The 55,789-nt window shown below is 66.0% G+C and carries 57 protein-coding genes and 2 tRNA genes (2 of these 59 only partly in view); 38 read left to right on the forward strand and 21 right to left on the reverse strand.

The features are described from left to right. On the reverse strand, positions 1–44 hold the 5' end (the start) of the coding sequence (locus AB0H61_RS11480) for a metalloregulator ArsR/SmtB family transcription factor (RefSeq protein WP_357302076.1). It extends 307 nt beyond the left edge of the window; 44 of the gene's 351 nt are visible here — the first part of the coding sequence; it begins with the start codon at positions 42–44; the stop codon falls past the left edge of the window. Positions 45–249: 205 nt separating this feature from the next. Between AB0H61_RS11480 and AB0H61_RS11485 the strand changes: the two genes are divergently transcribed. Next, positions 250–1,635 carry a glycine--tRNA ligase gene (locus tag AB0H61_RS11485; protein ID WP_357302079.1) on the forward strand — a complete coding sequence of 462 codons (1,386 nt, stop codon included), beginning with the start codon at positions 250–252 and terminating at the stop codon, positions 1,633–1,635. Between the two features lie 309 nt (positions 1,636–1,944). Here AB0H61_RS11485 and AB0H61_RS11490 read toward each other — a convergent pair whose 3' ends face one another. Next, positions 1,945–2,553, reverse strand: coding sequence for a transcriptional regulator (locus AB0H61_RS11490; protein ID WP_357302081.1), 609 nt, complete (start codon positions 2,551–2,553; stop codon positions 1,945–1,947). Positions 2,554–2,615: 62 nt separating this feature from the next. Between AB0H61_RS11490 and AB0H61_RS11495 the strand changes: the two genes are divergently transcribed. Together AB0H61_RS11495 and AB0H61_RS11500 are read left to right on the forward strand one after the other, a co-directional pair. Beyond that, positions 2,616–3,893 carry an acyltransferase gene (locus AB0H61_RS11495; RefSeq protein ID WP_357302084.1) on the forward strand — a complete coding sequence of 426 codons (1,278 nt, stop codon included), beginning with the start codon at positions 2,616–2,618 and terminating at the stop codon, positions 3,891–3,893. 207 nt (positions 3,894–4,100) lie between these two features. Then, entirely contained in the window at positions 4,101–5,543 is a 1,443-nt protein-coding gene (locus AB0H61_RS11500; protein ID WP_357302087.1) for a molybdopterin-dependent oxidoreductase, read from the forward strand. A 60-nt stretch (positions 5,544–5,603) separates the two neighbouring features. Here the strand turns inward: AB0H61_RS11500 and AB0H61_RS11505 are convergent, their stop codons facing one another. Then, positions 5,604–6,428 carry a MerR family transcriptional regulator gene (locus tag AB0H61_RS11505; RefSeq protein WP_357302089.1) on the reverse strand — a complete coding sequence of 275 codons (825 nt, stop codon included), beginning with the start codon at positions 6,426–6,428 and terminating at the stop codon, positions 5,604–5,606. A gap of 49 nt (positions 6,429–6,477) precedes the next feature. After that, on the reverse strand, positions 6,478–8,448 hold the full coding sequence (locus AB0H61_RS11510; protein WP_357302092.1) for a TPM domain-containing protein: 1,971 nt from the start codon (positions 8,446–8,448) through the stop codon (positions 6,478–6,480). A gap of 50 nt (positions 8,449–8,498) precedes the next feature. Between AB0H61_RS11510 and AB0H61_RS11515 the strand changes: the two genes are divergently transcribed. From AB0H61_RS11515 to dnaG, 4 genes are all read left to right on the forward strand, one after another. Continuing rightward, complete coding sequence (locus AB0H61_RS11515; RefSeq protein WP_357302094.1) at positions 8,499–9,176, forward strand: MBL fold metallo-hydrolase; 678 nt, start codon at positions 8,499–8,501, stop codon at positions 9,174–9,176. Between the two features lie 261 nt (positions 9,177–9,437). Further along, a complete protein-coding gene (locus AB0H61_RS11520; RefSeq protein WP_357302324.1) occupies positions 9,438–10,058 on the forward strand; it encodes a YdcF family protein in 621 nt (206 codons plus the stop codon). 6 nt (positions 10,059–10,064) lie between these two features. Beyond that, positions 10,065–11,339, forward strand: a complete 1,275-nt coding sequence (locus AB0H61_RS11525; protein WP_357302096.1) for a deoxyguanosinetriphosphate triphosphohydrolase — start codon at positions 10,065–10,067, stop codon at positions 11,337–11,339. 129 nt (positions 11,340–11,468) lie between these two features. Further along, the gene (gene dnaG, locus AB0H61_RS11530; RefSeq protein WP_357302099.1) at positions 11,469–13,406 is read left to right on the forward strand and encodes a DNA primase; all 1,938 of its coding nucleotides are present in this window, start codon (positions 11,469–11,471) and stop codon (positions 13,404–13,406) included. Between the two features lie 42 nt (positions 13,407–13,448). On the opposite strand, the gene AB0H61_RS11535 is transcribed toward dnaG, so the two are convergent. Then, positions 13,449–13,694, reverse strand: coding sequence for a hypothetical protein (locus tag AB0H61_RS11535; protein ID WP_357302101.1), 246 nt, complete (start codon positions 13,692–13,694; stop codon positions 13,449–13,451). Positions 13,695–13,888: 194 nt separating this feature from the next. On the opposite strand from AB0H61_RS11535, the gene AB0H61_RS11540 reads away from it, so the two are divergent. Next, a tRNA-Asn gene (locus AB0H61_RS11540) sits at positions 13,889–13,961 on the forward strand. A gap of 814 nt (positions 13,962–14,775) precedes the next feature. On the opposite strand, the gene AB0H61_RS11545 is transcribed toward AB0H61_RS11540, so the two are convergent. Further along, positions 14,776–15,054: a hypothetical protein gene (locus tag AB0H61_RS11545; protein ID WP_357302104.1), complete on the reverse strand. Its 279-nt coding sequence runs from the start codon at positions 15,052–15,054 to the stop codon at positions 14,776–14,778. 454 nt (positions 15,055–15,508) lie between these two features. Between AB0H61_RS11545 and AB0H61_RS11550 the strand changes: the two genes are divergently transcribed. After that, positions 15,509–16,156 (forward strand): hypothetical protein, encoded by a 648-nt coding sequence (locus tag AB0H61_RS11550; protein WP_357302107.1) that lies wholly within the window; start codon positions 15,509–15,511, stop codon positions 16,154–16,156. Between the two features lie 40 nt (positions 16,157–16,196). Here AB0H61_RS11550 and AB0H61_RS11555 read toward each other — a convergent pair whose 3' ends face one another. The 3 genes from AB0H61_RS11555 to AB0H61_RS11565 all read right to left on the reverse strand — a co-directional run bounded on the left by AB0H61_RS11555 (position 16,197) and on the right by AB0H61_RS11565 (position 19,627). Then, positions 16,197–17,048, reverse strand: a complete 852-nt coding sequence (locus AB0H61_RS11555; protein WP_357302109.1) for a helix-turn-helix transcriptional regulator — start codon at positions 17,046–17,048, stop codon at positions 16,197–16,199. Further along, positions 17,045–17,563 carry a DUF6879 family protein gene (locus tag AB0H61_RS11560; protein ID WP_357302112.1) on the reverse strand — a complete coding sequence of 173 codons (519 nt, stop codon included), beginning with the start codon at positions 17,561–17,563 and terminating at the stop codon, positions 17,045–17,047. The genes AB0H61_RS11555 and AB0H61_RS11560 overlap by 4 nt, the downstream gene beginning before the upstream one ends. A gap of 1,044 nt (positions 17,564–18,607) precedes the next feature. Further along, positions 18,608–19,627, reverse strand: coding sequence for an alpha/beta hydrolase family protein (locus AB0H61_RS11565; RefSeq protein ID WP_357302114.1), 1,020 nt, complete (start codon positions 19,625–19,627; stop codon positions 18,608–18,610). Between the two features lie 813 nt (positions 19,628–20,440). Here AB0H61_RS11565 and AB0H61_RS11570 point away from each other — a divergent pair. The 3 genes from AB0H61_RS11570 (at position 20,441) to AB0H61_RS11580 (ending at position 22,090) form a co-directional block, all read left to right on the forward strand. Then, positions 20,441–20,671 carry a hypothetical protein gene (locus AB0H61_RS11570; protein ID WP_357302116.1) on the forward strand — a complete coding sequence of 77 codons (231 nt, stop codon included), beginning with the start codon at positions 20,441–20,443 and terminating at the stop codon, positions 20,669–20,671. Positions 20,672–20,774: 103 nt separating this feature from the next. After that, positions 20,775–21,650: a hypothetical protein gene (locus AB0H61_RS11575; RefSeq protein ID WP_357302118.1), complete on the forward strand. Its 876-nt coding sequence runs from the start codon at positions 20,775–20,777 to the stop codon at positions 21,648–21,650. Positions 21,651–21,700: 50 nt separating this feature from the next. Continuing rightward, on the forward strand, positions 21,701–22,090 hold the full coding sequence (locus AB0H61_RS11580; RefSeq protein ID WP_357302121.1) for a hypothetical protein: 390 nt from the start codon (positions 21,701–21,703) through the stop codon (positions 22,088–22,090). 343 nt (positions 22,091–22,433) lie between these two features. Here the strand turns inward: AB0H61_RS11580 and AB0H61_RS11585 are convergent, their stop codons facing one another. Further along, positions 22,434–23,987, reverse strand: coding sequence for an acyl-CoA carboxylase subunit beta (locus AB0H61_RS11585; RefSeq protein WP_357302124.1), 1,554 nt, complete (start codon positions 23,985–23,987; stop codon positions 22,434–22,436). A 349-nt stretch (positions 23,988–24,336) separates the two neighbouring features. Here AB0H61_RS11585 and rnhA point away from each other — a divergent pair, with 349 nt between their 5' ends. Both rnhA and AB0H61_RS11595 read left to right on the forward strand, forming a co-directional pair. Continuing rightward, complete coding sequence (gene rnhA / locus AB0H61_RS11590; protein ID WP_357302127.1) at positions 24,337–25,209, forward strand: ribonuclease HI; 873 nt, start codon at positions 24,337–24,339, stop codon at positions 25,207–25,209. Between the two features lie 319 nt (positions 25,210–25,528). Continuing rightward, positions 25,529–25,762 (forward strand): hypothetical protein, encoded by a 234-nt coding sequence (locus tag AB0H61_RS11595; protein ID WP_357302130.1) that lies wholly within the window; start codon positions 25,529–25,531, stop codon positions 25,760–25,762. An 89-nt stretch (positions 25,763–25,851) separates the two neighbouring features. Here AB0H61_RS11595 and AB0H61_RS11600 read toward each other — a convergent pair whose 3' ends face one another. Beyond that, positions 25,852–26,379, reverse strand: coding sequence for an AAA family ATPase (locus tag AB0H61_RS11600; RefSeq protein WP_357302135.1), 528 nt, complete (start codon positions 26,377–26,379; stop codon positions 25,852–25,854). 186 nt (positions 26,380–26,565) lie between these two features. After that, on the reverse strand, positions 26,566–27,447 hold the full coding sequence (locus AB0H61_RS11605; protein WP_357302137.1) for a LysR family transcriptional regulator ArgP: 882 nt from the start codon (positions 27,445–27,447) through the stop codon (positions 26,566–26,568). Between the two features lie 94 nt (positions 27,448–27,541). On the opposite strand from AB0H61_RS11605, the gene AB0H61_RS11610 reads away from it, so the two are divergent. Both AB0H61_RS11610 and AB0H61_RS11615 read left to right on the forward strand, forming a co-directional pair. Next, complete coding sequence (locus AB0H61_RS11610) at positions 27,542–28,141, forward strand: LysE family transporter (RefSeq protein WP_357302327.1); 600 nt, start codon at positions 27,542–27,544, stop codon at positions 28,139–28,141. A gap of 57 nt (positions 28,142–28,198) precedes the next feature. After that, positions 28,199–29,605, forward strand: coding sequence for an FAD-binding oxidoreductase (locus AB0H61_RS11615; RefSeq protein WP_357302139.1), 1,407 nt, complete (start codon positions 28,199–28,201; stop codon positions 29,603–29,605). A gap of 91 nt (positions 29,606–29,696) precedes the next feature. Here the strand turns inward: AB0H61_RS11615 and AB0H61_RS11620 are convergent, their stop codons facing one another. Together AB0H61_RS11620 and AB0H61_RS11625 are read right to left on the reverse strand one after the other, a co-directional pair. Beyond that, entirely contained in the window at positions 29,697–31,403 is a 1,707-nt protein-coding gene (locus AB0H61_RS11620; RefSeq protein ID WP_357302142.1) for an ABC transporter ATP-binding protein, read from the reverse strand. Continuing rightward, positions 31,400–33,190, reverse strand: a complete 1,791-nt coding sequence (locus AB0H61_RS11625; RefSeq protein WP_357302144.1) for an ABC transporter ATP-binding protein — start codon at positions 33,188–33,190, stop codon at positions 31,400–31,402. The genes AB0H61_RS11620 and AB0H61_RS11625 overlap by 4 nt, the downstream gene beginning before the upstream one ends. 268 nt (positions 33,191–33,458) lie before the next feature. Here AB0H61_RS11625 and AB0H61_RS11630 point away from each other — a divergent pair, with 268 nt between their 5' ends. Further along, the gene (locus tag AB0H61_RS11630; RefSeq protein ID WP_357302147.1) at positions 33,459–34,088 is read left to right on the forward strand and encodes a helix-turn-helix domain-containing protein; all 630 of its coding nucleotides are present in this window, start codon (positions 33,459–33,461) and stop codon (positions 34,086–34,088) included. 77 nt (positions 34,089–34,165) lie between these two features. Here AB0H61_RS11630 and AB0H61_RS11635 read toward each other — a convergent pair whose 3' ends face one another. Beyond that, positions 34,166–35,389, reverse strand: a complete 1,224-nt coding sequence (locus tag AB0H61_RS11635; RefSeq protein WP_357302150.1) for a DUF6745 domain-containing protein — start codon at positions 35,387–35,389, stop codon at positions 34,166–34,168. A 245-nt stretch (positions 35,390–35,634) separates the two neighbouring features. Next, complete coding sequence (locus AB0H61_RS11640) at positions 35,635–36,375, reverse strand: glucose 1-dehydrogenase (RefSeq protein WP_357302152.1); 741 nt, start codon at positions 36,373–36,375, stop codon at positions 35,635–35,637. A gap of 237 nt (positions 36,376–36,612) precedes the next feature. Between AB0H61_RS11640 and AB0H61_RS11645 the strand changes: the two genes are divergently transcribed. After that, positions 36,613–37,542 (forward strand): alpha/beta hydrolase, encoded by a 930-nt coding sequence (locus tag AB0H61_RS11645; protein ID WP_357302155.1) that lies wholly within the window; start codon positions 36,613–36,615, stop codon positions 37,540–37,542. A gap of 77 nt (positions 37,543–37,619) precedes the next feature. Here AB0H61_RS11645 and AB0H61_RS11650 read toward each other — a convergent pair whose 3' ends face one another. Next, positions 37,620–39,017 (reverse strand): wax ester/triacylglycerol synthase family O-acyltransferase, encoded by a 1,398-nt coding sequence (locus AB0H61_RS11650; protein ID WP_357302158.1) that lies wholly within the window; start codon positions 39,015–39,017, stop codon positions 37,620–37,622. A gap of 283 nt (positions 39,018–39,300) precedes the next feature. On the opposite strand from AB0H61_RS11650, the gene AB0H61_RS11655 reads away from it, so the two are divergent. Genes AB0H61_RS11655 through AB0H61_RS11665 form a run of 3 tightly spaced genes read left to right on the forward strand, consistent with a single transcriptional unit; the run spans position 39,301 to position 43,151 of the window. Beyond that, positions 39,301–40,203, forward strand: coding sequence for a metal-dependent hydrolase (locus tag AB0H61_RS11655; protein WP_357302160.1), 903 nt, complete (start codon positions 39,301–39,303; stop codon positions 40,201–40,203). Positions 40,204–40,232: 29 nt separating this feature from the next. Next, complete coding sequence (locus AB0H61_RS11660) at positions 40,233–41,339, forward strand: PDR/VanB family oxidoreductase (protein WP_357302163.1); 1,107 nt, start codon at positions 40,233–40,235, stop codon at positions 41,337–41,339. A gap of 39 nt (positions 41,340–41,378) precedes the next feature. Beyond that, positions 41,379–43,151 carry an SDR family oxidoreductase gene (locus tag AB0H61_RS11665; RefSeq protein ID WP_357302330.1) on the forward strand — a complete coding sequence of 591 codons (1,773 nt, stop codon included), beginning with the start codon at positions 41,379–41,381 and terminating at the stop codon, positions 43,149–43,151. Here the strand turns inward: AB0H61_RS11665 and AB0H61_RS11670 are convergent. After that, positions 43,148–43,684 (reverse strand): hypothetical protein, encoded by a 537-nt coding sequence (locus tag AB0H61_RS11670; RefSeq protein ID WP_357302166.1) that lies wholly within the window; start codon positions 43,682–43,684, stop codon positions 43,148–43,150. The two genes, AB0H61_RS11665 and AB0H61_RS11670, sit on opposite strands and share 4 nt — an antisense overlap. A gap of 521 nt (positions 43,685–44,205) precedes the next feature. Between AB0H61_RS11670 and AB0H61_RS11675 the strand changes: the two genes are divergently transcribed. Both AB0H61_RS11675 and AB0H61_RS11680 read left to right on the forward strand, forming a co-directional pair. Beyond that, positions 44,206–45,201, forward strand: a complete 996-nt coding sequence (locus AB0H61_RS11675) for a zinc-binding dehydrogenase (RefSeq protein WP_357302168.1) — start codon at positions 44,206–44,208, stop codon at positions 45,199–45,201. Positions 45,202–45,270: 69 nt separating this feature from the next. Further along, positions 45,271–45,453 carry a hypothetical protein gene (locus AB0H61_RS11680; protein ID WP_357302171.1) on the forward strand — a complete coding sequence of 61 codons (183 nt, stop codon included), beginning with the start codon at positions 45,271–45,273 and terminating at the stop codon, positions 45,451–45,453. A 6-nt stretch (positions 45,454–45,459) separates the two neighbouring features. Here AB0H61_RS11680 and AB0H61_RS11685 read toward each other — a convergent pair whose 3' ends face one another. Further along, on the reverse strand, positions 45,460–45,891 hold the full coding sequence (locus AB0H61_RS11685) for a nitroreductase family deazaflavin-dependent oxidoreductase (protein WP_357302174.1): 432 nt from the start codon (positions 45,889–45,891) through the stop codon (positions 45,460–45,462). 122 nt (positions 45,892–46,013) lie between these two features. Here AB0H61_RS11685 and AB0H61_RS11690 point away from each other — a divergent pair. The 3 genes from AB0H61_RS11690 to AB0H61_RS11700 all read left to right on the forward strand — a co-directional run bounded on the left by AB0H61_RS11690 (position 46,014) and on the right by AB0H61_RS11700 (position 47,713). Next, positions 46,014–46,087: transfer RNA gene (locus AB0H61_RS11690), tRNA-Ile, on the forward strand. A 97-nt stretch (positions 46,088–46,184) separates the two neighbouring features. Continuing rightward, positions 46,185–47,117: a tyrosine-type recombinase/integrase gene (locus tag AB0H61_RS11695; RefSeq protein ID WP_357302177.1), complete on the forward strand. Its 933-nt coding sequence runs from the start codon at positions 46,185–46,187 to the stop codon at positions 47,115–47,117. 65 nt (positions 47,118–47,182) lie between these two features. Continuing rightward, positions 47,183–47,713 (forward strand): HD domain-containing protein, encoded by a 531-nt coding sequence (locus AB0H61_RS11700; RefSeq protein WP_357302179.1) that lies wholly within the window; start codon positions 47,183–47,185, stop codon positions 47,711–47,713. 20 nt (positions 47,714–47,733) lie between these two features. Here the strand turns inward: AB0H61_RS11700 and AB0H61_RS11705 are convergent, their stop codons facing one another. Together AB0H61_RS11705 and AB0H61_RS11710 are read right to left on the reverse strand one after the other, a co-directional pair. After that, complete coding sequence (locus AB0H61_RS11705; RefSeq protein WP_357302182.1) at positions 47,734–48,204, reverse strand: NUDIX domain-containing protein; 471 nt, start codon at positions 48,202–48,204, stop codon at positions 47,734–47,736. A gap of 6 nt (positions 48,205–48,210) precedes the next feature. Continuing rightward, the gene (locus tag AB0H61_RS11710; RefSeq protein WP_357302185.1) at positions 48,211–48,951 is read right to left on the reverse strand and encodes a helix-turn-helix transcriptional regulator; all 741 of its coding nucleotides are present in this window, start codon (positions 48,949–48,951) and stop codon (positions 48,211–48,213) included. A gap of 149 nt (positions 48,952–49,100) precedes the next feature. Between AB0H61_RS11710 and AB0H61_RS11715 the strand changes: the two genes are divergently transcribed. The 12 genes in view from AB0H61_RS11715 to AB0H61_RS11770 are tightly spaced (at most 57 nt apart) and all read left to right on the forward strand, a layout consistent with a single transcriptional unit that may run on beyond the window. Continuing rightward, entirely contained in the window at positions 49,101–49,313 is a 213-nt protein-coding gene (locus AB0H61_RS11715; protein ID WP_357302188.1) for a helix-turn-helix domain-containing protein, read from the forward strand. Then, complete coding sequence (locus AB0H61_RS11720) at positions 49,310–49,582, forward strand: hypothetical protein (RefSeq protein WP_357302190.1); 273 nt, start codon at positions 49,310–49,312, stop codon at positions 49,580–49,582. Before AB0H61_RS11715 ends, AB0H61_RS11720 begins: the two co-directional genes overlap by 4 nt. Continuing rightward, positions 49,582–49,731, forward strand: coding sequence for a hypothetical protein (locus AB0H61_RS11725; RefSeq protein WP_357302193.1), 150 nt, complete (start codon positions 49,582–49,584; stop codon positions 49,729–49,731). The genes AB0H61_RS11720 and AB0H61_RS11725 overlap by 1 nt, the downstream gene beginning before the upstream one ends. Next, on the forward strand, positions 49,728–50,087 hold the full coding sequence (locus AB0H61_RS11730; RefSeq protein WP_357302196.1) for a hypothetical protein: 360 nt from the start codon (positions 49,728–49,730) through the stop codon (positions 50,085–50,087). Before AB0H61_RS11725 ends, AB0H61_RS11730 begins: the two co-directional genes overlap by 4 nt. Next, on the forward strand, positions 50,084–50,434 hold the full coding sequence (locus tag AB0H61_RS11735) for a hypothetical protein (RefSeq protein ID WP_357302198.1): 351 nt from the start codon (positions 50,084–50,086) through the stop codon (positions 50,432–50,434). The genes AB0H61_RS11730 and AB0H61_RS11735 overlap by 4 nt, the downstream gene beginning before the upstream one ends. Then, the gene (locus AB0H61_RS11740) at positions 50,431–50,745 is read left to right on the forward strand and encodes a hypothetical protein (RefSeq protein ID WP_357302200.1); all 315 of its coding nucleotides are present in this window, start codon (positions 50,431–50,433) and stop codon (positions 50,743–50,745) included. Before AB0H61_RS11735 ends, AB0H61_RS11740 begins: the two co-directional genes overlap by 4 nt. Further along, entirely contained in the window at positions 50,742–51,149 is a 408-nt protein-coding gene (locus tag AB0H61_RS11745; protein ID WP_357302203.1) for an RRQRL motif-containing zinc-binding protein, read from the forward strand. The genes AB0H61_RS11740 and AB0H61_RS11745 overlap by 4 nt, the downstream gene beginning before the upstream one ends. Next, positions 51,146–52,240, forward strand: a complete 1,095-nt coding sequence (locus tag AB0H61_RS11750; RefSeq protein ID WP_357302206.1) for a hypothetical protein — start codon at positions 51,146–51,148, stop codon at positions 52,238–52,240. The genes AB0H61_RS11745 and AB0H61_RS11750 overlap by 4 nt, the downstream gene beginning before the upstream one ends. Continuing rightward, complete coding sequence (locus tag AB0H61_RS11755) at positions 52,237–54,273, forward strand: hypothetical protein (protein ID WP_357302209.1); 2,037 nt, start codon at positions 52,237–52,239, stop codon at positions 54,271–54,273. Before AB0H61_RS11750 ends, AB0H61_RS11755 begins: the two co-directional genes overlap by 4 nt. 57 nt (positions 54,274–54,330) lie before the next feature. Further along, positions 54,331–54,837 carry a hypothetical protein gene (locus AB0H61_RS11760; protein WP_357302212.1) on the forward strand — a complete coding sequence of 169 codons (507 nt, stop codon included), beginning with the start codon at positions 54,331–54,333 and terminating at the stop codon, positions 54,835–54,837. Between the two features lie 16 nt (positions 54,838–54,853). After that, a complete protein-coding gene (locus AB0H61_RS11765) occupies positions 54,854–55,513 on the forward strand; it encodes a hypothetical protein (RefSeq protein ID WP_357302215.1) in 660 nt (219 codons plus the stop codon). Positions 55,514–55,515: 2 nt separating this feature from the next. Further along, positions 55,516–55,789, forward strand: the 5' portion of a protein-coding gene (locus AB0H61_RS11770; protein WP_357302217.1) for a hypothetical protein. Its footprint extends 95 nt past the window's final position; 274 of the gene's 369 nt are visible here — the first part of the coding sequence; it begins with the start codon at positions 55,516–55,518; its stop codon lies beyond the right edge, outside the window.

Consider the following 55,789-nt stretch of genomic DNA (forward strand, 5'->3'; position numbering starts at 1 on the left):
CGGTACGGGTTGTGCGGATGCGCGGTAGCGGTTTCGGCGGTCATCGAACCAACTCCTTATTGGAAAGCGATCCCATTTTGATATGCACGAGTGCGCATGTCAAACGAGACGCGCGGAGCGTTCACAGACTACGTGCCGCGCCACACCCTGTGCGGTGCAAAACCGGTTGGCAGGTGCCGATAGTCTGGAGGCACTCGTCGTCCCCCCTGGGGACGCATTTCCGACTCGCAGTGGATGGAGAATTCTCGCGTGGCACCCAAGTCGAAGGTGGACACCGTTGCCAACCTCGCCAAGCGCCGGGGTCTGGTGTACCCGTGCGGTGAGATCTACGGAGGCACCAAGTCGGCATGGGACTACGGTCCGCTCGGTGTCGAGCTCAAGGAGAACATCAAGAAGCAGTGGTGGCGGTCCATGGTCACCAGCCGCGAGGATGTCGTCGGCCTCGACTCGTCGGTGATCCTGCCGCGCCAGGTCTGGGAGGCCTCCGGCCACGTCGCGACGTTCACCGACCCACTGGTCGAGTCGCTGCACACGCATAAGCGCTACCGCGCCGACCACCTGCTCGAGGCGTACGAGGAGAAGCACGGCCACCCGCCGGTCAACGGCCTGGCCGATATCAAGGATCCGGAGACCGGCCAGCCCGGTAAGTGGACCGAGCCGAAGAACTTCTCCGGCCTGCTCAAGACCTTCCTCGGCCCGGTGGACGACGAGGAGGGCATGCACTACCTGCGGCCCGAGACGGCCCAGGGCATCTTCGTGAACTACAAGAACGTGATGACCACCGCGCGCAAGAAGCCGCCGTTCGGCATCGCGCAGATCGGCAAGAGCTTCCGCAACGAGATCACGCCGGGCAACTTCATCTTCCGGACCCGCGAATTCGAGCAGATGGAGATGGAATTCTTCGTCAAGCCCGGCGAGGACGCGGAGTGGCACAAGTACTGGATCGACACCCGGCTGGCCTGGTACACCGACCTCGGCATCGACCCGGAGAACCTGCGCCTGTTCGAGCATCCCAAGGAGAAGCTGTCGCACTACTCGGCGGGCACCACCGACATCGAGTACCGCTTCCGCTTCCAGGGCAGCGAGTGGGGTGAGCTGGAGGGCATCGCCAACCGGACCGACTACGACCTGAAGACGCATGCGGAGCACTCCGGCACCGACCTCGGTTTCTCCGACCCGAACACCGATGAGCGCTACATCCCGTATGTCATCGAACCGGCGGCCGGTCTGACGCGCTCGCTGATGGCGTTCCTGGTCGACGCCTACGCCGAGGACGAGGCCCCCAACACCAAGGGCGGCGTGGATACGCGCACCGTGTTGCGCCTCGACCGCAGGCTTGCCCCGGTGAAGGCCGCGGTGCTGCCGCTGTCGCGCAATGCGGATCTGACGCCGAAGGCGAAAGACCTCGCCGCGCAGCTGCGCCGGAGCTGGAATGTGGAGTTCGACGACGCGCAGGCCATCGGCCGCCGCTACCGTCGCCAGGACGAGATCGGCACCCCGTTCTGCATCACCGTCGACTTCGACACCCTCGAGGATCAGGCCGTCACCATCCGTGAACGCGACTCCATGACGCAGGAGCGGATCGCGCTGGACAAGGTCGAGGGCTACCTGGCCCAGCACCTCATCGGCGCGTAGTGTTCCGAATCCGAGCCCGGCAACCGGTGGTTGCCGGGCTCGGTTCGTTTCAGTGACAGTGCGATCCGGCGCCGCCGTAGCTGTCGTGATGCAGCGCCTCGCCGACATGGCGCTGTCTGCCCAGCGGGGTCAGATTCAGGTAGTTGTGGGTTCCGATGAGAATGTCGCCGCCGCGTCGGCCAGCAATTTCTTGCGGGTCGTCAACCATTCCTCGGCGGAGACGACGGCCGGACGATTCATGATGTATCTCCTCGTGTCGGTGAGACCGGTCCGTAGAGGTAGACCGGCCCGCCGGGGAGATCTCATCGGTCAGAGCGGCACATCCCAGAACGCGTATTCGTGCCGCATTCCTTCCAGGAAAAACCGTTGCGCGCGGGCCGGATCGCCACCCGCCTCATCGAGCATCTGGGCGCAGCGGCGGGTGAGGGCGGCGAAGCCGGGGTCGGCATAGGTATCCACCCAGCGCCGGTAGCGCGGGTCGGCGGGCGGGTTCGCGGCGAGGATGGCGCCGAGGGTGGAGTAGCCCCACATGCAGGGATAGAGGGCAGCCAAGCCGTCGGCGTAGTCGGCGGCGGATTCCAGCAGGAATGTGGTGTAGGCCGCGCAGGGCGCACCCTTGACCGCGCCGTCCAGATCGGCGCCGAACTCGGCCGCCAGTGTGCGGTGCAATGTGAGCTCGTCGTGGTAGGTGGCATGGGCCAGATCGACCAGGTCGCCGAGATGGGCCGCGGGCGCCTGCCAGGCGAGCCTGCTGAATACGCGCACATAATCGAGGAGGAACAGGTAGTCCTGTTCCAGCCAGGACCGGAAGACGGGTTCGGGCAGATCGCCGTGCGCAATGCCCGCCACCGTGGGGTGGGTCAGCTGCTGCTCGACCAGTGGACGGCCGAGCTTCTCCAAATGTGCCGCGAGACTCATCGGAGAAGTCTCTCCTACCTGCCGAATTGCGCGGAATCCGGCCGTGACGCACCCTTGGCGGTGTGTGGTGGTTCGAAGGTGATGTGGTGCGGGTATTGGCGCCGTCGGAAGAACGTTTCGTGCGGCACGGGACCTACACCGGTCGATCGGTGCGCGTCGAGGGCTCACTCGACACGGCGGCGTTGAGCGCGGCATTCGCGGCGTTGCAGCGCGCCTATCCGGTACTCACCTGTCGCATCGGCGAGGATGCCGCGGGACGCGGCTATCTGCTGCGGCCATCCGGGGAATCCGTGGGGGCGTGGGTGCACGCGGGCGACGCCGAAGAGGTGCGAATCCCCGTCGAGCCGATCGATCCGGCCGTACAACTCGCCTACCTGGATGTGGTGGCGGCCGACGCCGGGCCCGCGCGGGTCACGCTGTTCGCGCATCACGGCATCGCCGACGCGGGACACTGCGTCGAACTGTTCTCCCGACTATGGGACTACTACACCGAATACCTGGAGACCGGTTCGATAACCGTTGTGCCGCAGGCATATCCGCAACCATTGGAATGGCATGCGGCGCAGCGCAGGATCACCAGGGGAGCGGACTCCGGCCTCGAGCAGGTGACCCACCCGCTCCCACCGGAGGCGCGGATCCTGCCGCCCGACCCCGAAACTCCGGCGCCGCCCTCGCTCGCCCGGGCCCGGCGCACGGTGCTCCACGCCGAGTCCACCGCCCGCATCGTCGCACTCGGTCGTCAGCCGGGCGTCACCGTCAACGGCCTGATCACCGCCGCCTTGCTGCGCGCCTATGTCGCCGAAACCGCGGATGTCAGCGGTGATCCGGTACCGGTCGGCTGCCTGTATCCGGTCGATCTGCGCACCCGTCTCGATCCGCCGGTCCCCGCCGCCGAGGGCACCAATATGGCCGGACTCGCCTGCTTCGCCGCCACCGTCGACCCGATGGCCGGTTTCGGCGGACTGGCGCACCAGGTCTCGGCCCGACTGCACGACGATCTGGCCGCCGGACTCGTTCAGCAATCCGTACTGCATTTCCCGGACTACTTCGGCCCCACCAGAATCCACTCCGTGGCCGGCCATATCGCGCTGACCAATACCGGTCGCGTCCCCGCCTTCCGCACACCCGCCGGTCTGACCCTCACCGACTACGAAATCGTGTACCTCTCGGCCCATCCCAGGCCGAGCACCGGCGCCTCCGCCGCCGTCACCTTCCTCGTCTACACCTTCGAGGGCCGCCTCACCGTCGGCGTCCTCGGCGGCGGTCCAGCCGCCGACCGTCTTCCCGAGGCCGTCGCCAAACAACTCGACGCCCTCGCCACCGAACCGCTCGGGCTCTGACCCACCACCGTCTGTGACCGCCGCAACCGCTGGCCCGACGCCCGGACCAACTGAGAAACACCGTCAGCGAGAGAGACAGTCGGGCACCGGAGCAGGCCGACCGGTTTGGGCGTGGCGGGATCGGCGCGTAGCTGAATGGGGCGGGCGGGGTCGGTGATTCGTGGAATGCTGATACCGAGGCGACGATGCGGAAGCGGGTGGCGAGTGGTGCGGACGAATAAGGCGCGGTGCGGTGGCCTCGGTGCCGCCGCGATCGGCGTTGCGGCGCTGGGTTTGGGGGAGGCGATCGCCGCGATGCGCGGCGGATCGCTGATCGATACCGTGGGGCGGGCGCTGACCGATACGGCGCCGGTGCCGGTGGTCGAGGCGACCGTCGCGCTATCCGGTCGGCACGACAAAGCGGTGACCCGGCTCGGTGTCGGGGCCGGTGCGCTTGCGGCCACCGTGGGGCTCGATGCGCTGCCGCCGCGGGCGCGGGTGGCCGCCGCCGCGGCCTCCGGAGTCGTGACGGGTGCGCTGGCCCTGCGGCAGTCCAACCGGTCGGTGACGGCCGCCGCCGGCGCGGCCGCCGCCGGGATGCTCGCCGCCGGGCTGCTCGGGCGTCCGCGCGGGGCGCTGGGCACCGTGGCCTGGGGCCTGGCGGGCATGGGGCTGCTGGCGACCGCGCAGACCCTCCAGCGCGATCATGATCGTCGGCAGGACAACGAGATTCGCCGCGTCGGTCCGATTGGCGTCCTCGGTGTCGTCCCAGAGGACGGGCTCGAAGGGGAACCCGGGCTGTCCGCGCTGATCACCGCCACCCGCAAGTTCTACGTCGCCGATGTGAATCTGCGTCCGCCGCGGATCGATCCGAACCGCTGGCGGCTCGCCGTCACCGGCAAGGTGGCACATCCGCTGCGGCTGTCGCTGACCGAATTGGCCGCCGACGCCGTCGAATTCGACGCCGTCATGGTGTGCGTGCACAACCGGGCGGGGCAGGGGCGCGCGGGTAACGCCCGTTGGTTCGGTGTCCCGCTGGCAGATCTGCTCGAACACGCGATGCCGGATTCGGACGCCACCCGCCTGGTCACCCGGGCGATCGACGGCTACACCATCTCGCTGCCATTGCGGTCGTTGCGCTCCGGCGAACTGCCCGGCTACCTGGTGATCGGCATGAACGGCGAACCACTCGCGCCCGCGCACGGCTTTCCGGCCCGGGTCTTCGTCCCCGGCCTCTACGGTCAGTACACCGGGGTCAAATGGCTCGCCGAACTGGAACTCACCGACGACAGCCACGTCGATTACTGGGTGAAACGCGGCTGGCCGTCGGCCCCGCTGTGGGTCGAACCGCACGCACGCATCGACGTCGCCGCGCCCGGCCGCGCCTGCGCGGGCACCACCACCGTCGCCGGTGTGGCCTGGGCCCCGCCGGAGGGCGTCGCCTCGGTGGAAGTGCGTGTCGGCAACGGTGATTGGCAACCGGTGGACTTGGCCACCGAACTCGCGCCCGCCGCATGGCGCCGCTGGCGCACCACCCTGGAACTCGCCCGGGGCTCGCACACCCTCCAAGCCCGCACCATCGGCAAATCCGGCCGGGTCCAAGACGGCGCCAACCGCCCGCCGTTCCCCGCCGGACCCACGGGATTCCACACGATCACCCTCGAGGTCTGAGCATCCACCAGCCCGGCACGGCGTTCGCGAACGACCGAGCCGGGCCCGCACCGGATCCGGCTACTCCGCCGCGACGGGTTCCTGGAGTTCGGTGACCCAACCGGCGGGATCTTCGGTGTACTCCAGGGTGACCTCGCGGGCGGGGCCCGCGGAGCGGTAGCCGTTGGCGTCGATCCAGCGGCCCATCGCCTGCCATGGTTCCAGCACATCGTCCATGCTGCCGCGGTGCACGACGGTGGCCGCCCGCGCCACGGCGGGGAGGTCGACGATCGAGAAGTCGTGACCGGCCACGAGTTCCACTGCGACCGGCATGGCCGCGTGCACGAGCACCGAGCCGTCCTCCCCGGCACGCTCCTCGTAGTAGGCGATGCTGGGACCGACCGGCTCGATCCCGGCCTGTTCCAGCCGTCGGCACAGCTCCTCGAAGAGCGGACCGACCACCGGGCCGATCGATTGCGGCTCGAAATCGCCCGCGACGCCGGTCAATTCGGCGACTCGGACGGCGGGAATGGATTTGATCACTACATCATTGGCAGGCATGACGCCCTCCTTCTCGATGATGCGGAGCCTCGTTTCGACCTGGACGAGCCGGGCCCGGTCGCCGCTGATCCGCTGTTCCAGCTCCGCGCGGCGCAAGGCGAGCATGCCGCGCAGTTCCGCGCTGTCGACCTTGTCGTCGAGGATCTGGCGCACCTGTTCCAGCGTGAACCCCAGATCCTTCAGTGCGACAATGCGATTGAGGCGGGCGAGTTGTCCGGCCTCGTAGAACCGATAGCCGGTCGCGGCGTCCACCCGGTCCGGTCGCAGCAGTCCGATCGCGTCGTAGTGACGCAGCATGCGGACCGATACCCGTCCGTGTCTGGCGAAGTCTCCGATACTGAACATGACGCCTCCCGGTCTACGGCCTCACACGGTGTCAGGGTCAAGCGCCGCCTCAGAAGCGCCCGCCGCGGCCGATGCGGCGCGACCCGCTCGATCCGCCGTAGGATCCCGCGCTGTATCCGCCGGATCCGCGCCGGGCCCCGCCCGCCGCACCCCGCAGCAGTCCTTCGATCAGGATTCCGCCGAGCACCGCGCCCGCCTGCCCGGACCCCGACGGCGGACGGCTCGCCTCCCACGCCCGCACGCTGGCCTGCGCCTCTTGGAGCGCGCGCCCGGCCATATCGGCGGCCGATCGCGCATGCGTCAGGGCCTGGGCGGGATCATTCGCGCTCAGCTGTTGTGCGGCATCGAGATTGCGTTGCGCCTCCGAGAGCCGGGTCCGCGCATTCGCGTCGATTCCGCCGCGCCGGGTGGTGATGTAGTCACCCGCCGCGGCGATCCGCGACCGTGCGTCGGTCAGCGCCCGATCCAGCCTGCGGCGCAGATCCTCGGCGGCGAGCTTGCGGTCGGTGGCCGCGGCGATGGCACTGTCCAGTTCGCCGTCGGCGGTGACCGCGTCATGGAAGGCGTCCAGCGGATCGGTCTGCGCCGTGGCCGTGGCCGTATCCCATGCCCGCTGGGCCGCGGCGGTCGCGGCGGCGAGTTCCGCTCCGCCGTAGCTCGCGAGTTCGGTGGCCGCGGCGATATCGGCGCGCAATTCGTCGAGGACACCGGGCAGGCCGTCGCGCGCCTGCTGAATATTCGTCGCCGCATTATCGACCGCGTCCAGCAGCATGCGAGCCTGGCTCACGGCGGCCTCCCCCGATCGGATCGCGGCCACCGCGCCACCCTGTTTGCCGACCGGCTGTGCCAGCGCGTCCCGGCCCGCGTCGATATTCTGTTCGGCGAAGGTGATTCGCTCGCGCGCCATGGTCACATTGTCCTGAATCGAGGCGAGCACACCGGCCGGATGCGCCGTGCTCAACCGGGCCAGCTCGGCCTCGGAGGCGGGTGTGCGTCCGGTCAGCTCGACCAGGTCCCGGGTCAGCGCGTCCAATCGGCTCGGTGCGTTGATCAACAGGTTGCGCATCTCGTCGAATTCGGCCACCCGCGCGTCGAGTTCGCGATCGGCCCTGCCGACCACGCCGAGCAGTTCGACCAACAGGCCGCGCTGCCCGTCGGTGGTCTCCGGGATCTCGTCGTCGAGCCGCTGCCGGATCTGGAATGCCTTGGCGGCGGCGGTCTTCGCATGCTCCAGCGCGGTGGTGAACGGGGTGGTCGCGGTGGCCCCGAATTCGCCGGTGGCCAGCTCCAGTTCTTCGGCGCTGGTCCGGATCGCGTTATCGATTTCGACCAGCACTTCGCGCGAGCGCGCGTGCAGCGCTTCCAGCGGCAGCTCCGCGAGCGCGGCGCTGTTCTCCGGGTCCAGACTGCGCGCCGCCGCCAACTCCGCGCGACTTCGATCGCGCCGCCGTTTGCGCGAGAAGAGCACCAGTCCGCCGATGACCAGAACCACCACGAGGGCGAGGATCAGCAGGGTGCGAACGCTGACCCCGCCACCGCGCATGGCCGAGTTCAGTCCGTCGGCCGTCTCGATCCCGGCCTCGGCCCACCGGCTGTCGCGCAGCGCGGGCTCCACCTCGCGGGTGAGCAGGGTATCGAGTTCGGCATCGCTGACATCGTCGGGCAGATCGCCGTAGAAGGAGTATTCGCGTGTTCCGGTGGCGACGGCCAGCAGCAGATCCCGCGTCCCGAAACGGGATTGCGTCGCCGTGCGCTCGGCCCACATCTGCGGATCCAGTCCACCGAAATCACGCACGTAGGCGATCCACAGCCGCATCTGGTGATCGGCGTACAGCTGATCCACCGCCGAACGCACCCGATCGAATTCCGCGCCGTCGAGCACCTTCGCTTCGTCCACGACGTAGGTATCGAGGCGTGTCGGCGGCTCCGCGAACGCGCCAGGCGCGCCGATCAGCGCGATGCACGCGAGCAGTACCACCCGGGCAGACCAGCGGACGAGGCCATTCGGCTGCAGCGGCATGCCATGAATGTATCGGTGGAATACGCCCTACCAGTGGATAGCATCGACGTGTGATCACGATCGATGTTCCGTACACCGGCCACGTGTTCCCCGGATCGAATCCGCAGCAGCGGGATCTACCCGGCGCCCGCATCATCAAAATGTCCGTCGGTGCCATGGACAACAACTGCTATCTCGTCCAGGACGCCGCCACCGGCGCGGCCCTGCTCATCGACGCCGCCAACGAACCCGAGCGCATCGCGGCCCTGATCGCCCAGGAGGCCCCGGGCAAGATCCGACTGATCCTCACCACCCATCAGCACCCCGACCACTGGTGGGGCCTGAAGGAGGTGCAGGCCGAAACCGGCGCCCCCACCGCCGTCCACGCCCTCGACGCCGCTCCCCTCCCTGTCCACCCCGACCGTCTCCTCGCCGACGGCGACACCGTCGACATCGGCGACCTCACCTTCTCGGTCATCCACCTGCGCGGCCACACCCCGGGCTCGGTCACCTTGGCTCTCACCGACGAATCCGGCCGCCATCACCTCTTCACCGGCGACTCGCTGTTTCCGGGGGGTGTCGGGAAAACCAACAGCCCGGCCGACTTCGACTCGCTCTACAAGGACGTCACCACCAAACTCTTCGACTGCTACCCCGACGACGCCATCGTCTATCCGGGCCACGGCAACGACACCACCCTCGGCGCGGAACGTCCGCAATTGGCCGAATGGCGCGAGCGCGGGTGGTGAGCCGACCGCAGCGAATCCGAGCGCGGCGTGAAGCCGCGAACGGGCCTGATCGAGGCGGTCTACGCGGCGCTGTAATCCGTCCGCCGCCGACATCGATCCGCCCGCTCCCGGGATCCGAGGCGTCTCACCGTCGGACCCGCCCGGGCAACTCATCGGAATGTCAGCCTGTCCTGGCAGACTTGCAACGTGAGTTCGTCAACCCAGCATCCCGGAGCCGGATCGGCTCGAGATCCCGGCCGGCCGCGTGGTTTCGGCGCCGGGCTGCGGCGCTGGACCTGGCGGCTGGCGGCCGGCGCGATCGTGGCCGGGGTGGTGCTGATCGGCGGTACCGCGATCCGGGTGTGGCAGGTGGCGCGGATCGACGACTACAGCAAGGCCGATGCGATCGTGGTGCTGGGCGCGGCGCAGTACTCCGGCACGCCCTCCTCGGTCTTCGAGGCGCGCCTCGACCAGGCGGCAAAGCTGTTCAGGCTCGGTGTCGCTCCGAAGGTGATCACCGTCGGCGGTAAGCAGGAGGGCGACCTGTACACCGAGGCCGCCTCGGGCAAGAACTACCTACAGTCCCTCGGCGTGCCCGCGGATCACATTCTCGCGGTGGAGACCGGTTCGGACACCCTGCGCAGCATCGAGGCCGTCGCGACCGCCATGCAGGCGCGGGAAATGTCCTCGGCGGTGCTGGTCAGCGACCCCTGGCATTCGCTGCGCACCCGCACCATGGCCCGCGACGCCGGGCTGGACGCGTGGACCGCGCCCACCCGCACCGGCCCGGCCGTCTACACCCGGGAATCCCAGGCACACGGCATCGCCAGGGAAACCGGCGCGCTGCTGTGGTACCAGCTCACCCATTTCTCCGCCGACTTCGAATACACGGCGGGCCAGTGAGATCCGATGACTGACAACTACACCGAACACGACCGGGAACGCATGGTCGTCGAGGGCGCGAAGACCGCGGGTCTCGGCCCGCCGCGCAGCGAATTCGAAACCGGTCACCGCACCGAGTTCGCGCGCGACCGGGCGCGCGTACTGCATTCGGCCGCATTGCGCAGACTTGCCGACAAGACCCAGGTCATGGGTCCGCGCGACGGCGACACTCCGCGCACCCGGCTGACCCATTCGATCGAGGTCGCCCAGATCGGCCGCAGCATCGCCGACGGCCTGGGCACCGACCCCGACCTGGTCGATCTGGCCGGTCTGGCCCACGACATCGGCCACCCGCCCTACGGACACAATGGCGAGAAGGCCCTGGACATATTCGCCGACGACTACGGCGGCTTCGAAGGCAATGCCCAGAATCTGCGCATCCTCACCCGGCTGGAACCCAAGGTTCTGGCTCCCGACGGCACCAGCGCCGGACTCAACCTGACCCGCGCCGCCTTGGACGCCGCCATCAAATATCCGTGGGGCCGCCCCGGGCCGGGCGCCAAATTCGGCGCATACGACATCGACACCGACCGCCTGGACTGGATACGCAAGGACGCACCGGACCGCACGAAGAGCCTGGAATGCCAGATCATGGACTGGTCCGACGACGTCGCCTACTCGGTGCACGACGTCGAGGACGGCGTGATCGCGGGCCGCATCGAACTGCGGGCGCTGGCCGACCCCGCCGAACAGGCTGCCCTCGCACGTATGGGCCTCGCCCAGCATCCCTCGCTGTCCGCGGATGAACTCGTCGCCGCCGCCCAGCGCCTTTCGGAACTTCCCGTGGTCGCCGCCGTCGGCCGCTATGACGGATCCTTCGCCAGCTCGGTCGCCCTGAAACGCCTGACCAGCGAACTTGTCGGCCGCTTCGCCACCGCGGCCATCATGGCGACCCGCGCGGTCGCCGGTCCGCGTCCGCTGTCCCGATATGCCGCCGATCTCGTGGTGCCTCCCGTGGTCCAGGCGGAGGTCGCCATGCTGAAAACCGTCGCCCTGCGCTACGTCATGTCCGACGAGGACCACAAACTCCGCCAAGCCGACCAGCGGGATCGCATCCTCGAGGTCGCTACCCGTCTCCTGGCGGCCGGGCCCACGTACCTGGACCCGGTGCTGCTGCCCTGGTGGGAGGCCGCCGACACCGAGACGGCCCGGGTCCGCGTCATCGTCGACCAGATCGCGTCGTATACGGAGAGCAGGCTGGAGCGGGTGCTGGCATCGTTGCGCACCGCGGGTCCGGCCTGAACACCCATTCAGCAGGCGATTCTGGTGAAAAAGCCCACTGACGCCGCCCGCCACCGGCGGGTGCTCGACGCCGCCCGGCTACTCCTGTCCGGATCAATGGGTCGACGGGATCGACGCTAGACTCGCTGAGTGGCCGGACGACTCCCAGATCGCGATATCGCGGCAATACGCGAACGCGTCCGGATCGAAGATGTGGTGGGGGAGTACGTCGCGCTGAAACGGGCGGGTGCGGACTCCATGAAGGGGTTGTGCCCATTCCACGACGAGAAGTCGCCGTCGTTCCATGTGCGTCCGAATCACGGCCTGTTCCACTGCTTCGGCTGCGGCGAGGGCGGGGACGTCTACAAGTTCCTCCAGAAGATCGAGCACATCGGATTCGTCGAGGCCGTCGAGCAGATGGCCGACCGCATCGGCTACCAGATCAACTACGAGGGCGGCGGTACCTCGGTACAGCGGGATCGGGGCACCCGGTCCCGGCTGGTCGCCGCCAACGCCGCCGCGCACGAGTTCTATATGGCCCGGTTGTGTGAACCGGAGGCCGAGACGGCTCGCAAGTACCTCACCGACCGCAACTTCGACGGCAACGCCGCCCAGCAGTTCGGCTGCGGATACGCACCCGACGGTTGGGACGCCTTGACTAAGTACTTGCTGCGCAAGGGTTTCGACTTCAAGGAGTTGGAGGCCGCCGGCCTGTCCAAACAGGGCAAGCGCGGCCCGATCGACCGGTTCCACCGCCGCCTGCTGTGGCCGATCCGCAATCTCGGCGGCGAGGTCATCGGCTTCGGCGCCCGCAAACTGTTCGACGACGACACCATGCCCGGCAAGTATGTGAACACCCCCGAGACGATCCTGTACAAGAAGTCCCAGGTGCTGTTCGGCCTCGACCTCGCCAAGCGGGAGATCGCCAAGGGTCATCAGGCCGTCGTCGTCGAGGGCTACACCGACGTCATGGCCATGCACCTGGCCGGAGTGAAAACCGCCGTCGCCTCCTGCGGCACCGCCTTCGGCGAGGAGCATATGGCGATCCTGCGCCGCCTCCTGATGGATGACAACTTCTGGCGCGGCGAGATCATCTACACCTTCGATGGTGACGCCGCGGGCCAGGCCGCGGCGCTGAAAGCCTTCGTCGGCGACCAGCGGGTGGCCGGGCAGACCTATATCGCGGTCGCCCCCGACGGGCAGGATCCGTGCGAGCTACGGCAGCGCTCCGGTGACGGCGCCGTGCGCGACCTGATCGCGCGGCGAACCCCGCTGTACGAGTTCGTCATTCGCGGCATGGTCGAGAAGTACTACAAGGATCCGGTCAGCAAGGACATGACCGGCGACCAGCAGGTGCAGGCCCTGCGTGAGGCGATCCCCGTGGTCGCCCAGATCAAAGACAACGCCACCCGCAGGGTCTACGCCACCAAGCTCGCCGGGTGGGTCGGCTGGGATGACATCCAGACCGTGGTGCGCCGGGTCGGCGAAGAGGCCAAACGAGCCCGCACCGACGGCCCCCGCCGCTCCGACGGCAATGGTGCGTCCGCGTCGACGCAACCGGCCGCCGAAAGGCCCGCACCCCGCCCCGCTCCCAACGATCCGGTCCTGCTGCCGCAGCGCCAAGTGCTGTGCGCCGCACTGCAATACCCGGCGATCGCGGGCACGGTCTTCGATGCGCTCGAGGTCGAGGCATTCACCCACCCGGCCTACGTCGCGGTCCGCACCATGATCAGCGCGGCAGGTGGCACCTCCGCCGGGCTCGGCGGCGCCGAATGGGTCAACGCGGTATCCGACTGCACCGACGACCTCACCATGCGCGCCCTGGTCTCCGAACTGGCCAGCGAGCCGCTCCCCGTCAAGCGCGCCGACGACATCCCCCGCTTCATCACCGGAGTACTGGCTCGCGCCCAGGAGGCATGGGTCGGCCGTCAGGTCGCCGAACTGAAATCCAAACTCCAGCGCGTATCGTCCACCGAACAGCCCGATGCGTATATGGCGCTGTTCGGCGATCTCGTCGCACTGGAGCAGTACCGCAAGAGCCTGCTCACCCAGGCCATGGGCAATTCGGACGATTTCGTCACGAACTGATCCCCGCGCCGAAACCCCGTGCGGCGCTGGAACAGTCGTCGCTCAGCGGCGCAGCTGATCGTGCGGCACCAGCACCGTGGTTCGCTCGTCCAGCGGCACCATCGGCTCCAGCTGCGGTCGCGTGCTGAGCTTGTCCGACAGCTTCTGCCGACCGACCTGCACCAGCTTGCGGGTCACCGGACTCTCCGTGACCGCGCGGGTCGCCGCACTGATCTGCTCGTACCGAGCCCGACCGGCCTTAGTGCCGAGCACGTACCCGGCCGCAATGCCGATGATCAACCGCAGCATCTCGTTGAGCTCCTCCCAATAGCCAGTGCGCGGCTACCATCCTGCCCGACACCGGTCCCACCTGTCGATCCGGATCCACAGTCCCCCGCCGCCCCCCACATCCGCCCAGGTAGAAGCGCGATTTGGGAACCCGCCCAACCGTACGCTAAAGTTTCTTCTCGGCCCGCTCACCACGGAACGGCCACACAGGATAGTCCCCTATAGCTCAATTGGCAGAGCAGCCGACTGTTAATCGGCAGGTTTCTGGTTCGAGTCCAGATGGGGGAGCAGAACTAGCAGGTCAGGCGCGGTCACCGTGCCTGACCTGTTTTAGTCTGCGGGCTGCGACCAGGAATACGCCAAGAATTCCGTTCCCAGCTTCCTTGCGCTGCACCGTTTCGCCTGTCGGTATGGCCCATTGGCTTGTCGCTTCCGGCTCGACAGGTGAACGTCGCAGACTCGTGCCCTCGGCGGGGCACATCGAACATGGGAACGTGGACGACCTGCGGTTTCCGGGTGGGCAGCTGGTGATCGAAGCCGATTACCACCTATAGGTGGGCCAAACGCCTGACAACCCGAACCCGCTGACAGCCGAAGGGCCAGGGATTCGAATCACACCGGTAGGCACCCGGCGGGTATGAGAGTGGTCGCTGACTGAATGCCTGCGAACAGACCAGACGCAGATTCTCGGTGTCCAGAGCCGTGGACCGCGGTGGTTGGTCGGCACCGACCGAATCGGCAGACTCGGCGGTCGGTGTCGGCAATTGTTCGCGCGGCGGTGAGGTTGTTGCGGACGAGGACGGTGGTTGGATAGTTGGCTCCGAGGATCCGTTGAGAATCGGTGAGGGTGGCTTCGTAGGGGGTATGGCTTGGTCCAGTTGTCCCGCCGATGCGTAGGCGCTCGCGAGGTTGTTGCGGGAGGTGAGGGTGGAGGGGTGGTCGGGGCCCAGGATTTTGCCCGGATGGCCCGCGTTGCAGCCGAGCTCCGTGAGCTACGCCGACAACGGCCACGCATCACGCTGAAAGTCATCGCGAACGCCGCCAACATGCTGTTGGCAGCGGATTACGTCGAGGCGGTTGGATCCCCAGTAAGTCTCCCGACTCACCGGGGCGATTCACTGCGCTTCCCACGCATGAACGAGGGCAGGCCGTTGTCTTCATTGGAGCCGTTGAGCTGACCTTCGAAAGCCGTATGCGCGGCTTCGATCAGAGCGGGCGGAATCGTCGGGTGCGCCCCAGCGATCCGTGCCAGGGCTCGGAAGGTTTCGGAATCGAGGCCGGTGTGGTTGTGGACGGCTTCGCCGGCCATCGCGCGGGCGAGCTGGACATCGAACGCGGTGTGCAGTTCCTGGGTATCAGCATTGGGACTTGTCCCGTTCACGGGTGTCTCCTGGACTCTTATGAGCAGTTTGTGTAGCACTTTGGCTGGCTCAGATGCGTTTGCCCCGTTCATTTCAACTTCGGCGAAGTCGCGACTGCGGCCTTGAGTGCTCGGAGCGATTGCCGGTCCTGCTTGGTCGGTGTGGGAAGCCTGTTGATGTCCACACCCGCCCTTATTGCGTCGGCGATGGCCTCCGATCGGTTCTTGCTCTCGCGGAGGGCCTGCATCTGGCTGAGGCAGTCCACCAGGATTTATGTAGTCACGTGCGCATGTTCGTTTGTTATCGTGTGGGTTGACGGAACCCCCCGCCTCTGGGTGTTGAGTATGGGACGATCCCCACGTGGGACCTGAGGTGCTCGTCGCTGCCATCGCTGCTCTCGGTGCAAGTACATCCCTCTGGACGGTTCTGGGAACATGGATCAGGACCAAGCTTCGTCCCGAAGAGGATGTATCGGTGCGCGCACAGGTCGCAGTAGATGCATTCAATCAGGAGCTTTTGCGGACGGCGCTTGACGAGTCATTCTCTGGTGGAGATAACCTGCCTGACCATCACAACGGTAGTCGTACGGAAAATCAACCCTCCCCTGCTGGCCGAGCTGTTTGGGTACGCAACCCAAGTAGCGTAGAAAAGCGGCAGGTCGAGGAATACTTCGGTCATATAAAAGATGCCAAGCGTGAAAGTAGTATCTATTTCTGGGTGTGCTTGGTCTCAGGTCTATGTGGACTTCTTGTACTGCTTATCGCCGCGTTCATTGCAATATTTTCAGAAAAAGACGTGGCAATATTTACGGCGATTTGCGGTGCGCTACCGGCCGCTATATCTGCGCTGTTCTACGTGCGAGCAGATGCTGCATCGAAGTCTGCTGCCGATAATCTTGCTTTGCTGAACACGGCAGTAGATAACGCCGAGCGTCGACAGTATGCTGTGGATATCTCGGAAGCGATGACCGAAGGTTCTGATCGCCAGGGTGTTCTGAAGGTGATCGCAATGAGGCAGCTATTTCCGGATGCCACGCCCAGTGAGATTGCCGAGCTAATCAGAAGTGACTCGCCTCGTGTTGGAAATGAGGAAGCCGCTGTGGCTCGTAATACGGACTCCTGATCACTGATCAGAAGAACGCTTCTCTGACGCACGTCGGAACCTATGTGCGTGGGTCATGATCAGACCGCAGGGCAGCCATAGCCGCAGCGATCATGGCCCGCGCGTCCTGCCCGTGGATGGCTTGATTTTTGAGCCGGTGGAATGCCTTGTCATACAACGCTATCTCGCTGGGCTGGGTGATCGTCAGCTCAGCCGAGATGGTCTCGACCTGCACCATGCGGGTGTCGAACATGATGAAGTTGTTCATCACCGGTGCCCGGTAGTCACTGCTCGTCGGCACAATGCCCAGCACGACGCGAGGCAGAGACATTGCTGTGAGCAATCGGTCCATCTGTTCGAGCATCAGGTCCGCGGTGCCCACGCGGGTGTGGAGAACCTGTTCACCAAGGAGGAAGTAGAAGCGGTGGTTGCCTCGGTACAGGACTTGCTGACGCTCGAGGCGCGCGGCTAACCCCGGTTCGAGGTCGTCTGGTGGGTCGTCGTAGAAATCGAGAACCATAGCGAGCAGTGCTTCCGCGTAGGGCGGGGTCTGTAACAAGCCTGGCACCACGACCGGCTCATACCATCGCATCAGGCCGGTTTGGCCCTCCGTAGCGATGGATTGCTTTTGCCTGTGTGGCAAGCGCATTCGCTTCTGTTCGAGATAGGCAGTCTCGACGTTGCGCAGGTTGGCGAGGAGGTCGGGTACTTGATCGGCGCTGTGGGTGTGGATACACCAGACGCGCACGTCATCGTCTGTCGGCGTCTGCTTCCCGTACTCGATCTTCGAGACCTTAGAACTGTGCCAACCGGCAAGCTCAGAGAGTTGCCTACCGGTCAGCCCAGCATCCTTGCGGAGGTTGCGCAGGCGCTCACCGAACGCCTCGCGGGCCTCTTTCGCAGTAGTGGTCACGCCTTGACGTATTCCCCGTGGGGGACTGCTTTGTCCCACACCCGATTCCACACCGCCCGAACATGATCAACGATCACCGGATCTCTGGTGAACGCACCGCCCACGAACTGGCCGGATGGCTCGAAGACGGTGAACGCCACGAGGTTGTCATCGAACAACCAGAAGTCATCCGTACTCAGGTCGGATGGGTCGATCAGATGCCGAGCCAGATAGCGGATTTCCTCGCCCGCAGCGATGTTCTGTTCTGCAACAACGAGACCCCACCGGGTATAGTCGGTGTGTGGCTCGGTGATGACGCGGGCACGTCGCATCTGCTTCCCGCTCGACGTGATCGCGTGAACGTCGTCGGCCCAGTCCTTGAACCACTCGTAGTCGTCGGGCTCGCCGGCCAAGAACTGTTGGAACGGCTCGGACTCTTCCGGCGTCTCGTACGTGTCGAGCACTTCGAGATGGTACGCGGTGCGCTCGAACGTGTGGAAGAACTCGTCGAACGCCTCACCTTGTAAGAGCTGCATCGCCCCTGATCTCCTGTCCTACTGGAACCTCGAAGCAGGTCTCGTGGTCCGGTATATCCATCTGCGACAACGCTTCCGGGTCGGTCACTGGCTTGCCGGACAGCAGGAACGTCCCGTGACCCGTGTCCTGAAGCCGCACACCCAAGCACGTCCCCGGCTCCAGGAACCCGAGTAGCGGGTGTGGAATCTCGAGTACGTCATCACGCCCAGGTACCCGCCAGCCCTGCGCGATGTAGGTGCGACGATCGGCGCAGACGCACCACACTGCCGGACGGCCGGAACGCGCTGAACGCCAGCGCGGGCGACGAGTACGGGACGAAGGTGCAGGGGTGCGTCACCACGACCGAACGGGCTCGTAATCAATCCGGGGGTCGATGACCCGCCACACTCCCGCGAATAGAGCGGCCTAGTTTCGATTCTGGGCGGCTCTCATCGGCATGGGACGGCATAGTCGCAGGTACTTCGAGATGGCAACTGAGACAACGATGGAGCTGCCGGTGATCAGTGACGCACGACGTGATGCCCTACCCAGACGGCGTCTGAGATCGTCTGTGAGCGATTGCGATACACGCGCTCGAGCGATTGCATGGTGGCGATTCGTCAGGGCCGTATGGACGTGCTGAAAGTAGCTCGTTGTTGTCGGTCGTCGTAGCTATCCTCCACCTATGAAGGTTGGCGACTCGGTTCGTCTGGCGATAGACGACTTCTGTCGAGGTGAGGCAGAGGCGGCGATGCTCCACGCTGGCCGCGGTCAACGACTTCGTGGAGGCTTGCGGGCTGCGCTGGGCTCCAGCATCGGAGCCGTTGCAGCGGTACCCGACCGACTACGGCGGCCAACACTACGACGAGGAGATCCGAGAGTTTCTCGATCGAGCGAAACATGACTACCGGGATGATCCGGTTGTCCTGACTGGCCTGGCCATCTATGAACAACTGGTCGAGTGGGAGGAAGACGACGACAGCAGCGTGGGTTGCTGGGCTGATCGAAGACTCGTCCATGTAAGTGCGGGAGGATTCCTACGCTGGACTCCTCCCTTCTGGCCGTCAGGCCGGAATTCCCATGCCCTGCGCCAGCAGTGGCCAGGACTCGTGCAGTGCCTGTTCCCAATACGGCCAGTAATGGGTACCGACCGGGTTGAACTGGTAGGTCGCGGGGATGGCCAGCGAGTCGAGCTTGCTCTTCAGGTTGTTCGTGCAGCCGTTGACGGCCGCTTCGATCGCCACCCCGAGGGTGAGGGCGACCGCGCCGTCGATGCCGGGCGCCATGTTCAGGTAGTACTGGACATCCTCGATCAGCGGGATGCCGCTCCCAGTGGAGATGTAGAGGAGTGTGCCGCGCAGTTTCTCCGCATTGATGACCGGGTCATTCTCGGACCACAGTGGACCGTCATCGGGACCGTACATGTTCGAGGTCATGCCCCCGGAGCGGTTTTCAACGACGAGCTTGACGTACTGCTGACCCACCGGGTCGGCGATCTGCGCGCATCCGCTATAGGCGGCGACCGTTTTCCACAGGCCGGGCTTGGCCTCGGCCAGCTGCAGTACCGAGGTGCCGGAGGTCGACAGTCCGGCCAGAGCGTTGAGACCCGTCGATTTCAGCGTGTTGTCCAGCAGCGGCGGCAGTTCTTCGGTGAAGAAGGTCTTCCACTTGTTCACGCCGAGAACAGGATCCGGCTTCTGCCAGTCGGTGTAGTAACTGCCGTAGCCGCCGACCGGCTGAATGACGTTGACCTGCTTGGGGGCCAGCCACTCCAGCGCGTTGGTTCGTGCCTTCCAATTCGCGGTTCCCTCGCCGCCGTCCAGTCCGTTGAGCATGTAGATGTTCGGTGCGGGTGTGGACTCGTCGGCAGGACGTTGGACGTCGACCGTGATTTCTTTGTCCATCGCAGCCGAGTACACCTTCAGATGCCAGGTGCGGCCCTCCTTCTCGAGGGAGGTGATGGCCGAAGGCTTCTGCGGTGCCGCCGCGGTGGTGCCGCTGAGCAGCGTGACGGACAGCGCGGCGGTGAGCGCGACCGCGGTGGTTCGCAGTGTGGCGAAATTGCGTAGTGCAGTGAGCTTCATCGATCAGTCGGTTCCATTCCACGGGCCGCCTCCGGCCTCGTCGTCGAAGTGATTTCCTCACTTCCGACACGCTATGTCTTTTGCCAAGGCAAGATTTTTGGTCGCCAGTGTCATTCAGTGGTGGCGATTCTCTGATGATCCCGAACGGCGGGAGCGGAAACGAAGACTGCTGAGGAGCAGTGACCGTGTCAGGCTGTGGCGCAGGTGCTTCGGAGGAGTCCGACGCGGCGAGCGACACGGCGCCGGGGCGGCCGAATCGGAGGTTGCCGGCGAATTGGCCGCCGCCGAGCTCGTAACCGGGCTGTTTCGTTAGCTGCTGCTGCTGCTGTCGTCGCGCGCGGGGTCACCGCTGTCAGTGCTGGCACCGCCGAGAATCGCTACACCTACGCGCGTTGCGGAAGCCGTGGCAGTAAACCACTATTCATTGCACCCCCGATTGAGATTCTTGCGTCGACGTCGGCTGGAGACTAAACCCCTGTTGGGGGCAATGCAACTCATTGGCCTGATGTGCGGTGGCGGATCGCGCTGTCCCCCTGCGGGATTCAGAACATCGTTCCACTATGGGATTCGACATAGTTGTCCGTGAGGACACCTTGGTGGAGTGTTCCTGCGCCGCCGATCCGTTGGTGGGGGACCATGCGCGGCACTGGTAGCGGACCGCCCCGGGCGTGCTCCTCGCCAGCCACTTGGTGCCCAGCGGGTCGTGCGGTCGGTGGATAGAATTCGGGCTGTTGAACCTGCCGTGTCCCGGGCGCAGCTGGTTCGCTCGCCGCGCGCCGAGACGGCTGCGGGCGACCTACCGGCCGCTCGGACGTGGAACTGGCTTTCCTGCCGACCTATTCGCCCTGGCTCAACCGCATCGAGTGCGAGTTCGCCGCGCTGCGGTACTTCGCACTCAACGGCACCGACCACCGCAGCCATATCGAACAAGACGACGTCGTCGGCTCCTACATTCGCTGGCGCAACCAGCACACCCGACCTGTCCGAGACTTCGCCGTCAGCACCAAGATCCGGCACCCGGATCACCTACTGAAGGTTGCCTGACCGGGCACTAGTTTGGACAGAGCTGTCGACCGACGGCGAACGGCCGAACTCGGCCGGGATCGAACAAGTTTCGAATGTCACACGGGAGCGGTGTCCGACGCTAATGGGTTTCTACGACTGCAACTGCATGATCACCGGTGTCAGCCTGATGGGAATCGACGCCACACTGGTCGTGCTGCAACGAAGGGGCGAGATCTACCTTCCCATCACGCTCGGCATTGCAGGCACCTACGACCGGCTCGGTGGCGTCGACGGGGTCCGTGAGGACCTCAACACCGAGCTCGTTCTGCGCTACTTCGTCGATCGATACCGGGACGGCAGGTTCTTCGCCGAAGACCAGACCAGCATTTCCGTCGGCGACTGGCTGACCTCCGACAGTGACATCGAGGAGCTGCTCCAGGTCATCGAACGCACCCACCTCGCGATCGGCGACGACATCTATTCCGCATCAACCCTATTGGATGGGCACATGATCGTCTTCGCGCTGATCGCGCAGCCCGTCTGGGATGCCATAGTCGACCGAGTCCCGGCTCCGAATCAGTCACTGGGACGGCAGTTCCGGCGGCTGTTCGGCACGACCGTGGCAGCTGCCGATATCTACCAAGCTCGGCTGCCGGAACTCGTCATCCCGCTCGGCCAGCTGGCCGAGGTCAACAACTTTGTGGAGGCTCACGGGCTGCGCTGGGCTCCAGCATCGGAGCCGTCGCAGCGGTACCCGACCGACTATGGCGGCCAACACTACGACGAGAAGATCCGAGAGTTTCTCGATCGAGCGAAACATGACTACCGGAATGATCCGGTTGTCCTGACCGGCCTGGCCAACTATGGACGACTGGTCGAGTGGGAGGAAGACGACGACAGCGACGTGGGTCAGACCACGCCCGAGACGGCCGCGGAAATCCTCCTCGAGTGGGCCGCGAACATGCCGGATGTACAAACTGCGGTCCGCATCCACTCCGACGAGACCGATCAGTCCTGAGAGCAGGGAGCAACACCGGTAACGTTCGTAATCCGAGTTCCCGAAGTGGCGTGAAGATGAGAATCAAAATACTCGAGGATGCGAATCCAGGCGAGCGCACCCGTGCGCAATTCGGTACCAAGACTTGGCCAGTTGTCTGGAGGGGCAAATCGACGGTTCAAGCGAGCGAAGACTGTGATATAGAACTGGACATCGACGGCGTGGAGTCCTGGCTGGAGTGTTCACAAGAAGCGGAATATCCGAACCAAGTCTCCGGGTCGGGAACCGAGGCGATCATCTGCGGCAGCGTCTCGTTCGTCTATGACGATGATGTGTTCGTGCTGGATATTGGTATTGGGAGCACCTTGGTCGAATCGGACAGTTCCGCGCCGAGTATCGGTATCGGACAGTTCGTATGCTTCATACCAACATCAGTTTCGGTGTACCCGACCATGGTCTGACCTATGCGGTCTTGAATTATTCCGATGGTTGGCGGATTTGGCGCTCGGGAGTAGGTGGACAACCCTGCCCAGGAGTCCGGCTGCCCGCCACCGAGGCGTGCTTGCTCAGCGGCGGACACCGTGACCACGCCCGCCAGCGGTTGCGCGCAGCGGCGGTCCCGAAACCTGTTGAACGCAAATAAAAACCGCGTCCTCTGGTGGATTCGGAGAAGGTGATCGAGGCGCTGCGGACGGGAGTGTGGTGCTCCTGCCGCTCACCGGGCGAGGGTGGTCGTTCGCTCCGGAATCCATGACCACGATGGGGCGGCTGTCACCGACCGGACCGGTGAGCGGTTCGGGAAGATCACATCGGGTACACCGGGTGCTTGCGCGGGTTGAACTCCGGCTTGACCGGCGGCTTGTCGCGCAACAGGCGCAGTGCGCTCCGGATCTCCAGACGGGTGCGCGCCGGTTCGATGACCGCGTCGATGTAGCCGCGTTCGGCGGCGATCCACGGGGTGGCGATCGTCTCGTTGTACTGGTTGACCATGAACTCGCGTGCCGCTGCCCGATGCTCCTCCGGCACCGCCGCCAATTGCCGCCTGCCGATGAGGTCGACCGCGCTGTCGGCGCCGATCACCGCGATCCGGGCTGTCGGCCAGGCGAAACTGATATCGGCACCGACCTGCCGGGCCGCCATCATGCCGTAGGCGCCGCCATAGGACTTGCGCACGACCAGATTGATGATGGGGACCGTCGCCTCGATGATCGCGCGTGGGACCCGGCCGCCGCGGATGATCACACCATTGGCTTCCTGTTCGAGGCCCGGCAGCACGCCTGGGGTGTCGGCGACGAACACCAGCGGGATATTGAACGCGTCGCAGAGCCGGATGAAGTAGGTCGACTTGTCCGAGCAGGCGGCGTCGATGGAACCACCCAACACCAACGGCTGGTTGGCGATCACACCGACCGGATATCCGTCGACCCGGGCGAACCCGGTGATCAGATTCGGGGCGAACGCCTCGCGGACCTCGTGGAATTCACCGTCGTCGAAGATCCGTAGCAGGATCTCGTGCATGTCGTAACCGGCGCGATCGGAATCCGGGATGATCTTGTCGAGCTCCCGATCGGAAGCGGTGATCTCCGGCTCCAGACCGGGGTTCACGATCGGCGGTTGCTCGAGACAGCTCGTCGGCATGTAGCTCAGGTAGTTGCGGGCCCAGTCGTAGGCTTCCTGCTCGGTGTCGGCCACGTGATGCAGGGTGCCGCGTTCGGCCTGTACCTTGGCGCCACCGAGCTCCTCGGCGGTGATGTCCTCACCGTTGACGGCTTTGATCACCTCCGGCCCGGTGACGAACATGTAGGAATCCTTGGTGCCGATGAGCACGTCGGTGTTGATCGGTCCGTACACCGAACCCGCGGCACACTTGCCGAGGATGATCGACACCTGCGGCACGTACCCGGACAGTTTCTCCAGCACCCGGGAAATATCACCGAAGGAAGCGATCGAACCCACCGCGTCCTGGATTCGCGCACCGCCGGAATCATTGATCGTCACCACCGGGCACGCGGTGTCGAACGCGAGTTGCAGCGCGCGCATGAACTTGCGGGCGGACGTGATCCCGACCGAGCCGCCGTACACGGTCTGGTCGTGGGCGATCACCACCACCGGACGGCCCCCGATCAGCCCGCGACCGGTGACCAGTCCGTCACCGTAGAGAGCATCCGGTTGGCCGGGCTGACGAGCCAACGCACCGGTCTCGATGAACGTCCCACGGTCGAGCAGCATGTCCACGCGCTGGCGAACGCTCGGAACGCCCTTCTTCTCCCGCTTGGCGGCACCGGCCTCACCTGCCGGTTCCTCGGCGATCGTCAGGATCTTGACCAGTTCATCGATCTTCGCCTGGGTACCTGCCACGCTCGCTGCCACCTTCCAAACCAACTGTTGTGCCGTCGCGACGTTAAGCGCTATCGACACGGGATGCGTCATTGAACCCGGATATACGGGATAAATCACAGTCGAGGCCGGATGCCGACTGTCACCCAACAAGTTCGAAGACAGTCAGAGGTATGCCTATCGCTGATCATTCCGAGAGAGTCGCCCGAGCGGCGCACGCGGCGCGAGCCATCAGTGCGTCGGTGGCTCGGACTGCGCGAGATGGATTCGGCTTGGACGGCGGAGAGGCCGGGACGGGCTTTGCCACAAGCGTATTCGACTTGCGGCGCGATCACCGCTCACCGTGCCGCCGAACGCGTATCGTTGCGACATGGCGGAGGATGGGGAGCGAATCGTCGAGATATTCACTGACGGAGCATGTTTGGGCAATCCGGGGCCCGGTGGGTGGGGTGCGGTTCTGCGATATGGACACCATGAGAAGGAGATCTACGGCGGCGATCCGTCTACGACCAACAACCGGATGGAACTGACCGCGGTGATCCGGGCGCTGGAATCATTGACGCGCCCAGCTGCTGTCCGGCTGTCGTCGGACAGCAAGTATGTGGTTCTGGGCGTCACGAACTCGCTGTCGAAGTGGCGGGTCAACGGCTGGCTGACCAGTAGCAAGAATGCGGTCAAGAATATCGATCTGTGGGAGCGCCTGGACGAACTCACGCGTGACCGCACCATCGAATGGGTGTGGGTGCGCGGTCATAACGGTCACGCCGATAATGAGCGCGCGGACCGGCTGGCTGGGCGTGGCGCCAAGGAGGCCGCAGCCGTGGTGCCGGTCGAATTGGCGTCGACGCTTATTCCGTACCATCCATCGGATCTGTTCAGTGTCCGTGACGAATCCCAGGTAGGTAGTTCGGCCTCGACAGCAGACCAGACCTCGACTCCAGTTCAACACCGCACGGTGCCGGAGGACGATCTGTGTCGTCATGAGCTACCGCCCGGCCAATGCGACTATTGCCGGGCACTGCCCACAGGGGTGTTGTCCCGTGGCTACCGAACACGGGGCGGCCGGGCTTATCACAATGATTCTCGATGCAAGTGGCTGCTCGACGGGCAGGCGCAATCCGGGCGGCAGGGAAAGAATATCCATGACATCGTCCCGGTTCCGTGGCACTCCGTCGATCCCACCGAATTGCAACCCTGCGAATGGTGCTGCACAACTGAGTGGATCACCAGGCATCGGCGATGAACTCGTGCACCACCAGCCGATCGCGGTCGGAGTGGGCCGCGACCGGTTCAGGGTGTGGGGGTGGCGGCGAACTGGGACGCTAGATCGGTTCCCTCCGCCAGGACGTGTCTGCGCATATCCACGATCGGCAGGGTGGCGCAGTAGTCGATCGAAGAGGGCGACCGGGAGGGTTAAGCCGACTCGGCAGCTGGCGGCGGGTTGGTGGCCGATCGGCCGCATCCTGTCCGGCGGTTTGATACCGCACCACGCGGGTACGGCCTCAGCAATACTGAACAACGATGCCCATCCTCGGTTACTACGGCCAGAAGGAGTGAACATCATGGCGACCTGCGATACCTGTGGCAACGAGTACCACAACACCTTCACGATCACCCGCGACGGCACAACCGGCACCTTCGACAGTTTCGAATGCGCCGCCGCCGCACTGGCCCCTGACTGTGCGCATTGCGGCTGTCGCATCCTGGGTCACGGCGTCGAAGCCGGGGAAACGATCTTCTGCTGCGCGCACTGTGCGCATCGTGCCGGACACCCGGAACTCGTCGATCACGCCTGACCGGCACCGCACGCGGCAGGTAGATCCCTCGCCTGAGCACCGCGAGCATCCCTTCCTCGGGGATCGGCCGATTGCCACCGCGCCCGGGATCACCGCGCCAATGGCTGTGCCTCGGCGAGGATGCGGTCAACGGTCTGCTCGACGGTCAGGTCCGTGGTGTCGAGCCAGAGACCGAGGTGCGGGGTGGTGTCGCGCAGCACGGCGTCGAGCCCCTCGATGGTGAAGGCGCCATAGGCGGTTTTGTCGCGCCCGGCTTCACGATCGGCGATCGCGGACGGTCGCGGTGCGAGGACGACGACGTAGAGCGGGCGGGTCCGGATCCGGTCGATGGTCCAGGGAAGGAATTCGCCGAGGAAGACGTCCTGTAGCACCGTGGTGAATCCCGCGTCGGCGTAGTCGTCGGCGGTGCGGGCGGCGAGCCGGTGCCGCAGCCGCAGTTGGTCGAGGGCGTCCGTGGTCGGTTCCGCCGTCATCTCGGCGCGTCCACCGACGACGAAGCGGCGGAACGTATCGCCGCGCACGTGTGCCGATCGAGGCAGCCGCTCGGCCAAAGCCTGTGCGACGGTCGACTTCCCCGCGGCCTGGATGCCGGTGATCAGATAGACGGCGGCGGACATTCGCCGATGATGTCAGTCGGCGGTGCGGGCGGCCATTGATTTTCCGCCGAGCGTGCAACGGCGCGTTACCGCTGTGGCGCGGTCCGTCGATGGGCACGGCCCTCGCCGAGGCCGACCGACGACGCGAAAGACCAGCAGAATGCCCACGGCCCACGAGGCGGCGATCTCGATCGGCCGCAGGGCCGCTCAGCGCAGCGATTCGGCGGCCGCCGCGGCGATGGCGGTCGCGATGGCCGTGAGTGCGGGGGAGTCGAGCTTCCACTGCTGCCAGTAGAGGGGGACGTCGATGAAGGAGTCGCCATCGATATTGACCAGTCGGCCCGCGGCCTCATCGCCCTCCATTTGCAGGTCGGGCATCATGCCCCAGCCGAGGCCGAGGCGGACCGCCGCACCGAAGCTCGCCGAGGACGGAACATAGTGGCGCGGCGGATCGACGGGCCGGTATGTGCGGCGGCGCATATGCCGGTCCTGCAGGTCGTCCTTGCGGTCGAAGAGCACCACCGGCGCATGCGCATAGGCCTGCGCACCGTCGCCGAACCAGGTCTCGGCGAAGTCCGGGCTGGCCATGGGTCGGTAGCGCATCGCGCCGAGCTTCTCGACCCGGCAACCCTGGACCGGCTGGGCCGTCGAGGTGATGGCGGCCATGACGGTTCCGTCGCGCAGCAGCCGGGTGGTGTGCTCCTCGTCCTCGCGGTGGATCTCGAAACAGACCCCGGCGGGGACGCGACCCAGCGCGGGCATCACCCAGGTTTCCAGGGAGTCGGCGTTGACCGCGATGGGCACGCGGACCGGGCGGTCGGCGCGCCGGTGCGCGTCGCCGAGTTCGCGGGCGGCGTCGCCGGAAAGCAATTCGATCTGGCGGGCCAAGCGCAGGACCGCGAGCCCGGATTCGGTAGCGCGCACCGGTTTCGTGCGTTGCAGCAGGATGCGACCGGCCGCATCCTCGAGTGCCTTGATGCGCTGGCTGATGGCCGACGGGGTGACGTTGAGCCGTCGGGCTGCCGCCTCGAAGGTGCCTTCGGTGACGGCCGCGTTGAGTGCGCGGAGCTGGTCGAGCTGCAGATCCATATTAAGAAATGGTAATGATGCTTCAGAATCTTTAGCTGGACTGGTTCTATGGCCGTACCTACCGTCGACGGACGTGACGGTTTCTTCGGCGGCCATGGCGGCCCTCTCGGGTCTCGGATTCGGACTCTCACTGATCGTGGCGATCGGTGCGCAGAATGCGTTCGTACTGCGCCAGGGCGTGCGCGGACAGCATGTGTTCGCGGTCGTCGCGGTCTGCGCGGTCTCCGATATCGTGCTGATCGCCGCGGGCGTCGGCGGCTTCGGCGTGGTGGTCGAAGCGGTCCCGGCCGTGCTGACGGTGGTGCGTTACGCCGGCGCGGCATTCCTGCTCGGTTACGCGGCGCTGGCGGCCCGGCGCGCGCTGTCGTCGGGGACGCTCATCGCGGAGTCCGCGGGCGCCACGGTCGCGCTCGGGGCGACCGTGGTGACCTGTCTCGCCCTGACCTGGCTCAATCCGCACGTCTACCTGGACACCCTGCTGCTGCTCGGATCGTTCGCCAACACCTATGCCGCCGCCGACCGCTGGTTCCTCGGCGCGGGCGCCATGTTCGCCAGCGTCCTGTGGTTCACCGCCCTCGGCTACGGAGCCCGCAGGCTCCGGCCGCTCTTCGCCCGCCCGATCGCCTGGCGGGTCCTGGATATCGGCATAGCGGTGATCATGGTCGCCCTCGCGGTGGGTCTGCTGCTCAGCTGATCAGCGCGGGTCCACACCGCCACCCGCGCGGCCTGCGTGCATCGGTACGGTGGCGGGATGAGTTCTGAGACAGGGGGATCAGTGATCGATCGGCGTGCGCTGAGCGGCTGGAGCCGCACGGCGCCGAGCGTCGCGGAGGTACTGCGCACCCCGGACCTAGGGATCATCGCCGAGTCGGTGCGTGCGGCGGGGGCGCGCGGTGTCATCGCGCGGGGTTTGGGCCGCAGCTACGGCGATCCGGCGCAGAACGGCGGCGGTCTGGTCATCGATATGACCGTGCTGGACCGCATCCACTCGGTGGATCCGGACAGCGGGATCGTCGATGTCGACGCCGGTGTCAGCCTGGACGCGCTGATGCGCGCGGTGCTGCCGGACGGCCTCTGGGTTCCGGTGCTGCCGGGCACCCGTCAGGTCACCATCGGCGGCGCGATCGCCTCGGATATCCATGGTAAGAACCATCATTCGCACGGGAGCTTCGGCAACCACGTGGTGTCGATGGAGTTGCTGACTGCCGACGGCTCGGTGCGCACGCTCACCCCGGAAGGTCCGGATCGCGAGCTGTTCTGGGCGACGGTCGGCGGCATGGGGCTCACCGGCATCGTGGTGCGCGCACGAGTTCGGATGAAGCGCACCGAAACCGCGTACTTCATCGCCGACAATGACCGGACCGCGAATCTGGAAGAGACGATGGAGCTGCTGACCGGCGGCTCCGACGACGGCTACGACTACAGCATGTCCGTGCCCGACACCATCAGCACCGGCCCGAACCTCGGGCGCGCCGGGTTCACTCGCGGCTCGCTCGCCACGCTCGACCAGCTGCCCGCCAAGCTGCGCGGCAACCCGCTGAAATTCGATGCGCCGCAACTGTTCACGGTTCCGGATATCTTCCCCAACGGCATGGTCAACAATCTCACGACCCGGATGGCCGCCGAGGCCGCGTACCGCGTCTATCCCAAGAAGGCGCGCGGCCGGATCCAGAATCTGACGCAGTTCTATCATCCGCTGGATCTGCTCGGCGAATGGAATCGCGCCTACGGCCGCCGCGGGTTCCTGCAGTATCAATTCTCGATGCCCTTCGGCGCCGAGGCGCAGCTCGCCGAGGCGGTGCGCGCCATCGCGCACTCCGGGCACCGGTCGTTCCTCAATGTCTTCAAGCGCATGGGCCCGGGCAATCCCGCGCCGCTGTCCTGGCCGCATCCCGGATTCATGCTCAGCCTGGATTTCCCGCTGAAACCCGGTGTGGGGCAATTCTGTTCGGAGCTCGATCAGCGGGTTCTCGATGCGGGCGGACGTCTCTATTTCGCCAAGGATTCGCGCACTACCCCGGATATGATCCGGGCGATGTACCCGCGACTGGACGAGTGGCGCCGGATCCGCGACGCCGTGGACCCGGAACGAATCTTCGCCTCGGATCTGTCACGCAGGCTCCGGCTGGTCGATAACGAACTGGCGGTGCTGCCCTGACGCGGTGAACCTGAATGCGGACGTCCGCGCCGAGCGGTAGGTATCCACCATCCGACACCGGGCAGACCGGCCACCGCGAAGGCGGCCGGTCTCATCTCGACGCAGTGGAAATGTTCCAGAAGTCGGCGTAGCGGCCGCCTCGGTCCAGCAGATCATGGTGAGCGCCTTCTTCCACGATTCCGCCATTGTCGAGGAAGACGACGCGGTCGGCGGTTCGGACGGTGTGCATACGGTGGGCCACCATCACCACCGTGCGGCCCGCCATCAGGCGTTCGATGCCCCGGTGGACAGCGGCTTCGTTGACCGGGTCCAGGGCGGAGGTGATCTCGTCGAGTAGGACGATGGGAGCGTTCTTCAGCAGCGCGCGGGCGATGGAAACGCGTTGACGTTCGCCGCCCGACAGCAGTGCGCCTCCTTCGCCGACATGGGTGGTCCAGCCGCCGGGCAGTCGTTCGATCACCTCGTCCAGGCATGCCGCCGTTGCCGCGGCGCGGACTTCGGCGTCGGTGGCGTCGGGTCGGCCGAGGCGAACGTTGTCCTCGATCGTGCCGTCGAACAGATAGACGTTCTGGAAGACGATGGCGATCTGCGCCATCAGTGCGCTGGTATCGATGTCGCGGACGTCGACGCCGCCCACCCGGATCGCACCCTGGCTCACGTCGTGGAACCGCGCGAGTAGTTGGAGCAGGGTGCTCTTGCCCGCCCCGGAGGGGCCGACGATCGCCAACCGCTTGCCTTGCGGCACCGTCAGCGTCAGATTGTCGATCACCATGCGGTCGCCGTGCAGGAAGGCGACGGCGTCGAACTCCAGGTCGTGGTGATGCGGCCGGATCGGGTCACCCGGCTCCGGCAACGGCTCGGTGCGCAGCAGGGTGTCCAGTCGGGTCAGTTGGGCGCGCGCGCTGCGGAGTCGGCCGCCGATGTCGGCCAGCGACAGCAGGGGTTCGGCGCAGCGGGCCGCCAGCACCAGGATCGCCAGGACCTCGGCCGCGCCAATGCTCCCACCCAGCGCGAGGTAGGCGCCCATGGCCAGCAGCACGGTGAATATCGCCTGCACGGCGAGCGTCAGCCCGACGATGCCGGGCAGGGCCGACAGTGCCGATCGGCGCGCGGCACGCTGGATTCCGCGCAGCGAATCGTCCAGCAGGTCGAAGCGTTCGGTGGTGCGGCCACCGGCCCGCAGCACCGGCTGGGCCTGCAGGTATTCGATGACCCGGCCGGTGGCACGCTGGTCGCGTTCGTGGCGTTCGGCGTCGGCGGTGGCCATCGCGCGTCCCGTCCAGGCTTGGATCGCCGCCACGAGCGGGATGGCGAGCAGGGCGGCCAGCCCCAGCTTCCAGTTGAACGCCAGCATCACGACCACGATCGTCAGCGGGGTCACCGAAGCGGCGATGAATGGTGCGAGCAGGTGCGCGATCACGCTCATCGCCTCGAGGACACCCCGGCTGGCGAGCACCGACACCTCGCCGACGCGGTCGGGGCCGTACCAGCCGATGGGCAGTCGAGCCAGGTGGTCGCCGAGCCGGTGGTAGGTGCCACGCAGCAGCGTGGTTCCGGCGCGGAAACCGGCCAGATCGCTGAGGTAGCGCAGCACCGCGTAGACCGCGACCGCGATCCCGAACGCGATCAGCCACGGCCAGGCGTCCTCGGGACCGCTTCCGAACAGCTCCCGGAGCACCGGCACCAGCAGGGCGTAGGACAGGCCCTCCAGGACCGCGGCGGTGGTCATCAGGGCCACGGTGCGACGCACCGGACCCGCGTACTGATGGCCCAGCACGCGCAGCAACATTCGGATCATGACAACTCGTCTCCTCGATGGGATTGCCAGAACGCGGCGAACCTGCCCCGGCGGGCCAGCAGTTGCGCGGGTGCGCCGTGCTCCACGATCACCCCGTCCTCCACCATGACGACGGTGTCGGCATCGGCGATGGTCTCCAGGCGGTGGGCGATGACCAGGATCGTCCGGTCGCCCTGCAGACTCGCCAGGGCGTGACGCACCGCCTGTTCGGTCTGTGGGTCGGCGAACGCGGTCGCCTCGTCCAGCACCAGAACGGGGGTGTCGGCCAGTAGCGCGCGGGCGAGCGAAAGGCGCTGTGCCTCACCGCCCGACAGCCCGGCCTCCGCGCCGAGCACCGTGTCGTAGCCATGCGGCAGCTCCACGATCCGGTCGTGAATGCCCGCCAGCCGGGCGGCGCGGACCACCTGCTCGCGGTCGGCGCGCGGGACCGCCAGCGCGATGTTGTCGGCCACCGACGCACGCAGCAGCCGCACGTCCTGGAAAACGAAGGAGACCGCTCGGTAGAGCTGGCGACTGCCGATCTCGCGCAGGTCGACACCGCCCAGGGTGATCGTGCCGTGCGTCGGGTCGAAGAACCGCGGGAGTAGCTGGACGAGTGTGGATTTGCCGCTACCGGACGGTCCGACGAGCGCGGTGACCGTGCCCGGCTCGAGCACGAGATCGATCCCGCGCAACACCTCGCGGTCGGCGTCATAGGCGAAGCGGACATCGCGCAGCTCGACCCGGTGTCCTCGCGGCGTGACCGGGCGGGCGGGTTCGGGCAACGGCTCGACGTTGAGCACGTCCCGGATCCTGCCGACCGCGCGTCCGGCGGCCTGCATGTCGTCGAAACCGTGGCCGAGCGCCGCGACCGGAGCGGTCAGCCCCAGCCCGAGCAGCAGGAACGGCAGCAGATCGGCGGCAGCCATCCCGCCACCGGTTATCAGGACCGTGCCGCCGAGCAGCACGACCAGCAGCACGAACGGCGGCGACAGCGCCACTTGCATCCCGGCGGCGATCGGGGAAAGACCCCGCGCCCAGCGCAGGAACGTGTCGGCGAAATCGTCCACCGCCGTCCGGAACCGGCGGTGCGCGCGGTCGCCTCCGCCGAACGCCTTGACCACCGCGATGCCCTGCACGAACTCCACGACCGAATCGGCGATCCGGCCCATCGCCGCATCGAACTCGCTCTGCTCGCGCTGCCGGGCCGTGGTCATCATCAACGGGACCAGCGCCACTGCCAGCAACACCGGAACCAGCGTGATCAGCGTCAGCCGCCAGTCGACGGTGAACAGGTAGACCAGCGACACCAGCGGCACCACGAACGCCGATACCAGCTCGCCGGGCGCATGGGCGATGAACGGATGCAGCGCACTCACATCCTCGCCCACCACCTTGGCCAGCTCACCGGTCCGGCGCTGGGCGAACCAGCCGATCGGCACCCGCCCCAGATGCGTGGCCAACTGCCGACGGAACGACAGTTGCACCCGGCTGTCGAGCAGGTGCCCGAGCCCGGACGAGGCAGCCGTGAACACGAGCCGGACGAACAGCCCGACCGCCCCCACGATCACCACCAGCCAGACACGACCGTGATCGATCGGGCCGGGCGACAGCAATGCGCGCCCCAACTCGACCACCGCCAATAGCGGCGCCAACCCCGCGACGGCACCGATGACCTGCAGGACGACCACCGTGGAGAAGCCCCAGGCATGGGGGCGTAGGAGTGCTGCGAAGCTCTGTTCCTCGTTGCGGACGGTATCCGGTGGGGCGGTTTGCTCCCTCGTCTCGGCCCGATCGGTCGTCGTCATCGCGGTCCCATCTCGGACAGTTCGGCTCGATGTGGTCTGCCGGGACGGTCGTGGCGGCTCGGTCGATACATAGCGCGAGTCCTTCCAGATGAGTTCGGTCGGGTGAATCGGGGCTGGCGGGAGGCGCCAGAGCGCCGCGAGTCGAGCCACGCACCACTTTGAGAAAGTCACTTTCTCTAGACAGTGACTCTATGACCCGATTTTCAGATAGTCAATGTCTCAAGACAGCAACATGCTTCAGGAAGTCACTATCTGATAGTCTGCTCGCATGACGGGACTTCGCGAGCGCTGGCGGCTGAAGGCCATGCACGCCATCCAGGAACGCGCACTGGACCTGTTCGACGAGAAGGGATTCGGCGCTGTCACGATCGAGGAGATCGCGGCCGCGGCCGACGTCTCACCGTCGACGGTCTACCGCCTGTTCGGTACGAAGGAAGGGATCATCGTCGCCGACGAGTTCGACACCATGAGCGCGGACGAAATCGAAGCGATCGTCGACCCCCGCGATCCCATCGGCAGCCTGCTCCGCTCGGTTCGCGCCGACGAATCCACACCGGAGCCCGCCTCCGATTCCCAGGGCGCGGACGATGGCGCTCCGGTCGACAGAGGCCCGTGGCGCAGGGTCCGCTACCACTTCACCGAACCATCGGTGCGCATGGCAGCCTGCGCCTCGGCCGACCGCACCAGCCAGCGGCTCGTACCGCTGATCGCGTCGACCGGACAGCTGAACGAAACCCAAGCTCGCGTGGCCACCAACGCCCTGGTCTTCGGCTACTTCGCCGCCCTCGAACAGTGGTACCTCGACGGCGGCAACCGCCCCATCGCCGACTATGTCGAAGACGGGCTGCGCCCACTACGCGCCATCTGGCCGTCCGTCGACGACGAAGATCCCGCGTAACAACGGCAGCTCGCTCTCCTCCCACCGCCGAAGTTCTGGACCATGGTGGAGGTCATGGGAATCGCCTTGGGGGAGAGTCAGGTTCGGCGGACGAGCCGGTCGTAGTCGGTGCCGCTGAGGCCGTAGGTCCAGCCCGCGGCGGCGAGCGGGTCATCGATCCAGATCGGGACGTGCAGGCCGTAGCGGCGGCGGTGGCCGTCGGGCTCGACCGAACCGTTCTCCGCGAGCAGCGGTCTGCTGCGGCGGCCCCAGCCCGCGGGTGGGTCGTAGAGCCGCAGCGTCGAACCGGGATTGCCTGGGTCGTCGGCCTCTCCGATGAGTACCAGCTCGGCGTCATCGATGTAGGTATCCCAGCCGATACGTTCGATCGTGGTGCGCCGGATCTCGGCATTGCGTTCGCGGCCGATGCGGTCGGCGCTCGGATCGAGCACCACCCAGTCCGGAACGATGGTGCCGCGCTGCACGTAGACCCCCGACCGGTCCGCGAAACCTATTGCGGGCAAGTCGAAGTGGTGCAGGCGCAGTTCGTTGTGGCGGCCCGCGGGTGTCGGCTCGGTATGCAGCGAGGTCGGACGCTCGGCCATGATGCAGACGTGGTCGAACGACCACCACCAGCCGGTGGACCGGGCCAGCGCGGCCTGGGTGTCGAGCAGTGTGTCGTCGTCGGAACGAAAGGCTGTCGGTGTATTTCGCCGGACCACGTCGTAGTAGCCGATCCGGTGCGCCTCCTGCTGGCCGTACCAGGGGATGCCCAGGGTGGCCCGGGTATTGTCCGGAATCAGCGTGTGAACGGCCGTCGCGACGCCGTCGATGAGGGTGGTTCGCAAGGCGTCCTGAATGGCCGTGCGGACGTACCGATCGGGCCGGGGGCGGATCCGACCCGCGGATTCTTGGGGCGGGAGGCCGCGCTCTCCTGCGTTGGCCCACGCGGCGACGGATCTGTCGATCCGGCAATCCATTCGGTGCCGGGACGCGGAGAGCAGGGTAGCGATCCGGCCCGCCACGGGCAGTGCGACGTCCGCACGCGGCGACCATGCCTCGGACTGCACGCCCAATTCGGTGGCCGCGGCGACAGCGGCGGGTGGTGAAGGGACCCAGACGAATTCGGGTTCGGGAGTATCGATCAGCCGGTACAGCTCGGTGACGGCGGCCTCGGCGGTGGATCGGTCGGAGGGTTCGGTGCACAGCCCGTGACGGAGCCATTCGTCGCGCAGCGCGAAGCCCGATGCGACGGTGTCCGAGAGGGGAGAAGTGCTACCGGGAAACGAATTGCGGCTCGCGGCCGCTCGGTTGGTCGACACCGCGCTCACCGGATGGTGGCGGTGCCCGCCTTTCCTGTAGTCATGGTCACCGATGGTGGCATGAGCATGCCGATCGCGCAATAGTCACGGTCGGGCTCGGGGAGGTCGTCGGCGTGCACGGCGTTTACTGCCTGCCGGGGTGGGAGGTCGTCGGAATCCTGTTCGAGCGCAAGTGGATCGATGCCGCCACCTGTCCGTGCCGCCCCTGGCCGTGCTCGGCGCAGGGGCCTGCCCGTCGTGGAGAACTAGAACGTCTTGTGCGGGATGCCGACCGTGAGACCGCCGTCGATCACGAACTCGGCGCCCGTCGAATAGGACGATTCGTCGCTGGCGAGGAATGTGATCAGCGCGGAGACCTCGGACGGATCGGCCGCCCGCCCCATCGGTATTTGCAGGAAGTCGGCGGGGATGCCCTCGGTCATCGGGGTGCGGATGAGCCCGGGGTGCACCGAGTTGACGCGAATCTTGTACTGCGCCAACTCGAGTGCCGTCGACTTGGTCAGGCCGCGGACCGCGAACTTGGTCGCGGTGTAGCCGTGCAGGCCGGGGCTGCCGCGCATGCCCTCGACCGAGGAGATATTGATGATCGAGCCGCCGCCCGCCTCGATCATGGCCGGGGTGGCGGCCTGCATGCCGAGGAAGGTGCCGGTCAGGTTGATATCGAGGATGCGCTGCCATTCGGCGAGTTCGAAATCGACCAGCAGGTTCCCGTTGACGATGCCCGCATTGTTCACCAGGACGTGCAGTCCGCCGTAGCGGCGCACCGCCTCCGCTACCGCGTCCGTCCACTGCTGCTTTTCGCGCACGTCGAGGTGGACGTAGGTGGCATTGTCGCCGAGTTCCTCGGCGAGTGCGGCGCCCTCGTCCGCGAGGATGTCACCCATCACCACGCGGGCATCCTCGGCCACCATCGCCCGCGCATGCGCGGCGCCCATGCCGCGGGCGCCGCCGCTGATCAATGCCACCTTGCCGGTCAACCGCCCCATCGCGGACCTCCGTCTCTCGTCATGCACGTGTGAAACACGTTACATCCGGATGGTCCGGCCCGTACGCTGCCGTCCGCGAACGGCCGTATTCGGCGCATTGTGGCGAGAAAGCGCACGTTCAGGCCGGATCTGGACCGAAAGGCCGCGTTCCGCGATCCGGTATCGGGTGCCCGCCGTGGCATCATTGTGTAGAACGCGTTCTAATCTTAGTCGAATCAGCGCTCCAGGAGGCCGACGATGGCGATTCCGGACCGGGAAGCAGTGACGATGCGGCGGTTCGGGCGGGTCGCGGTGCCCGATATCGCGGAGGTGCCCGGCGGGAGATCGATCGACCTGCCGGGGCGGGGCCGGACGTATGTGGTCGACATCGCCGGGCCCGAGGGGGCTCCGGCGCTGATCCTGCTGCACGGCACGGCGTGCACCGCGTACCTGACGTGGTTCCCGGCATTGACGGCGCTGGCGCAGCGGTTCCGGGTGATCCTGTTCGATCAGCGCTGGCACGGCCGCGGCATCCGCTCCGAGCGATTCCGATTGGACGACTGTGCCGACGATGTCGTCGCGGTGGCGGACGCGCTCGACGTGGCGAACCCGATCTGCGTCGGATACTCGCTGGGTGGTGTCGTCGCATTGCTTGCCGCGCAACGGCATCCGAAACGGATCGGTGGTCTGGTGCTGTGCGCCACGCCTTACCGGTTCCAGGAGAAGTGGCGTGAGCGGGCCTTCCATCGGGCCTGGGGCGCGTTCGCCGAATCCGTTCGCCCGCACGCGTTCCGGCGCGCTCGCGAATACGGCGAGCGGTTACCCGAGCTACCCGAACATACGTGGGCGCCCGGTGGCATGCAGCGGTGGGCGATGACCGAATTCCGGAGTACCAGCGGATGGGCGCTCACCCAAATTATCGCCGAGGTGGGCAGATTCGACGCGAGTGGTTGGCTCGCCGAACTCGAGCCGCCGACGGCGGTGGTGATCACCACCAAGGACAAGGCGATTCCGGTCTACCGGCAATTGGAGATGGCGACGATGATCCCGGACGCGAGCATTCACCTGGTCAAGGCGGGGCACGCGGGCTGCGTCTTCGGTGCCGATCTGTTCGTTCCGGTGCTGGTCGAAGCGTGTGAATCGGTGGCGGCGCGCCTGGGCGCCGAACCTCGATCGGCCGCGAACTGAGATCGAGCCGGGCTGCGCTGCCGCGGCTCCGATGCGACCCTGTCCGGCGGCGATGGCGAACAGGGCAGCGCTTTGGTCTACTCCAATTCGCGTGCCGCGACGAGTAATTCGTCGATCACCGCGGGAACCGCGTCGGCGAGTGCCGAAACATCCGGCACCAGTTCCTTACAGGCGATGAACCCGAAATCGAGATCCCCGTTATTGGACAGGACGGTGACGGTGAGTCCGGCGCCGTGGAAGACCGGCCCGAATGGATACATGGCGTCGACCTGAATGCCGAGGAAGTACAGCGGCATCGGCGGTCCGGGCACATTCGACACGACCAGGTTGTGCACCACCGGATGGTGTTCGGCCAGCTTCAGCGACGAGTACACGCGGGCGGCCAGCTGGAAAGTGTTCGGCGGTGCGTACTTCGACCAATCCTGGAGGAAGTCCGCGCCGATCATGTCGTGCTCCTCCTTGGCGTGCTGGTTGGCCGCCGCGACCTTGCGCAACCGCTCGGCGGGGTCGGCGATATCGGTGCCGAGTTCGGAGAAGAGTGAGGACACCTTGTTGATGCCGTCGGCGTGCCGGGACTGACCGTGCACCGAGACCGGAACCGAGGCGATCAGTGACCGATCCGGCAGCTCGTCGTGCTTCTCCAGATAGCTGCGCAGCACGCCGCCGACCACCGTCAGCACCACGTCGTTGACCTTGACCCCGAAGGTCGTCTTGATCTCCTTGATGGACTCGAGATTCGACTCGGTGAAGGCGACCGCGCGATCGGGACCGATGGACTTGTTGAACGGCGTGCGCGGCGCGGTCAACGGCAATGCCATGCCTCGCTGATTGTTTCGCCGCCGCTGCGCGAATCCGGCCATCAGACCGACGGTTTTCGGCACCATGCCGAACATTCCCGCCTTGCCGGGGAATCGAACCACCGCCTCGGTCAGTAGTTTCCAGTCATTGGGCGCGGGTTCCGGCGTCCACGCCTCGGTGGTCTCGGGCCTGGTGGCGCCGGGTTCCGTATCGCACAGGTACATCATCATGTTGGTGCCGGTGATGCCGTCGACCGCCGCGTGGTGGTACTTGCAGATCACCGCCACCTTGCCGTTGTCCAGGCCCTCGACCACATTCATCTGCCACAGCGGACGGTTGCGGTCCATGGGTCGGCTGGCGATGTCGCCGACCAATTCGGCGAGCTCGCGCCTGCCCGCGGGCTCGGGGATGTCGATGCGGCGAATGTGGTGGTCCAGATCGAAATCCGCGTCCTCTACCCAGACCGGGTGATCGAGATTGAACGGCACTTCGTGCACGCGCCGCCGCATGTGCGGAATGAGATGTAGGCGTCGGCCGAGCTCGGCCTTGAATGAGGCGAATGAGTACTGTGCGCCCCCCGCAGTGGGATCGAGAATCAGCAGCGCACACACGTGCAGGTGCTGGGTCTCGGTCTCGAGGTACAGGAAACTGGCATCCAATCCGGTTAAACGTTCCATAGCAGAAGCCTACTAGAACGTGTTCTAGTTTTCTGGCAAACCGGAGGGGAGTGGATCACAGTGAAGAACTCTATTGTCAAGCGGGCCGACGGCCACTTGTCTCGCTGGGCGAGGTGGCAATCACGCTATCCGACCAGTGCATTCGAACCGTGACGTTATGTGTGTAACTGGAAGTTCCATGTATGTGTATGATCATTGCTACAGCCACGCAGGAAGGTGCGCAATGGTGCGGTCGTGACCCGGCTGCGGGCTGCGGCGTGAACGGTGAGATCGAGGAGTACCGATGAAGCTACTTCGCTGGAGAGAGCAGCGGCCGAATACCGATCCCGGTGAGGTTGCCCTGCACGCGCGCAATGTCCGATTCGATTGGGCGGATACACCGCTGCATTGGATGTCGGCCGAGCCGATCGCCTCGCATCTGATCAATGCCCTGAATCTGCTGCTGCCCGAGGGGGAGCGCATGTTCTGCGCCGCCTACTCCGAGGCGCTGCCGTATGTGAAGGACGAGAAGCTGCGTGAGGCCATGCTCGGCTTCATCGGCCAGGAGTCCATGCACGCCGAGACGCATGACAAAGTCCTGCACGAGGTGCTCGCCGCCAATGGCATCGACCCGCAGCCGTACGTCCGCCAGGCCGAGTTCCTGTTCCGGAAGACGTTGGGCCCCATCAGTGCCGAGGGTGTCGCGCAGCGTCAGGTGATGGTGGAGCGACTGGCCTTCATCGCCTGCCTGGAGCATTTCTTCGCCTACCTGGGTGACTGGGTGCTCAACGCGGATCTGGAGAAGTTCGGCGCCGACCCGCGGGTCGCCGATCTGTTCCGCTGGCACGGTGCCGAAGAGGTCGAGCACCGGCATGTCGCCCACGATGTCGCGGTGTATTTCGGCGCGGGCTACATGCGTCGCGCAGCCATCATGATGATCGTCTTCCCGATTTTCCTCACGCTGGTGGTACGCGGCACGAAATACATGGTGCACCAGGACCCGGCGCTGCCCGATATGGGTTATCCGCGCCTGATGACACGGGTGTTCGGTTCGATGTGGCGCGGTGCGCTGCCCGGCGTGCCATCACTGCTGTGGAGTGCGGCGTCGACCTTCAAGCCCGGCTACGACCCGGAAAACGTGGGTTCCACCGCGCAGGCGGTCGCCTATCTGGCCAAGTCGCCCGCTGCGCAGGCCGTGGCCTCGTGAGCGAGCGAACCGCGGGGGGAGACGAAATCGTGAGCCCCCGGCCCATTCCCGAACAGCTGCCCGCGGATCTGTTCGGGAGACGGGACTGTGACCGGGCGGTCCAGGTACTCGACGCGGTCGCGTCGGCACGGCTCAAGTGGACCACGATCGTCAACCGTCGCGACGTCAGATCCCAGGTCGACGACCGCAGGCTGGCGCTGGTGGTGACCGAACGCCGGATCGAGGCGCACGACCAGGACGTGGTGAGCCTGCGGCTGGAGGCGCCGAATCGGCGGGAACTGCCGGCGTGGCGGCCCGGCGCGCACCTCGACCTGGAATTGCCTTCGGGGCGGCTGCGGCAGTATTCGCTGTGCGGCGACCCCGCCGACACCCGCGCCTACCGAATCGCGGTGCGCCGCATCCCCGATGGCGGCGGCGGTTCGGTGGAGGTGCACGATGCGCTGCCGGTCGGTACGCCGATCCTGGTCCGTGGTCCGCGCAATGCCTTCCCGTTCGCCGTTCCGGGCTACGGATCATCGGCCGCCCGTGTGCATTTCGTCGCGGGCGGGATCGGCATCACGCCGATCCTGCCGATGGCGCGCCTGGCACAGCGCCTGGGCCTGGATTGGTCGATGGTGTACACCGGACGCAGCCGCGACACCATTCCCTTCCTCGACGAGATCGCGGGCTTCGGCGATCGGGTGATCGTGCGCACCGACGATGAGCACGGACTGCCCGACGCGGCCGCACTATTGCCCGAGGTCGGCACCGACACCGCGGTCTACTGTTGCGGACCGGTGCCGATGATCACCGCCATCGCCGACACTGTCCGCGAAATGCGTGGAGTGGAACTGCACTCCGAACGTTTCTCGCCGCCACCCATCGTGGACGGCAAGCCGTTCGAGATCGAAATCGCCGACACCGGTGAGGTATTCGAGGTGCCTGCGGACAAGTCGGCACTCGACGCCATCCTGCAACGACGTCCGGATCGGCCGTACTCGTGCCGCCAGGGGTTCTGCCGCACCTGCAAGGTGCGGGTGCTGGCGGGCGAACCGGAACACCGCGAGACCGTGCTCACCGCCGACGAACACGCAGCGGGCGAAATGCTTGTCTGCGTATCGCGTTCGGAGGGTGGGCGTTTGGTACTCGACCTGTAATGACCGCAGTGCACACCAGGGGAACAGGAGATGACGTCAATGACGACGATCGATATCGACTCGGCGATCACGGAACGGATCGTTCGCAACGGCGGCTTCGAGCTCGCGGTCTACGAATACGGTGATCCGTCCGCCGAGACCGTGGTGCTGGTGCACGGCTGGCCCGACACCCATCACCTCTGGGATGCGGTGGTGCCGTTGCTGGCCGGGCGATTCCACGTCGTCGCCTACGACACCCGCGGCCACGGACAATCCACCCGCACCCGCCGCGTCGCGGACTACCGGCTGGAGGAGCTGGCCGCCGACTTCTTCGCCGTCATCGACGCGGTCAGCCCGGACCGGCCGGTGCACGTGCTGGCCCACGACTGGGGTTCGGTACAGGTGTGGGAGGCCGTCTGTGAGCAGCGGGCCGCGACCAGGGTCGCCTCGTTCACCTCGGTCTCCGGGCCGAATCTGGACCACCTGGGAAAGTGGGTGCGTGCCAGACTGTTCCGGCCGTCGCCGCGGAACCTGTGGCAACCGCTCACCCAGGCGCTGTCCTCGGGCTACACCGTGTTCTCCATGACACCCGGGCTCAACCAGATCTTCCGGGTGGTGGCGCGGGAGGACCGCTGGCAGCGGATCGTCTCCGTCATGAACGACACGCCGCCGTCGAATATCACGCTGGGCCCGACCTTCCGGCGCGATGCGATCGACGGACTGCTCATCTACCGGGCGAATATCCTGCCGCGCATGCTGGCCCCGCGCGAGCGGCGTACCGAGGTGCCGGTGCAGCTGATCGTCGCGGGCCGCGATGTCGCGGTCCGGCCCGCCGGCTACGACGACGAACGCCGGTGGGCGTCGCGACTGTGGCGCCGCGATGTGCCCGCCGGACACTGGATGCCGTTCTCCCACCCGGAATTGCTGGCCACCGCCACCACCGAACTGATCGACACCGTCAACGGCGGCACCGTGCCGCGCGGGCTGCGGCGCGCCGAAACAGGCGGCAGCAAGAAACCTTTCGAGGACCAGTTGGTGGTGATCACCGGCGGCGGCAGCGGTATCGGTCGCGAGACCGCGCTGGCCTTCGCCCGGCGCGGAGCCGAGATCGTCCTGTCGGATATCAATCTGGACGCGGCCAAGCAGACGGCCGAGCTGATCGCCGCCGAACACGGTGTGGCACATGCCTATCGGCTCGACGTCGCCGATGAGGCCGAGGTGCAGGCGCATGCGACGGAGGTATTCGCGGCGCACGGCGTCCCCGACATCCTGATCAACAATGCGGGCATCGGCCAAGCGGGCGGATTCTTCGACACCTCGTCGGCCGAGTTCGACCGGGTGCTACGGATCAATCTGGGTGGCGTCGTCAACGGATGCCGGGCCTTCGGCTCGGCCATGGCCGAACGTGGCCTGGGCGGGAATATCGTCAACCTGTCCAGCATGGCGGCCTACAGCCCGCAGCAGGGCTTCAGCGCCTATTCCACCAGCAAGTCGGCGGTGTACATGTTCTCCGACTGCCTGCGTGCCGAACTGGCGAGCCGCGGCATCTCGGTACACACCGTCTGCCCGGGCATCGTGCACACCAATATCGTTGCCACCACCACCTTCTCGGGCGTCAGCGCGGAGGAGGAGAAGCGCAAGCAGCAGCAGTACGACAAGCTCTACCGGATGCGTCGCTACACGCCGGACAAGGTGGCCGAGCAGATCGTGCGCGCCGTCGAACGCGACCGCAGCATCGTCCCGGTCACCCCCGAGGCGCGGCTGCAACTCCACTTCAACCGGTTCGCACCGGCGGTGGTCCGCTTCTTCGCGGCGCGGGTGAAGCTCACCTAGGCGTTACCGGGGCCCTCCGGCGCCCGTGCGAGTTCGGCCTCGATGGCCTCGACCCGCCGGGCGTCGATACCCCACGGATGCTCGATGCCGACCTTGCTGTCGAGATCCCACAGCACGGCCTGCTCGCCGGGTTTCGCCACCATGGACCAGGCCACCACCGTGCGACCCAGTTGTTCGGCCATCGAACCGTGCGACTGTCCCGGCCTCGCCCCCGGCTTGACGTAGTTGTCGCCGTCGGGGAAATGGTGCAGGAAACGCCCGTACGCGCCCGCGCAGAACGCCGCGTAGCGCTCGGTGCACAGGATCAGCCCATGCCAGGCCTCGTCCACCGCGTGCGACGGCATACCGATGACCTGACCGTCGCGCATCGCCGCCCCACAGCAGCGCAACCACTGCCGCAGACCGGTCTCCACCAGGTCGCGCGGCTGCCACGGGCAAGTCTTGAATACCGCCTCGGGTAACTCCAGCGCCGCCACCGCCCGGTCGACCTCGCCCAGGTCCACCCGGCGCCGCAGCCGGTTCCGAGAACGCAAAAGTTCCACGATTCACTGTACGGCGCGCCCACGAAACCCCAGGCAGATACCATTCGGGCATGGTGGCCGTTTTTGCCGTGCTGTTTGTCGTGCTCGGGATCTGTGGTGGTATCGCGGCGCTCATCGTGCTGCTGGTCACTGCGTCCGGCAGGTCGTCGCGCAGGCGCGGCGCGGGCTGGGCGGGCGGTGACTCGGCGTGGTCAGCCGGTGATGCGGGGGGATTCGACTCGGGATCCTCGGGAAGCGGCTCCAGCGGCTGTAGTGGCGGTAGCAGCAGTAGTTGCGGTGGGGGGAGCAGTAGCAGCTGTGGCGGCGGCAGCAGTAGCAGCTGTGGCGGTGGTGGCAGCAGCTGTGGCGGGGGAGGATCGTGATCCGCCCGAGCGGCGGCTGAGCCACAACGGTTCGCGCGCACACCGAATTCCGCGCTCGGCATAATCGGCGACGAGCATTTGACCTCAATAGCGCTTCAGGTTCCAAGCTGGTCTCTATCCGAAGACACAGAGAAGCGTAGGAGGTCGGTCATGCAGGCTGTGCAGGCAACGGAATTCGGTGGACCGGAAGTGCTCGCGGTGCACGAGGTGCCGGAACCGGTCGCGGGGGCGGGGGAGGTGGTCGTCGCGGTCGCGGCCGCCGACGTGATGTTCCTCGATACCCAGCTGCGAAGCGGTTGGGGCACCGAATTTTTCAAGGTGCAGCCACCGTACGTGCCCGGTGGTGCGATCGCCGGTGTGGTCACCGCGGTCGGCGAGGAGGTCGACCCGTCGTGGCTCGGCAAGCGGGTCACCACCCAGACCGCCGCCAGCGGCATCGGCGGTGGACTGCCGACCGGCGGCTATGCCGAACGGGCACTGGCCAACGCGGAAACCCTGATCGAAGTGCCGGACCAGCTGACCCTGCCGCAGGCGGTAGCACTCACCCACGACGGCAAAACCGCTCTCGCGGTCCATGATCGGGTCGGCTTGCGGCCCGGAGAATGGGTGCTGATCACCGCCGCCGGCGGCGGGCTCGGCACGCTGCTCATCCAATTCGCCCGTGCCGCAGGCGCGAACGTCATCGCCGCCGCGCGCGGCACCGCGAAACTCGAACTGGCCCAACGCCTCGGCGCACACGCCGTCATCGACTACTCCCAACCCGATTGGGCCGCCCAGGCACACGCCGCGACCGGTCGCGCCGGAGTTGACGCGGTGCTGGACGGCGCGGGCGGCGAGCTCGGCCGCTCCGCCGCCGAAATCATCACCGATGGCGGTCGCTTCATCGGATATGGCGCGGCCGCAGGAGGTTTCGCCGATCTCGACCGGGCATCGCTCGAGAGCCGCCGCATCGAGGTGCTCGGTCTCTTCGATATCACCGGCGACGATACCGACTGGCACACGCTGGCTGAGCGGGCCCAATCCGCCGTAGTCGCCGGTGATATCGAAGTGGTGATCGGCCAGACCTTCCCGCTGGAACGGGCAGACGCCGCGCACGCGGCCATAGAATCGCGAACTGCGTTGGGACGCACAATACTAACAATGTAACGAGCCAGATTTTGTGATCTGTCTGCGACAGGATGCACGCATCCGGGCGCTTTCGCTACTGTCGCCTGCGTGCAAACTCTGATCGTCGTCGCCGTGGTCGTCGGCGTCCTCCTCCTCGTATTCGCCGTTGTCCAGTTCGCCAGCAGACCACCTGTCGATGTAAGTCGTTGGGATAGAGTAGATTCGGGGGACGCCGACGAATGGGTCGACAGTGGGAGCGGCTACGGTGGTGGCCGGGACGGCGGCGACTGAGTCAGCTCAGCTCGTCGGCGTGAGCACCACCACAGCGATGGGCCGCTTGGTCTGACTCTGATAAGCGCTGTAGCGGCCTTTATTCACCTTGTCGACGATCTCCCACCGTCGGGCGTAATCCGGATCATCCGGATACGTCGCGCGTGCCGCCACCGGAATCTTGTGCGTCCCGATCTGAATCTCGCACTCCGGCTTGGCCTTCACGTTCGCCAGCCACCCCGGTGGCCGCGGAGATCCGCCATTGGACGCCGTCACCAGGTAATCGCCCCCATCCCGCCCATACGTCAGCGCCGACGTCCGCTCTCGTCCCGACTTCCGTCCCACCGTCCGAAGCAACAGCGTCGGATTCCCGAACAACAGCCGGTGCCCCACCAGCCCCCGGCTGTTCTCATACACCCACTGATGCACCTTCAACACATTCGCGAACACGCTGCTCATGGCCCAACCCTCCAGGATTGTTGAGGTTATGAACCCAACCCTATCCGCCACACCGGGGTCCGAGTGGTGTGCGACCCGCCCGAACCGGTAGCATCCCCAACGCCGCGGTATACCGCGGAAGAGGGGCGGTAGCTCAGTCGGTTAGAGCCGTGGACTCATAATCCATTGGTCGCGGGTTCGAGCCCCGCCCGCCCCACAAACACCCTTCTACCAGCGGAAACGTTGAGTTCAACAGCCGGGTTCGTCCAGAACAACGCTCCGTGACCAATGTATTTTGCGAGTAGAATCCGGTCATGGGGATGGATCTGGACGACGTACGCGAGCTGGCGGAGGACTTCGCGACCGAGCTGCGCCGGAAGAACCGAAGCAAGCTGACGATCGACGGATACCTGACGAGGATCGGGTACTTCGCCGACTTCCTCCAAGCCAACGACCTGCCGACCACGGCGCCGGACATCACCCGCGCCCACCTCGGCGGGTATATCGAAGACTTGCTTACGCGCCCGAACCGACGCACCGGGGAACCACTGTCGCCGGAGTACGCCCGCGGGCAGTATCGGTCACTGCAACAGTTCTTTAAATACCTTGCCGTCGAAGAGATCATCGACACCAACCCGTTCGACAAGATGAGCCCGCCAGCCGTCCCCGACAAGCAGGTGCCGGTGCCGGGCTTGGACGCGGTCAAGGCGCTACTCGCCGAGTGCGACGGTACAGACTTCGCCGACCGCCGCGACAACGCCATCATCAGACTGTTCGCCGACACCGGAATGCGGTGCGGGGAGCTTGCCCCGCTCGAGGTGGACTCGCTCGACTTCAACGAGAACACCGTCCTGGTGATCGGCAAGGGCAACCGGCCGCGCACGTGCCCGTTCGGCGACAAGACCCGAACGGCACTCCGCAGGTACCTCCGGGTCCGGGCCAAGCATTCCGGAGCGAAGAATGACAACCCGGCACTATGGCTGGGATACCGCGGTTCGATGACCGATTCCGGTATCCGTCAGATGCTCGAGCGTCGCTGCGACGCGGCTGGGATCGAACGCCTGCATCCGCACCAGTTGCGGCATTTCTTCGCCCATACCTGGCTCGACAGCGGCGGCCAGGAGCAAGACCTCATGATGCTCGCAGGATGGCGTTCACGGCAGATGCTCGCTCGGTACGGCGCGGCTGTCGCTGACAGCCGCGCGAAATCAGCTCACCGGCGTGCACGACTCGGCGACAAGCTGTAGGTGCATCGGCTGGAACATCCGGTGGCACGCTTCGAGCCTGTCGGTCAGGCGTTACCGTTAGCGGTATGTCCGATGATCTCGTCGCCTGGGCGGCGCAGCTAGCGCAGGATCATCTCATCGGTCTGACGCGACGGTGGCAGCATGTGCAGGGAGTCGCGCAGCATGCCCAGCAGGCTGCGGGCATTGTGGACGACTCCGACCTGTTGCTTGCTGCGGCATGGCTGCACGACATCGGTTACGCGCCGTCGATCCGCCGCACCGGGTTCCATCCCGTCGACGGGGCCGAGTTCCTGCAGCAGCAGGGTGCTTCATCGCGGCTGTGTGCTCTCGTCGCCAATCATTCATGCGCGCGAATAGAAGCGCGAAACCGCGACATTGAGATCGACTGGCCGGACGAGCAGACGGCCCTACGTGACGCCCTATGGTGGGCGGATATGACGACGACCCCAACCGGACAGACTACGGACGTGCGCAGTCGCGTTGCCGAGGTTCGCGAACGCTACGGCCCGGATCATGTTGTATCCAGGTCGTTGGTGGATGCTGCACCCGAACTGATCGAGGCGGCCGAGCGCACCGAGAAGTTATTGCGCGGTTGATGAGGCGCTGAATTTAGCTGTTACGTGAAATACGTTCCTGTTGTGGGACTTAGACCTCGCTCTATGCGAAGTGTAATCGAGGGATGTACGTTCAGAGACGAAATATCCTTCGGCGCAACCCATCTGACCTCCTTCGACTCCGAGCTTGTACGGAGGTCACCGCCGATAGGATCGGCGTGAAAGCAGATCGAGAACTCTTGGCGCACCTCTCCGTCGTCATATGCGATGACGTGCTCCGGATTCGAGAATATGCCGATAAGTTCTGTCACTCGGACATCGATTCCGGTCTCTTCTTTGACCTCTCGCATCAGCGCCTGCGTGATTGTCTCGCCAGCCTCCAGTCCGCCGCCAGGGATCGAATAGCGGTCGTTGTCGGTGCGGTGAATCATCAGGATTCGGCCCTGTGAATCACGTACAACTGCACTCACGGCGACTTTTACGCTGTTGGCCGTGGGGGCATTGGGATCGTGAAAATAGTCGGTCCGACTCATGAACGATCACCTTTCGGGGGTCGCGTTCGACCACACATGCTCGAAGCTGGTCATGTATGTCTCGAACATGTCGCCTGCAGGCAGTTGTCGAAGATGAAGGGCTGGGGCGTGTGCACCCGGAAGCCCGTAAACGTGCATGTTGACTATCATCTCGTTGTCGAATCGGAACACTGAGTTGTACAGCGTCGTGTCGTGGTACCGCAGCTCGACGCCGTCGATCGTGGTCAGCGGTTCGATAAGCGCGAGCGCATTGTTGATGCGCGAGGGAACAGTGCCCACCGCCAAGCGTTCTTCCGCGCTACGTTTGTCGGCCTCTGCTGCTGACGGCCGGCCGAACAGCAGCCGTACTTTCAATCCGTTGCGGGTCTTCGTGCGTAGAGTCCTTGCGAACTCAGGCTCCTCGGCGAGAAATAGGCCCGCGAGAACCAGGACGTCGAGCTGCTCGCTTGTGCTCGACAGCAGTCGCTTCCACAAGTCGCTTGGAATTGCACTGCGGTGAGGGAAGACCGTCAGCACCTCTGACTGAGCAACCTCGATCTTCCGTTCCGGAGCGAGGGCGTCCGGCCATAAGTAGTTCTCGGTCTCTCCGAGGAGAGCAGCGACGGCGTGTCGATGCCGCGGATAGGGCGTGCGCGCCTTCGTGATCCAGCGCTCAACGGTCTTGGGCTCCACACCGGTCTTGTCCGCGACATCCGGGATGTCGAGCCCAGCCTGCTGCATCGCACTGCGAAGGCGCTCGTTCGCCATGTCTCCTCCAATCGAAGGGACTTCTAGGGACTTCTTAAAGGTACCCGAGACGTCTGGACAAGTCCACCTATGTGGTGCTTCTGCCTGCAAATTCCACGAAAAGTGGGTAACTGCAAGGAATTTCCCACTTTCGAAGGAGCGGACATCTGATGGAGAGGACGTCTAACGAGGCTCGGAATCTGATCAGCCTCAAGACTGCGGCGGCGCTTGTCGACGTGGATACCAAGACGATCCGGAACTGGATCGCGGCCGGTGATCTCAGCGGGTTCCGCGTGAATGGTCGCCTCCTGCGAGTGGAGCGTGACGAGCTGCTGGCGCTGATTCAGCCGACCGCCATGCTCGTGGATGGCGGTGCGGCATGAGCACGCCGGTCGAGAGGACATTGCAGGCGCGGATCGCCGCGCACGAGTCCTGGGCAAAGACATCGGATCGAGCTGCCCGAACGGCGAAGGCCCGTGATGCGCTGCTGACCAAATTCGATCGCCTCGTTGATCCCGATGGGCTGCTCAGCCCGGAAGAGCGGGCGTATCGCGCCGCGCAGGCCCGCAAGGCGCACTACACGCGGCTGGCGTTGAAGTCGGCGCAGGCGCGTCGTCGTCGTGGCAATCGCCGGGATGGCGGTGATTTGTGATGCGCGCCCGGACTTTCGGTTTCGCGTTGGCCGCAGTCGCGGTGGGCTATCTGGTGTTGACCGCGCCGGGGGTTGTCGGTTTCACGGTGATGCTGCTGGGCGCGGTGGCGTTGTGGCGTGCGTCGCGTCGGTGGGGGGTGCGGCGATGAGTGCGAACGAGCTGTTCCATGATCCGGCTGAACTGCTGGATGAGCTGGATTCGATCATCCGCGAACAGGAGTTGTTGCGGCAGCGGACGATCGCGTTGCAGGCCCGTTATCGGGAGTTGGAGCCGCACGCCGACCGGTTCGACAAGCCCGGCCCGCAGGGGTGGTCACGCGAGGAATTCGGCAGCGTCAACGTCGATTCCACTGTCACCAGGCTCGGTTACGCCGCCAGCGAAATGGAGCATCCGTTGAAGTGGGCCGCGATGGCGCGCCGAGACGCAGCCAAGCTCCGCGAGTATCCGCAGCCGCAGCGTGATCAGGTCGAGGTTGCTCGGGTCGATCGGGGGCGGTCGCGGTGAGCGCGTCGTTCGGGCCGGAGCCGCCTGCCCCGCACAGCTACACCGTCACCCACCACGACCGCGGTCGTGGTGTCGGGTCTTCTGCGTTGACGTCGATGACCGGTCCGGAGTTCACCAGCGTCGGTGCCGTGTACGCGCCGTTGAACGCGTTGCCGGTCGGGCCGCGTCTGATCGTGTTGGCGGTTTTGGTCGTGATCGGTATGGGCGGGTGCACCGCAGCGTGGGTCGACTACAAGCACGACACGCCCTCGGTGGATGTGTGCCGGTCGCCGAACTCGGGTGTGCCGCCGGAACCGGCAGGTTCGTGCGTGCCGCGTGAGCAGCTGCCGCAGGTGGTGGCTCGGTGAGCACCCAGGACGAGCGCCGTCGCGAGCAAGCAGAGTTGGAGGCCGAGTTCCAGCGGTTGGACATCGCCCACGCAGTGCTGGCGGATATGTTGTTCGCCGCCGCTGATACGGCCCAGGCCAAGGGGTTCGGACCCGACTGCGGGTTCGAGATCGATCGTCTACAGCGCTCCGGTCGTGCCTCGAAACAGGTACACGACGAGCGGACCGCGCTGTGGGACCGGCTGCTGGATTACCGGCACACCCCGCAGATGGCCGGACGGATCCGCGCCAAGGTCGCCGAGCGTTCGCAGCGGCCGGGGCGGTCGCGATGAGCGGATTCCATGATCCCGAGGGTGAGCGGTTCGGTATTCCGACGTGGCCGTGGCGGTTGGCGCCGCGGCATTTGCGGACCCGCCGTCAGCTCGCCGAGGAAGACCGCCGCCCGGGTACCGAGTCCGAGGGCCAGGTGCTGCGTGCGCGGGGCGGGTCGCAGGGGCCGTTGCGGGCGTTTCTGTACGACGCGGAATCGGCTGTGCCCAAACGGGAACCGACTCCTGCGCAGTTGGAGGCGCTGAAGCTGGCGCGTTGGCAGCGGTCGGTCAACGCGTGCGAGCGGCGCGGGATCGACACCTCGGATATGCGCGAGGTGATTTTGCAGGCCCGCGCCGATATCGCCACCCGCCGCGCCAACCGCCCCGATCAACGCCCTGATCAAGGAAGGGAGCGAAGCAGATGAACCACAAGACGGAGATCCCGCCGCGGTGGGATCGGTGGGCGGTGGTGGAGTTCGAGCACCGTGACCAGATCATCGCCGGTCTGCGCGGATGTGGGTTGTCCTACAGGGACATCGCGCAGCTGTTGGGGATTCGTGCCCGCCAGGTCGAAACAGTGCTGGGTGAGGTCGCGGCCCTGCGCGGGCGCGGTGTGAGTCAGGTCGAGATCGGTCGACGTGTCGGGTTGCCGCGCACGACGGTGCAGGACCTGTTGCGTAAGGGACGTGCCCCGCGGTCGACGCCGCGTAAGACGACGGTGTTGCGGGCGACATCGGAGATGCACGCCATGCAGCTCGACGTGTTGGGCTGGTTTCTGGGCATGGAACGCAACCACGTCTACGAACTGGCCAACCGCCTGCACGCCGAAGGCCACATCAAGGACCTCGAAGACGTCCTGTCGGGCCAGAAGTGGGTGATCCCGACCCGGGTGACCACATCGAAGCATCTGGGATGGCGGACCGCGGACTGGACGCCGCCGAACGGGTTGGCCGAGCACTACCGCGCGGTCGCCCAGGCCCGGATCATGCTCGTCGGCCCGGACCCGGACCTGTGGGTCTCCGAACGGATCTTGCGGCACCGGATCGGCAAAACCGCCGGTGCCAAGCGCGGCGCCGAGTTCGAGGTGTCGACCGGGCGTGACCCGAAGATGGGCCACCCGCACGTACACGACGGCCGGTTCCTCGGTGTCGTGCAGGGGATGCGGGGTTGGTGGGCGCTGGAAGTCGAGTTGTCCAAGAAAGACCCCGAGTACATGGATATCGCGTTGAGGGGTGCGATCCGCGCCGCCCGCGACAGCGTGACTGAATCCATGGTCGGGGTGCTGTACCTGTGCCGGTCGGCCAAGGTCGCCGATAACGTCACCGCCGCTTCCGAACGCCTTCCAGAGGCTGAATTCGCGCGTCTGTCACTGCATTTGGTGATCCGTGACTTCGACCTGGATTGGTCGAAATGGCTGGACCAGTACACCGCCCGCCGCAAGGCGGCCAAGGCGGCGAGCCCGAACCGGCGTCGCCGCACTCTCGTTCATCTCACCCAGGAAGCCGAAGCATCATGAGCGACCCGAACTGCAAGCCCATTCTCACCCCTACCGACTGCGGACCGATCGAAGCTGCACCGCCAGATCCGGCAGCGGTGGCGTCGGTCGACCCGACCGCCCCGCCGGCGATCACATCGGAGGCCCCGCCGATCAGGGGCGTCGAAGGCTGGGACCTTCCGACCGTGGATCTGGCCGCCGCCGGTCACGTCGTCAGCACCGCCACGGTGTGCGGGGTGGTCGTCGTCGGCATGCTGGTGATGATCCTCGCCATCGCCGCCGCATGGCTGCCACCGGCCCGCCTGCGGAACTTCGCCATCGCGTCGCTGCTGTTGCCCGCGGTGTCGGCGCTGGCGGGTGGTTCCTGGTCGGTGCCCGCCTCTCTCTTGTGGTCCGGCGCAGCCCGGGTGGCCACGGGTGATCTGGCCGGTTTGCGCACGATGCTGATCCTCGGCGCCCCGGTCGCCGCACTGCTGGCCACCTATTACTGGGCGCAGTTCGTGCACAAGACCAACACCGTCGGGTTGAAGTCACTGGAACGCACCGAACGGGTGAAGGACGCCATCCACGCCCGCCGCTTCGCCAGCGCCGCCCGCGCGGCCCGGTTCGGCGCCCCCTACACCGCCGGGCACGGGATCGTGTTGGGACCGTTGGCCAAGACCACCACTGCCAAAACACCCGGGTTGTGGCAGGAACTGACCGTGCGGCACGAGAACTGGCTGGTGGTTCCGCACAAGCAGGCCCGCCGCCATCTCGCGATCGTGTCCACTACCGGTGGCGGCAAAACGGAGCTGATCAAACGCTATTTCGCCGGGATGCTCGAATACGAATGGACTGCCTGGCAGCAGTGGAAACAGATCCCAGGCATGCGCAATAAGCACCCCCGACCGTTGATGGTGCTGATCTCCTGCAAAGGCGGCGCCGACGACAAGCAACTCGGCATCGAGATCGGCGACATCGCCCGCGGCATGGGTATCGACGCGGCCCGGATCGCGAAGGTCGGACCGGGCGGTGATCGCCTCGAATTGTTCGCGACCCTGACCGCTCGCGACATGCGGGGCGTGATGGGCGAGATGCTCAACGCCGGTCAGGCCACCACCAGCGAAGGCCAGCATTTCGACGAGATGCGCCGCCGGATCGTCTCTCTTGTGGTCGGCGCCCCAGGCGGTCCGCCGCGCTCACCGGCGGAGTTCCTGGAACGGCTCAACGAGAAGAAACTGCTGGATCTGTGGGGCAACGCCCCGGATGTGAAACGGATGCTTGAGGCGTTGCAGGCCGAGAAAGTCCCGCAGATCGATGACGCCCTGATCAAAGCCACCAACCTGTTCGACCTGTTGCAGGACCAGGACGGGGCAATGGTCTTCGACGGCGGCAAAGACCTCGATGAACTGGATGTGCTGTATGTGACAGTGCCCGGGTTGGACAAGGACGCCGCCCGCGCCCAGGTCGCCGCGATCCTGCGCATGGTGATGCAGCGCGCCGGACGCACCGCCAAGGACAAGCGCCGCTCGGTCACCGTGATCATCGATGAGCAGTCCGCGACCACGACACCGGCGGGTGCGTTGAATCTGGTGGATGTGTGCGAGCGGGGCCGCTCCCAGGGCGTCGCGTTGGCGTTCGCCGCCCAGTCTCAGGAGGGACTCGCCCAGGACAAGTGGGCGTTGAACCGGCTGCTCAAGGCGTGCGCGGGTGGGTTGATCCTGGGCTACAACGAGAACGCCGGCGACTTGTGCGAACACCTCGGTTCGGTTCGCTCCATGCTGCCGTCGCGGCATCTGATCAAGGGTCAGCGCACCGGCGACGAGGGCCAGGTGTCGGTGGGTGACAAGTGGCTGGTCGACCCCGATCGGCTGCGTGAACTCGACACCGGCCAGTTCGTCTACGCCCGCGCCCGCCGAGCCGACTGGGGCCAGGTCGTGCAGGTCGACAAGACGCAAATGCGGCCGATGCCGGGCACCACTGCCCACGCCGCCGCCGCTGCCGAGATGGCCAAAGCCCGCAAGACCGATGCCGTGAACGGCAAGAACCCGAAGGCCGCGGGCAGTGCCGCCTGACCGGCCCCTATTCGACGCAGATCCCGCATACCCGTATTCGATTGTGAGGCAACAGCTATGCGCATCATCCGACCCGACGACCGCGATGACGACGGCCACGACCACAGCCACGACGAGGGCCGTATCCCGGCCGATCCGAGGGCGATCGGGGACATCCTCGGCGACGAGCTCGAAGACTACCTCGCCCAAGTCATCGCCGACGTCCCACCACCAGAGGACGCACAGCCGACAGGGCCGAGCCGTTCGGGCCGCCCGATCGGCCCGAAACGCCCTGCCCTGCACTTGGTCGCCACCGACACCGACAGCGATGACGACGCGGAACCGGAGGTCGATCCCGACGCCGCTATCGAGGCCGGGCGAGCAGCGCGGCACCGGATGCTGCGCGGCGCGGCGGGCGGCTCCTCTGTTGTGGTCCTGTCCGCGACGCTCGCGGCCTGGGGCGAACCACTGGCCGTGAGCGGGCCGCTGGCCGCCTACGGCGCCGGATGGGTGGCCTACCTGTGGTGGAACGCCGCCCTGCGCCCGTCGGTCCTCGCCCGCTTCTTGATCCCTGTTAACCGTTGAAAGGAACCCAACCATCATGAACCGCAACATCATTCGCCCGACGGTGATCGGTATCGCCGCAGGTGTGGTGACCGTGTTCGCCATCGCCGCGTGGGATGAGCTGGACCCGCTGCACGAGTTGCAGCGACTGCGGGAGCGTCTGCGGATGTCCCCGCAGGAGCTTGCCGAGTTCGATCGGCTCGAAGCCGAACGCCGCGAACTCGACGCCGAACGCCGCCGCGAGCACGCCGAGTACGTCGCGAGGGTGCGAGCGAAGTTCTGTCCGGATCTGCTCGCCGTCTCCACGGCGAAGACGTTGGAGGATCTGACTGCCGTCGAATTGCTCGCCGAGATCGGCCGCGCCCAGGGGGAGAAGTTCGCGGCGTGGAATGCCCGCCCGGTCGGTTACGGCCACCCCGCGCAGGTCACCGCGACGGTGTGGGCCGATCAGCTCTCGGCGCTGCGCAAGGAGTTCGACGAGCGTCGCTGGGGCACGCGCCGCCGCACGGTCGGACTCGTCGACCGGCTGCGCCTGGACAACGCCTACGGCTGGGTCTACGACCACACCCGCGAAATCCCGCCGATCAAGCCATACACCCCACCAACCATCGAGGCGTTCGACGACACCGGCGTTGTCGACGCCTATCCGAGCGTCGAAGACCCGTGGGGCACCCCCGCCGCAACCGAGGGCGACTGATCATGTCCGACAACAACACCGACCCGATCCTGCCGATCCCAAGCGACCTCGATGACCAGGTGTGGCAGGTGCAGGAGAAGCTGCAAGACCTGCGGCGCATGACGCTGGAGCTGGGGCGCCGCTATCGCGAGCTGGGCCAATCTCCCGAATCGCTGCGGACCGACAACCTCGGCAAACCGATATCCCCTGCCACCGCGACCAAATTCACGCAGATATGGCTAAGCGACGCCGACACCACCCTCGAACGTGCCCAGGAGCAGCTGCATCACGCCCGCA

The sequence above is a fragment of the Nocardia sp. NPDC050710 genome, assembly GCF_040654375.1.
GTDB lineage: Bacteria > Actinomycetota > Actinomycetes > Mycobacteriales > Mycobacteriaceae > Nocardia.

What these genes read in the sequence shown, in the direction of transcription:
- AB0H61_RS11675 (WP_357302168.1), top strand. Translation starts at nt 44,206, where the DNA reads ATGCAGGCTGTGCAGGCAACGGAATTCGGTGGACCGGAAGTGCTCGCG.
- AB0H61_RS11655 (WP_357302160.1), top strand. Translation starts at nt 39,301, where the DNA reads ATGAAGCTACTTCGCTGGAGAGAGCAGCGGCCGAATACCGATCCCGGT.
- AB0H61_RS11605 (WP_357302137.1), bottom strand. Translation starts at nt 27,447, where the DNA reads ATGGATCTGCAGCTCGACCAGCTCCGCGCACTCAACGCGGCCGTCACC.
- AB0H61_RS11510 (WP_357302092.1), bottom strand. Translation starts at nt 8,448, where the DNA reads ATGCCGCTGCAGCCGAATGGCCTCGTCCGCTGGTCTGCCCGGGTGGTA.
- rnhA (WP_357302127.1), top strand. Translation starts at nt 24,337, where the DNA reads ATGGCGGAGGATGGGGAGCGAATCGTCGAGATATTCACTGACGGAGCA.
- AB0H61_RS11685 (WP_357302174.1), bottom strand. Translation starts at nt 45,891, where the DNA reads ATGAGCAGCGTGTTCGCGAATGTGTTGAAGGTGCATCAGTGGGTGTAT.
- AB0H61_RS11575 (WP_357302118.1), top strand. Translation starts at nt 20,775, where the DNA reads ATGGGTTTCTACGACTGCAACTGCATGATCACCGGTGTCAGCCTGATG.
- AB0H61_RS11665 (WP_357302330.1), top strand. Translation starts at nt 41,379, where the DNA reads ATGACGACGATCGATATCGACTCGGCGATCACGGAACGGATCGTTCGC.
- AB0H61_RS11560 (WP_357302112.1), bottom strand. Translation starts at nt 17,563, where the DNA reads ATGCAGCTCTTACAAGGTGAGGCGTTCGACGAGTTCTTCCACACGTTC.
- AB0H61_RS11730 (WP_357302196.1), top strand. Translation starts at nt 49,728, where the DNA reads ATGAGTGCGAACGAGCTGTTCCATGATCCGGCTGAACTGCTGGATGAG.
- AB0H61_RS11490 (WP_357302081.1), bottom strand. Translation starts at nt 2,553, where the DNA reads ATGAGTCTCGCGGCACATTTGGAGAAGCTCGGCCGTCCACTGGTCGAG.
- AB0H61_RS11750 (WP_357302206.1), top strand. Translation starts at nt 51,146, where the DNA reads ATGAACCACAAGACGGAGATCCCGCCGCGGTGGGATCGGTGGGCGGTG.
- AB0H61_RS11505 (WP_357302089.1), bottom strand. Translation starts at nt 6,428, where the DNA reads ATGTTCAGTATCGGAGACTTCGCCAGACACGGACGGGTATCGGTCCGC.
- AB0H61_RS11725 (WP_357302193.1), top strand. Translation starts at nt 49,582, where the DNA reads ATGCGCGCCCGGACTTTCGGTTTCGCGTTGGCCGCAGTCGCGGTGGGC.
- AB0H61_RS11625 (WP_357302144.1), bottom strand. Translation starts at nt 33,190, where the DNA reads ATGACGACGACCGATCGGGCCGAGACGAGGGAGCAAACCGCCCCACCG.
- AB0H61_RS11755 (WP_357302209.1), top strand. Translation starts at nt 52,237, where the DNA reads ATGAGCGACCCGAACTGCAAGCCCATTCTCACCCCTACCGACTGCGGA.
- AB0H61_RS11645 (WP_357302155.1), top strand. Translation starts at nt 36,613, where the DNA reads ATGGCGATTCCGGACCGGGAAGCAGTGACGATGCGGCGGTTCGGGCGG.
- AB0H61_RS11695 (WP_357302177.1), top strand. Translation starts at nt 46,185, where the DNA reads ATGGGGATGGATCTGGACGACGTACGCGAGCTGGCGGAGGACTTCGCG.
- AB0H61_RS11760 (WP_357302212.1), top strand. Translation starts at nt 54,331, where the DNA reads ATGCGCATCATCCGACCCGACGACCGCGATGACGACGGCCACGACCAC.
- AB0H61_RS11565 (WP_357302114.1), bottom strand. Translation starts at nt 19,627, where the DNA reads ATGAAGCTCACTGCACTACGCAATTTCGCCACACTGCGAACCACCGCG.
- AB0H61_RS11620 (WP_357302142.1), bottom strand. Translation starts at nt 31,403, where the DNA reads ATGATCCGAATGTTGCTGCGCGTGCTGGGCCATCAGTACGCGGGTCCG.
- AB0H61_RS11765 (WP_357302215.1), top strand. Translation starts at nt 54,854, where the DNA reads ATGAACCGCAACATCATTCGCCCGACGGTGATCGGTATCGCCGCAGGT.
- AB0H61_RS11640 (WP_357302152.1), bottom strand. Translation starts at nt 36,375, where the DNA reads ATGGGGCGGTTGACCGGCAAGGTGGCATTGATCAGCGGCGGCGCCCGC.
- AB0H61_RS11610 (WP_357302327.1), top strand. Translation starts at nt 27,542, where the DNA reads ATGGCGGCCCTCTCGGGTCTCGGATTCGGACTCTCACTGATCGTGGCG.
- AB0H61_RS11705 (WP_357302182.1), bottom strand. Translation starts at nt 48,204, where the DNA reads ATGAGTCGGACCGACTATTTTCACGATCCCAATGCCCCCACGGCCAAC.
- AB0H61_RS11720 (WP_357302190.1), top strand. Translation starts at nt 49,310, where the DNA reads ATGAGCACGCCGGTCGAGAGGACATTGCAGGCGCGGATCGCCGCGCAC.
- AB0H61_RS11600 (WP_357302135.1), bottom strand. Translation starts at nt 26,379, where the DNA reads ATGTCCGCCGCCGTCTATCTGATCACCGGCATCCAGGCCGCGGGGAAG.
- AB0H61_RS11650 (WP_357302158.1), bottom strand. Translation starts at nt 39,017, where the DNA reads ATGGAACGTTTAACCGGATTGGATGCCAGTTTCCTGTACCTCGAGACC.
- AB0H61_RS11535 (WP_357302101.1), bottom strand. Translation starts at nt 13,694, where the DNA reads ATGCTGCGGTTGATCATCGGCATTGCGGCCGGGTACGTGCTCGGCACT.
- AB0H61_RS11710 (WP_357302185.1), bottom strand. Translation starts at nt 48,951, where the DNA reads ATGGCGAACGAGCGCCTTCGCAGTGCGATGCAGCAGGCTGGGCTCGAC.
- AB0H61_RS11715 (WP_357302188.1), top strand. Translation starts at nt 49,101, where the DNA reads ATGGAGAGGACGTCTAACGAGGCTCGGAATCTGATCAGCCTCAAGACT.
- AB0H61_RS11700 (WP_357302179.1), top strand. Translation starts at nt 47,183, where the DNA reads ATGTCCGATGATCTCGTCGCCTGGGCGGCGCAGCTAGCGCAGGATCAT.
- AB0H61_RS11525 (WP_357302096.1), top strand. Translation starts at nt 10,065, where the DNA reads ATGACTGACAACTACACCGAACACGACCGGGAACGCATGGTCGTCGAG.
- AB0H61_RS11630 (WP_357302147.1), top strand. Translation starts at nt 33,459, where the DNA reads ATGACGGGACTTCGCGAGCGCTGGCGGCTGAAGGCCATGCACGCCATC.
- AB0H61_RS11595 (WP_357302130.1), top strand. Translation starts at nt 25,529, where the DNA reads ATGGCGACCTGCGATACCTGTGGCAACGAGTACCACAACACCTTCACG.
- AB0H61_RS11745 (WP_357302203.1), top strand. Translation starts at nt 50,742, where the DNA reads ATGAGCGGATTCCATGATCCCGAGGGTGAGCGGTTCGGTATTCCGACG.
- AB0H61_RS11615 (WP_357302139.1), top strand. Translation starts at nt 28,199, where the DNA reads ATGAGTTCTGAGACAGGGGGATCAGTGATCGATCGGCGTGCGCTGAGC.